51 protein-coding genes and 1 pseudogene (1 of these 52 cut by a window edge) are annotated in these 56,203 nt (G+C 72.5%); 16 read left to right on the top strand and 36 right to left on the bottom strand.

Annotated features, from left to right (window positions below):
* The 8 genes and pseudogenes from ACFWGJ_RS04245 to ACFWGJ_RS04280 form a co-directional block, all read right to left on the bottom strand.
* On the bottom strand, positions 1–1,227 hold a 1,227-nt coding region (locus ACFWGJ_RS04245; RefSeq protein ID WP_387320879.1), incomplete at its 3' end, for a hypothetical protein.
* Between the two features lie 111 nt (positions 1,228–1,338).
* Positions 1,339–2,484: a polyprenyl synthetase family protein gene (locus ACFWGJ_RS04250; protein ID WP_387320881.1), complete on the bottom strand. Its 1,146-nt coding sequence runs from the start codon at positions 2,482–2,484 to the stop codon at positions 1,339–1,341.
* Between the two features lie 263 nt (positions 2,485–2,747).
* Positions 2,748–3,779, bottom strand: a pseudogene (locus ACFWGJ_RS04255) (tetratricopeptide repeat protein); the annotation flags it as partial.
* A gap of 248 nt (positions 3,780–4,027) precedes the next feature.
* Positions 4,028–4,537: a DinB family protein gene (locus tag ACFWGJ_RS04260; protein WP_387320958.1), complete on the bottom strand. Its 510-nt coding sequence runs from the start codon at positions 4,535–4,537 to the stop codon at positions 4,028–4,030.
* 69 nt (positions 4,538–4,606) lie between these two features.
* The gene (locus tag ACFWGJ_RS04265) at positions 4,607–5,056 is read right to left on the bottom strand and encodes a Zn-ribbon domain-containing OB-fold protein (protein WP_387320883.1); all 450 of its coding nucleotides are present in this window, start codon (positions 5,054–5,056) and stop codon (positions 4,607–4,609) included.
* Positions 5,057–5,176: 120 nt separating this feature from the next.
* Positions 5,177–5,893, bottom strand: coding sequence for a TetR family transcriptional regulator (locus ACFWGJ_RS04270; protein ID WP_387320960.1), 717 nt, complete (start codon positions 5,891–5,893; stop codon positions 5,177–5,179).
* 156 nt (positions 5,894–6,049) lie between these two features.
* The gene (locus ACFWGJ_RS04275) at positions 6,050–6,433 is read right to left on the bottom strand and encodes a hypothetical protein (protein ID WP_387320885.1); all 384 of its coding nucleotides are present in this window, start codon (positions 6,431–6,433) and stop codon (positions 6,050–6,052) included.
* Between the two features lie 309 nt (positions 6,434–6,742).
* Entirely contained in the window at positions 6,743–7,666 is a 924-nt protein-coding gene (locus tag ACFWGJ_RS04280; protein ID WP_210886600.1) for a MurR/RpiR family transcriptional regulator, read from the bottom strand.
* A gap of 233 nt (positions 7,667–7,899) precedes the next feature.
* Here ACFWGJ_RS04280 and ACFWGJ_RS04285 point away from each other — a divergent pair, with 233 nt between their 5' ends.
* Both ACFWGJ_RS04285 and ACFWGJ_RS04290 read left to right on the top strand, forming a co-directional pair.
* Positions 7,900–8,610, top strand: a complete 711-nt coding sequence (locus tag ACFWGJ_RS04285; protein ID WP_387320887.1) for a ribonuclease H — start codon at positions 7,900–7,902, stop codon at positions 8,608–8,610.
* A 149-nt stretch (positions 8,611–8,759) separates the two neighbouring features.
* The gene (locus tag ACFWGJ_RS04290; protein WP_387320889.1) at positions 8,760–8,951 is read left to right on the top strand and encodes an antitoxin; all 192 of its coding nucleotides are present in this window, start codon (positions 8,760–8,762) and stop codon (positions 8,949–8,951) included.
* Positions 8,952–9,047: 96 nt separating this feature from the next.
* Here the strand turns inward: ACFWGJ_RS04290 and ACFWGJ_RS04295 are convergent, their stop codons facing one another.
* The 3 genes from ACFWGJ_RS04295 to ACFWGJ_RS04305 form a co-directional block, all read right to left on the bottom strand.
* A complete protein-coding gene (locus tag ACFWGJ_RS04295; protein WP_387320891.1) occupies positions 9,048–10,454 on the bottom strand; it encodes an alpha/beta hydrolase family protein in 1,407 nt (468 codons plus the stop codon).
* 215 nt (positions 10,455–10,669) lie between these two features.
* Positions 10,670–11,551: an alpha/beta hydrolase gene (locus tag ACFWGJ_RS04300; protein ID WP_387320893.1), complete on the bottom strand. Its 882-nt coding sequence runs from the start codon at positions 11,549–11,551 to the stop codon at positions 10,670–10,672.
* Between the two features lie 71 nt (positions 11,552–11,622).
* Positions 11,623–12,777 carry a helix-turn-helix domain-containing protein gene (locus ACFWGJ_RS04305; RefSeq protein ID WP_387320894.1) on the bottom strand — a complete coding sequence of 385 codons (1,155 nt, stop codon included), beginning with the start codon at positions 12,775–12,777 and terminating at the stop codon, positions 11,623–11,625.
* A 253-nt stretch (positions 12,778–13,030) separates the two neighbouring features.
* Here ACFWGJ_RS04305 and ACFWGJ_RS04310 point away from each other — a divergent pair, with 253 nt between their 5' ends.
* Positions 13,031–14,221: a helix-turn-helix domain-containing protein gene (locus tag ACFWGJ_RS04310; protein ID WP_387320896.1), complete on the top strand. Its 1,191-nt coding sequence runs from the start codon at positions 13,031–13,033 to the stop codon at positions 14,219–14,221.
* Between the two features lie 19 nt (positions 14,222–14,240).
* Here the strand turns inward: ACFWGJ_RS04310 and ACFWGJ_RS04315 are convergent, their stop codons facing one another.
* Together ACFWGJ_RS04315 and ACFWGJ_RS04320 are read right to left on the bottom strand one after the other, a co-directional pair.
* The gene (locus ACFWGJ_RS04315; RefSeq protein ID WP_387320897.1) at positions 14,241–14,897 is read right to left on the bottom strand and encodes a DUF3105 domain-containing protein; all 657 of its coding nucleotides are present in this window, start codon (positions 14,895–14,897) and stop codon (positions 14,241–14,243) included.
* Between the two features lie 92 nt (positions 14,898–14,989).
* Positions 14,990–15,382: a hypothetical protein gene (locus ACFWGJ_RS04320; protein ID WP_387320899.1), complete on the bottom strand. Its 393-nt coding sequence runs from the start codon at positions 15,380–15,382 to the stop codon at positions 14,990–14,992.
* A gap of 115 nt (positions 15,383–15,497) precedes the next feature.
* On the opposite strand from ACFWGJ_RS04320, the gene ACFWGJ_RS04325 reads away from it, so the two are divergent.
* Complete coding sequence (locus tag ACFWGJ_RS04325; RefSeq protein WP_387320900.1) at positions 15,498–16,100, top strand: TetR/AcrR family transcriptional regulator; 603 nt, start codon at positions 15,498–15,500, stop codon at positions 16,098–16,100.
* 56 nt (positions 16,101–16,156) lie between these two features.
* Positions 16,157–17,455 (top strand): MFS transporter, encoded by a 1,299-nt coding sequence (locus ACFWGJ_RS04330; RefSeq protein WP_387320902.1) that lies wholly within the window; start codon positions 16,157–16,159, stop codon positions 17,453–17,455.
* A 55-nt stretch (positions 17,456–17,510) separates the two neighbouring features.
* Here the strand turns inward: ACFWGJ_RS04330 and ACFWGJ_RS04335 are convergent, their stop codons facing one another.
* Together ACFWGJ_RS04335 and ACFWGJ_RS04340 are read right to left on the bottom strand one after the other, a co-directional pair.
* Positions 17,511–18,737, bottom strand: coding sequence for a damage-control phosphatase ARMT1 family protein (locus ACFWGJ_RS04335; RefSeq protein ID WP_387320903.1), 1,227 nt, complete (start codon positions 18,735–18,737; stop codon positions 17,511–17,513).
* Between the two features lie 50 nt (positions 18,738–18,787).
* Positions 18,788–20,200 (bottom strand): S1 family peptidase, encoded by a 1,413-nt coding sequence (locus ACFWGJ_RS04340; RefSeq protein WP_387320904.1) that lies wholly within the window; start codon positions 20,198–20,200, stop codon positions 18,788–18,790.
* 308 nt (positions 20,201–20,508) lie between these two features.
* Between ACFWGJ_RS04340 and ACFWGJ_RS04345 the strand changes: the two genes are divergently transcribed.
* Entirely contained in the window at positions 20,509–21,543 is a 1,035-nt protein-coding gene (locus ACFWGJ_RS04345; RefSeq protein WP_387320905.1) for an alpha/beta fold hydrolase, read from the top strand.
* On the opposite strand, the gene ACFWGJ_RS04350 is transcribed toward ACFWGJ_RS04345, so the two are convergent.
* A complete protein-coding gene (locus ACFWGJ_RS04350; protein ID WP_387320907.1) occupies positions 21,503–22,204 on the bottom strand; it encodes a response regulator in 702 nt (233 codons plus the stop codon). The genes ACFWGJ_RS04345 and ACFWGJ_RS04350 overlap by 41 nt on opposite strands.
* 179 nt (positions 22,205–22,383) lie before the next feature.
* Here ACFWGJ_RS04350 and ACFWGJ_RS04355 point away from each other — a divergent pair, with 179 nt between their 5' ends.
* On the top strand, positions 22,384–23,295 hold the full coding sequence (locus ACFWGJ_RS04355) for an ABC transporter ATP-binding protein (protein WP_387320909.1): 912 nt from the start codon (positions 22,384–22,386) through the stop codon (positions 23,293–23,295).
* The gene (locus tag ACFWGJ_RS04360) at positions 23,292–24,164 is read left to right on the top strand and encodes an ABC transporter permease (RefSeq protein ID WP_387320910.1); all 873 of its coding nucleotides are present in this window, start codon (positions 23,292–23,294) and stop codon (positions 24,162–24,164) included. The genes ACFWGJ_RS04355 and ACFWGJ_RS04360 overlap by 4 nt, the downstream gene beginning before the upstream one ends.
* Positions 24,165–24,236: 72 nt before the next feature.
* Here the strand turns inward: ACFWGJ_RS04360 and ACFWGJ_RS04365 are convergent, their stop codons facing one another.
* From ACFWGJ_RS04365 to ACFWGJ_RS04380, 4 genes are all read right to left on the bottom strand, one after another.
* Positions 24,237–25,067 (bottom strand): class F sortase, encoded by an 831-nt coding sequence (locus ACFWGJ_RS04365; protein WP_387320961.1) that lies wholly within the window; start codon positions 25,065–25,067, stop codon positions 24,237–24,239.
* Positions 25,068–25,143: 76 nt separating this feature from the next.
* Positions 25,144–25,752: a hypothetical protein gene (locus ACFWGJ_RS04370; protein ID WP_387320912.1), complete on the bottom strand. Its 609-nt coding sequence runs from the start codon at positions 25,750–25,752 to the stop codon at positions 25,144–25,146.
* 195 nt (positions 25,753–25,947) lie between these two features.
* On the bottom strand, positions 25,948–26,424 hold the full coding sequence (locus tag ACFWGJ_RS04375; RefSeq protein ID WP_381834142.1) for a GNAT family N-acetyltransferase: 477 nt from the start codon (positions 26,422–26,424) through the stop codon (positions 25,948–25,950).
* Positions 26,425–26,459: 35 nt separating this feature from the next.
* Positions 26,460–27,476, bottom strand: a complete 1,017-nt coding sequence (locus ACFWGJ_RS04380) for a zinc-binding alcohol dehydrogenase family protein (RefSeq protein WP_387320962.1) — start codon at positions 27,474–27,476, stop codon at positions 26,460–26,462.
* Between the two features lie 304 nt (positions 27,477–27,780).
* Here ACFWGJ_RS04380 and ACFWGJ_RS04385 point away from each other — a divergent pair, with 304 nt between their 5' ends.
* Positions 27,781–30,033 carry a hypothetical protein gene (locus ACFWGJ_RS04385; protein ID WP_387320914.1) on the top strand — a complete coding sequence of 751 codons (2,253 nt, stop codon included), beginning with the start codon at positions 27,781–27,783 and terminating at the stop codon, positions 30,031–30,033.
* A 151-nt stretch (positions 30,034–30,184) separates the two neighbouring features.
* Positions 30,185–30,703 (top strand): hypothetical protein, encoded by a 519-nt coding sequence (locus tag ACFWGJ_RS04390; protein WP_387320915.1) that lies wholly within the window; start codon positions 30,185–30,187, stop codon positions 30,701–30,703.
* A gap of 35 nt (positions 30,704–30,738) precedes the next feature.
* Here the strand turns inward: ACFWGJ_RS04390 and ACFWGJ_RS04395 are convergent, their stop codons facing one another.
* Genes ACFWGJ_RS04395 through ACFWGJ_RS04440 form a run of 10 tightly spaced genes read right to left on the bottom strand, consistent with a single transcriptional unit; the run spans position 30,739 to position 42,092 of the window.
* The gene (locus tag ACFWGJ_RS04395; protein ID WP_387320916.1) at positions 30,739–32,346 is read right to left on the bottom strand and encodes an ABC transporter ATP-binding protein; all 1,608 of its coding nucleotides are present in this window, start codon (positions 32,344–32,346) and stop codon (positions 30,739–30,741) included.
* On the bottom strand, positions 32,343–33,185 hold the full coding sequence (locus ACFWGJ_RS04400; RefSeq protein ID WP_387320917.1) for an ABC transporter permease: 843 nt from the start codon (positions 33,183–33,185) through the stop codon (positions 32,343–32,345). The genes ACFWGJ_RS04395 and ACFWGJ_RS04400 overlap by 4 nt, the downstream gene beginning before the upstream one ends.
* On the bottom strand, positions 33,182–34,135 hold the full coding sequence (locus tag ACFWGJ_RS04405) for an ABC transporter permease (protein WP_387320919.1): 954 nt from the start codon (positions 34,133–34,135) through the stop codon (positions 33,182–33,184). Before ACFWGJ_RS04405 ends, ACFWGJ_RS04400 begins: the two co-directional genes overlap by 4 nt.
* A complete protein-coding gene (locus ACFWGJ_RS04410) occupies positions 34,132–35,709 on the bottom strand; it encodes an ABC transporter substrate-binding protein (RefSeq protein WP_387320920.1) in 1,578 nt (525 codons plus the stop codon). The genes ACFWGJ_RS04405 and ACFWGJ_RS04410 overlap by 4 nt, the downstream gene beginning before the upstream one ends.
* 55 nt (positions 35,710–35,764) lie before the next feature.
* Positions 35,765–36,550 (bottom strand): class I SAM-dependent DNA methyltransferase, encoded by a 786-nt coding sequence (locus tag ACFWGJ_RS04415; RefSeq protein ID WP_387320922.1) that lies wholly within the window; start codon positions 36,548–36,550, stop codon positions 35,765–35,767.
* Positions 36,547–37,785: an MFS transporter gene (locus ACFWGJ_RS04420; RefSeq protein WP_387320923.1), complete on the bottom strand. Its 1,239-nt coding sequence runs from the start codon at positions 37,783–37,785 to the stop codon at positions 36,547–36,549. The genes ACFWGJ_RS04415 and ACFWGJ_RS04420 overlap by 4 nt, the downstream gene beginning before the upstream one ends.
* Positions 37,782–38,873, bottom strand: coding sequence for a dipeptide epimerase (locus tag ACFWGJ_RS04425; protein ID WP_387320925.1), 1,092 nt, complete (start codon positions 38,871–38,873; stop codon positions 37,782–37,784). Before ACFWGJ_RS04425 ends, ACFWGJ_RS04420 begins: the two co-directional genes overlap by 4 nt.
* Positions 38,870–39,955 (bottom strand): PLP-dependent cysteine synthase family protein, encoded by a 1,086-nt coding sequence (locus ACFWGJ_RS04430; protein ID WP_387320927.1) that lies wholly within the window; start codon positions 39,953–39,955, stop codon positions 38,870–38,872. Before ACFWGJ_RS04430 ends, ACFWGJ_RS04425 begins: the two co-directional genes overlap by 4 nt.
* A complete protein-coding gene (locus ACFWGJ_RS04435) occupies positions 39,952–40,839 on the bottom strand; it encodes a Rossmann-like domain-containing protein (RefSeq protein ID WP_387320929.1) in 888 nt (295 codons plus the stop codon). Before ACFWGJ_RS04435 ends, ACFWGJ_RS04430 begins: the two co-directional genes overlap by 4 nt.
* Positions 40,836–42,092, bottom strand: coding sequence for an ATP-grasp domain-containing protein (locus ACFWGJ_RS04440; protein WP_387320931.1), 1,257 nt, complete (start codon positions 42,090–42,092; stop codon positions 40,836–40,838). The genes ACFWGJ_RS04435 and ACFWGJ_RS04440 overlap by 4 nt, the downstream gene beginning before the upstream one ends.
* A 343-nt stretch (positions 42,093–42,435) precedes the next feature.
* Between ACFWGJ_RS04440 and ACFWGJ_RS04445 the strand changes: the two genes are divergently transcribed.
* Positions 42,436–43,182: an SAM-dependent methyltransferase gene (locus ACFWGJ_RS04445; RefSeq protein WP_387320932.1), complete on the top strand. Its 747-nt coding sequence runs from the start codon at positions 42,436–42,438 to the stop codon at positions 43,180–43,182.
* A gap of 187 nt (positions 43,183–43,369) precedes the next feature.
* A complete protein-coding gene (locus ACFWGJ_RS04450; RefSeq protein ID WP_387320934.1) occupies positions 43,370–44,086 on the top strand; it encodes a peptidoglycan-binding protein in 717 nt (238 codons plus the stop codon).
* A gap of 13 nt (positions 44,087–44,099) precedes the next feature.
* Here the strand turns inward: ACFWGJ_RS04450 and ACFWGJ_RS04455 are convergent, their stop codons facing one another.
* Positions 44,100–47,372, bottom strand: a complete 3,273-nt coding sequence (locus ACFWGJ_RS04455; protein WP_387320936.1) for a family 78 glycoside hydrolase catalytic domain — start codon at positions 47,370–47,372, stop codon at positions 44,100–44,102.
* A 178-nt stretch (positions 47,373–47,550) separates the two neighbouring features.
* On the opposite strand from ACFWGJ_RS04455, the gene ACFWGJ_RS04460 reads away from it, so the two are divergent.
* Together ACFWGJ_RS04460 and ACFWGJ_RS04465 are read left to right on the top strand one after the other, a co-directional pair.
* The gene (locus tag ACFWGJ_RS04460) at positions 47,551–50,151 is read left to right on the top strand and encodes an AAA family ATPase (RefSeq protein ID WP_387320938.1); all 2,601 of its coding nucleotides are present in this window, start codon (positions 47,551–47,553) and stop codon (positions 50,149–50,151) included.
* Positions 50,152–50,316: 165 nt separating this feature from the next.
* Positions 50,317–51,714, top strand: coding sequence for an FAD-binding oxidoreductase (locus tag ACFWGJ_RS04465; RefSeq protein WP_387320940.1), 1,398 nt, complete (start codon positions 50,317–50,319; stop codon positions 51,712–51,714).
* A gap of 88 nt (positions 51,715–51,802) precedes the next feature.
* Here the strand turns inward: ACFWGJ_RS04465 and ACFWGJ_RS04470 are convergent, their stop codons facing one another.
* The 3 genes from ACFWGJ_RS04470 to ACFWGJ_RS04480 form a co-directional block, all read right to left on the bottom strand.
* On the bottom strand, positions 51,803–52,612 hold the full coding sequence (locus ACFWGJ_RS04470; RefSeq protein ID WP_387320942.1) for an SAM-dependent methyltransferase: 810 nt from the start codon (positions 52,610–52,612) through the stop codon (positions 51,803–51,805).
* 92 nt (positions 52,613–52,704) lie between these two features.
* Complete coding sequence (locus ACFWGJ_RS04475; RefSeq protein ID WP_387320944.1) at positions 52,705–52,950, bottom strand: DUF397 domain-containing protein; 246 nt, start codon at positions 52,948–52,950, stop codon at positions 52,705–52,707.
* A 3-nt stretch (positions 52,951–52,953) separates the two neighbouring features.
* Complete coding sequence (locus ACFWGJ_RS04480; RefSeq protein WP_387320963.1) at positions 52,954–53,775, bottom strand: helix-turn-helix domain-containing protein; 822 nt, start codon at positions 53,773–53,775, stop codon at positions 52,954–52,956.
* Positions 53,776–54,194: 419 nt separating this feature from the next.
* On the opposite strand from ACFWGJ_RS04480, the gene ACFWGJ_RS04485 reads away from it, so the two are divergent.
* Both ACFWGJ_RS04485 and ACFWGJ_RS04490 read left to right on the top strand, forming a co-directional pair.
* Positions 54,195–54,404, top strand: coding sequence for a hypothetical protein (locus ACFWGJ_RS04485; protein WP_387320946.1), 210 nt, complete (start codon positions 54,195–54,197; stop codon positions 54,402–54,404).
* Between the two features lie 125 nt (positions 54,405–54,529).
* Positions 54,530–55,117: a DUF6624 domain-containing protein gene (locus ACFWGJ_RS04490; RefSeq protein WP_387320948.1), complete on the top strand. Its 588-nt coding sequence runs from the start codon at positions 54,530–54,532 to the stop codon at positions 55,115–55,117.
* A 77-nt stretch (positions 55,118–55,194) separates the two neighbouring features.
* Here ACFWGJ_RS04490 and ACFWGJ_RS04495 read toward each other — a convergent pair whose 3' ends face one another.
* On the bottom strand, positions 55,195–55,551 hold the full coding sequence (locus ACFWGJ_RS04495; RefSeq protein WP_387320950.1) for a hypothetical protein: 357 nt from the start codon (positions 55,549–55,551) through the stop codon (positions 55,195–55,197).
* 297 nt (positions 55,552–55,848) lie between these two features.
* Positions 55,849–56,203 carry part of the coding region annotated (locus tag ACFWGJ_RS04500; RefSeq protein WP_387320952.1) for a response regulator transcription factor on the bottom strand (this coding region is incomplete at its 5' end). The annotated region continues 489 nt past the right edge of the window, so 355 of the 844 annotated nt are shown.

Genomic DNA, 56,203 nt, shown 5'->3' on the forward strand with positions numbered 1-56,203 from the left:
GCAGATGCTCTGCGTGCTGTTGACCAGCGTGTTGTTGCGGAACGTCGTGTTGGTGCCGCACGGACTCTCCCTGATCACGGAGTTCGTCACCGTCAGATTCTGGACCGTGATGTCCGAGTTGTTGGGGAATTCCGAGCGCGCGGCCAGCCGGATCTCCCCGCCGCCCGTGACGCTGCCGCTCTGCGCGGCGAGGTTCACGTTGTAGCAGTTCTCGATCAGGATCGCGTTGTTGCCGGTGTGGGAGAGCGTGACCCGGTCGATGGTCGCGCCGCCGCTCTCCGAGACGCAGAAGACGCCCCGGCCGCCACCGCGTGCGACGACCTCGCCGACCCGCACGTTGGTCGCGTAGCTGCTGCCGATCCGGCCGTTGCGGTTGGCCATCCGGAAGGCCGCGTAGCCGGTGCCGGTGCCCGCGCCGTCCGCGTCCACCTTCGTGACGGTGGCGTTGACCGTCTGGTTCAGGAGCAGACCCGACTCACCCACGTCGCGTGCGGTGACCGTGCCGATGGTGATGCCGTCGACCCCGTACGTCTCCACGGCGTGACTGCTCGCCCCGGACACGTACACGCTGTCGATACGGACGTTGCGGGTCCACTGGCTGGTGTCGCCGCGGTTGTCGATGCGGACGCCGAGACCGGCCGACAGGCGCAGGTCGATCTGGCCGAGGACCACGTTGGTGACATTGCGCATGAAGATGCCGTAGAGCGGGGCCCCGGTGACGTTCAGGTGCTGGACCTCGATGTCCTGTACGCCGCGTGCGTAGACCGGTGCCTGGTCGCCGCTGCCCGAACCGGTGACGTTGATGGTGCCGCACACGTCGAGCACGGTGTAGCTCGGCAGGGAGACCCTGGACCCGGCGCTGATGCTGCCCGAGCCGCGGACGATGACCCGTTCCTTCGACGTGCGGCCCGCCGTGAGGCTGCTGACGGCCGCCTGCATCGCGGCCCGCATGTCGGTTCCGGTGTAGACGACGCCGGTCCCGCGCCGGGCGGTCCAGGTACTGCCGCTGAGCGTGGCCTCGGCCTGGTACGAACCCTCGCCGCACGCTGCCGCCGTCTGTCGCGGGGCCGCGCTCGCCGGGGCGGTGAGCAGGGCCGCCGCCGTGACCAGGGTCGTCGCACGGGCGGCGAGGACACCTGTGCTCCTGACGCGGGGCAGGCGGGGTGAGCCGGGCGGGCGGGGCCGTGGGGTCGAGCGAGTGAGGTGAGGTGCGGCTCTGCGTCCCATCTCGTCTTCTCCTGTGTGGGGGTGGATAGCAAGCGTTTTCTACCGTGGGGTGCGGTGAGTGTGGCAAGGGCTCTTTGGGGCGTCAAGGGGCTTGTGGGGGAGGGGAATCGGTCACATCTCGCGGCGAACGAGGAAGTCGAGCAGCGCTCGCAGGTCGTCCGTGCTGCGGGTGCCGGCGGTGCTGCGAGGGTTGTGGGCGCGAGGGGTGCTGCGGGTGGTGCAGGTGGTGCCGGTGGTCGAGGGGAGGCCGTCGAGGCAGGCGTCGACGGCGGCGATGTGCCGGCGCGCCTCCGCCGTCGCGGCCTCGCGCCCGCCGGCGTCCTCGATCAGGGCCGCCGCGCGCCGGGCGTCCGCCGCGTCGAGGGGGCCGGCGGAGTTCAGGAGACGGGCGAGCGGCCGGGCGGCCGGGGTACCGAGGGCGGCCAGCACCGGGAACGTCTTCTTGCCCCGGAGCAGGTCCGCGTGGACCGGCTTGCCCGTCACGGCGGGATCGCCCCAGACGCCCAGGAGATCGTCGACCACCTGGAAGGCGACGCCCAGATGACGGCCCGCGCGGTCGAGCGCGGCGACCGTCTCGCGGGGCGCGCCGGCGAGCACGGCGCCCAGGGCGGTCGCGCAGCCCAGCAGCGCGCCGGTCTTGTGCTCCGCCATCGCGCGGTACTCGTCCGGGCGGACCGCCTCCGGGCCCGTCCACGGGCGGCTCTCGAAGAGCAGGTCGTCCGCCTGGCCGCGTACGAGATCGTTGAGCGCGGTGGACAGATGACGTACGGCTGACGGGATGTCGGTGCCGGGGGTGGCGGCGAGGGTCTCCACGGCGAGGGCGAACAGCGCGTCGCCCGCGAGGACGGCCGGGCCTGTGCCGTACGCCTTCCAGACCGTGGGGCGTCCGCGCCGGGTCGGGTCGCCGTCCATGATGTCGTCGTGGAGCAGCGAGAAGGTGTGTACCAGTTCCACGGCGACGGCCGCGGTGACGCCCGCGCTCCGCGGGGCGCCGGCGGCCTCCGCGCCCAGTACGGCGAGGGCCTGCCGCAGCCCCTTGCCGCCCGCGGGTGCGGCCAGGGGTGCGCCGCCGGGCTCGCACCAGCCGAGGGAGTAGGCGGCAATCTCGCCCACCCAGGGATGCAGCCGCGCGATGGCTTCGGCGAGCGCGGGGCGTACGAGGGCGCGGCTGCGCTCCAGCAGGTGATGAGCGTGCTCGCCTGCGCGTGCCCCTGTGGCGGCCGGGGCGGGGGAGAGCGCGGAGGACATCGTGGTCATCGTCGGCTCCCCGCGTCGGTGCTGGGCTCGGCGCCGGGCTTTGCCTCAGCATCGGCCTCGACTGCGGCCCCAACTCCGGTCTTGGCCTCGGCTCCTTCTTCGGCCTTGGCTCCGGTTCCGGTCTTGGCCTCGGCCTCAACTCCGGCCTTGGCTTCGGCTTCGGCTACGGCCTCGGACCTGGCTCCGGCTACGGCTACGGCTACGGATCCGGCCTCGGCGCTGGCTCCTGCTTCGTCCCAGGTCTCGGCCCGGGGTCCGCCGCCCGCCCCCGGCTCGATGCCCAGTTCGGTCTGGGCCTGGGTCACCATGCGGTGGGCGTGGCGGAGGCCGATGGTGTTCAGCGTCCGGGCCAGGTCGGTCAGTTCGGCGGCCGTTTCGGTCAGGTCGCGGCCCAGGCGGGCGAGGGACTTGGCGAGGCCGAGCCGGGCGAGTGCCTCCCCGCGCGGCTCGCTCATCGCCCGGAACTCCGACAGGGCCAGTTCGTAGAGGTCCCGGGCCTGTGCGTAACGCCCGGCGCGGTACAGGACGTTGCCGCGCATCTTGTGGTTGTACGCCAGCGCACTGGACAGGTTCATCTCGCGGCACGTCACCTCGGCCTCGGTGAGCAGGCCGAGCGCGCGGTCGGCGTCCCCGTCGCGCACGGACACGATGTCGGCGAGACCGCGCAGCGCCCACGCGTGACCGCGCCGGTCGTCCGCCCGCCCGGCGATCTCCGCGGCCTCCTCGAACATCGCGTACGCCGTGTCGTACGAACCGGTGTTGCGGTGCATCTGCGCGATGCCTTCGAGCGCCCACACCGTGTGCCGCGCCTCGCCGCGCTTGCGCGCCTCCGCCAGCAGCTGCTCGTGCAGCGCGCCGACCGCCGCGTAGTCGCCCTGGATACGGCCGGTCTCCGCCATCCCGGCCAGCGAGTAGCCGCGTACGACGATGTCGCCGCCGCGTTCGCCGAGTTCGGCGGCGAGTCCCAGCAGACGCCAGGCCAGCGGGAACGCGCCGCGCTGGCGGGCCAGCGTGCCGCCGCTCCACAGGGCCCACGCCATCGCGGCCGTGTCCTTCGCCGCGCGGGCCGCGCGGTAACTCGCCTTCCACGCCCGGTCGGCCTCGCCCACCTGCCCGAGCCGCCGGTGCGCCTCCGCGACCGCGAGGCCCGAGCGGGCCGCCTCTCCCCGCGCCCCGGCACGCTCGGCCGCCCGCAACTGCTCGGTGCCCGCGGCCAGTACGTCGACCAGTGAGGAGTTCACGGACAGGGTGGTGAGCGCGCCTTGGTACTCGGGCGCGAATGCCTTGCCGTACATGGGTGCCTTTCGGTCCGCCGGATGCGGTGGATGCGGCAGACCTGTCTATACACAGTATGTATACATGCTGTGTATAGTGCCCCGGTTCTCCGCCTCGGATCACTGTCCACGGGTTCACGGGTCACCGGCGCCGCCGCGCCACCTCGTTGTGGATCAGGACGAGGATCGCGGCGGCGGGGTTGCCTCTGAGGCGCACATCACAGCGGCGTCATCACGGCGCCGGCGCCGGCTGCTCGGGCGGGCGGCGCTCAGTCGGCCGCCGACAGCCCGCGCGCGTAGGCGGCCTGGCCCACATGCTGCAGGTCGTCGGAGAGCACGCTGACCAGGCGGGCGCCCAGGGTGACGGCCGGGGTCCAGTTCTCGTCGACGATGCGGTCCAGGTCCTGTGCGCGCAGCCCGCTCAGTGCCCGCAGGGTCTGCTCATGCACGGCGTCGTAGTAGCCCGTCAGGAGGTCGCCCGAGTCCACCCGGACCGCGGCGACCTGCCGCGCGTCATGGCCGTACCCCGTGTCGTCCTCGGAGAGGGGCAGCGCGAAGCGGTCCGCCCAACCGCCCGACAGCCAGACCTGCTTGAGGCCGAAGGCGTCGGCGACGTGGTCGTCCTGGACACGGGTGAGATGCCAGATCAGCCAGGAGATCGAGTTGGCCGTGCCGCCGGGCCGGGCGTTGAGCTCGTCGGGGGAGAGGCCGACCACCGCGGCGTGCACCTCGTCCTTGATGCGTCCGTAGGCCTCGACCAGAACGTCCTGGGCGTGCATAAGTTCCTCCGGGCTCTCTTCCGTGGACATGCGTCCCGCCCAGTGTCCCCCGTGGCGCCGCGGAGTGCCTCAGTGCCAGCCGGAGTAGGACCCGGCGTACGGCCCGGAGAAAGGCTCCTCGCAGAGCTTGAACACCGGCTCGCGGCGCACCGGATCCGCCGACGTGGTGAGCTGGACCCGGTCGCCGGTGCGGATCGCGACGAGCGGCCCCGAGACCCGGCCCCTGACCGTGAAGCCCTCCGCCATCTCCACGAGCGACACGTTGCGCGCACCCGGCGTGTTGCGCTGCACCACGGTCGCGTGGCGGATGACGCCGAGGCCCGCGCTGCGCTCCGTGCGCAGATCGCTGCCCGCGCAGACCGGACAGAGCAGCCGGTGGAACGTACTGGTCCCGCACCAGCGGCAGCGCTGGTACAGCAGCCCCTCCTCGGCGGGTCCCGCGGCCGTCGCCGCACCTGTCCCCGCGGCCGTCTCCTGGTCGAGTAGGCCCGTCGTGGTCCCGCTTCCTCGGTGGAACACGATGTCATCTCCCTGCGCCTGGCCGGAATCTGAAGATGCGCGCAGTGCCGCGCACGACCTCAGAATATGGCACGCAGTGCCACAGGTAAAGGCACTCAGTACCCTCAATTGGTGAGGAAATCAGGCGGGATCGGTGCCGAGCGTGGTCTCTATCTCCTGGACGACCCGCCACAGCGGGGCGCCGCGCCGGGACACGACGACGACCACGTCGTCGTCCTTGCCGCCGCCCCAGGACCCGTTCCCGTCCGTGCCGGGTCCCCGCTGCGGGCCGCCCGTCGCCCGCTCCGGCCCGAACACCCCCTGGACGTGGGCGAGGGCGTGGTCCACCTCCGCGCTCGCGTCGCCGCGGCCGTCCGAACGCAGCCAGGACCGCAGGCCGTTGTTGTGCGCGGCGACCACGGCCGCGGCGATGACGTCGGCGCGCAGCGTCCCGTCCGGCTGGCCGGCGAACCGTCCGCGCAGATACTCGGCCAGCGCCCGCTCGTAGCGCCAGACCACCGACAGTTCGTACGTCCGCAGCCCGGGGACCTTTCTGGTGAGGCGGTAGCGCTGGACGGAGAACGCCGGGTTCTCGGCGTACATGCGCAGCACCAGACGGGCGGCGTCGCAGACGCGTTCCACGGGTTCGTGCGCGGGTCCGCTCTCGCCGAGGAAGGCGGTCATCCGGGCCAGGCAGCCCTCGTGGTCGGGGAAGACCACGTCCTCCTTGGACGGGAAGTACCGGAAGAAGGACCGGCGTCCGACACCCGCGAGCGCCACGATGTCGTCGACGGTGGTCTGCTCGTACCCGCGCTCCACGAACAGCTGGAACGCCGCCGCCACGAGGGACTCCCGCATCGGCGGCTTCGGGCTGCTCACGTCGGCCGCCTGGTCGGGACGGGGTGCCTCGCTCATGGTGGGGAACCTAGCATCGCGGGAGAGGCCGATGGCACTCAGTGTGCTCCGAGCGGGGAACTGAGTGCCATGCTGCCCCGGGGTTCGCCGGTGACCGGTTCAGTGGCCCTGGCGTGCGCCGTGGCTCTCCACCAGTGCCTGGGTGATCACGCGGACGCCCCGGGCGATGTGGTTCAACTGCGTCAGCTCGGCCGCGTACAGCTTGATCGTGTGCTCGATCACGGACTCCGGCATCCCCATGGCGGGCAGCTCGGCCCGTGCGCTGTGCAGCGCGGTGCGCACGACCCGGATCTCCTGCTGGAGCTGGATCTGCGCGTGCCGGGCGAGCAGGACGGGCTGACGGATCAGCAGCGGGTAGCTCGCGTAGCGGGTCGGTACCAGCTCGCGCAGCCACTTGGCCGCCGATCTTTCCCAGTCACGGTTGCCGGGCGTCTTGACCTGACAGGGCCAGTCCGTGCTGATGGGTGAGTACGTCAGGGACATGGGGATCGCTTCCGAGGTGGCCGGCGGGCGGTTCTGGTCGTTCTTGGCGGCCCCGGCCCAGGGGATTGACCGGGGCCGCCACGGGCGTGCGTGAGCGGTGCCCGTTCCTGCGCCCGGGGGCGGCGCGAGGCGGGTGCGCCGCATTCCCGGGCGACCAGGACCCCACCGGATCCCGATCAGCGAGAAGTATTCATATATACCGTCTGGTAAGCAAGGGTATGTAAAAATTCATGTGCCGGTACGGCTGAATTTCGCCTTGCGAGATGCTGTCGTCATATGCCGGTGCGGGGCCCGGGAGGGCCGCGGGGATCAGTCCTTGAGGAAGAAGACGTGCTCGTCCGCGACCTGCTCGTAGTCCTCAAGGCGGGCCTGCGTCCGCTCGGGATCGGCGTCGGTCATGGCCTGGAGCAGAGCCGCCGACAGCACGACGGGCGCGGCGTACGAGTCGAAGACGAGCCGTGCGCCGGTACCGGTCGCGAAGACGACGTCGGCCTCGTCGGCCAGCGGTCCGAGCCCCAGATCGGTGACCAGGGCGACGCGCAGACCGGCCCGCCGGGCGACCCGCATGGCCGTCAGCGTCTCGTGCGCGTGCCGCGGCATCGTGAAGGCCAGCACCCAGGTGCCGCCCGCCTCGCGCGACTGCAGCAGGGCGTCGTAGGCGACACTGCCGCCCCGGGTCACCAGCCGGACATCGGGGTGGATGCGCCGGGCGGCGTACGCGAAGTATTCGGCCAGCGAGCCGGAGATCCGCAGTCCGAGGACGGTGAGCGGAGTGGATTGCGACAGTGCGCGGCCGGTCTCGATGACCTGCTCCGGATCGGCGAAGTCGCGGCGCAGGTTCTCCAGGTTGTCGATCTCCGCGTCGACGGCGGCCTGCAGCTCGTTGGGCCGGGCCTCCTCGGCGGCGTCGGGCGAGCCGGCGAGCTTGCTGAGCGCGATGGACTGGAGGCGTTCCCGCAGGGCGGGGTAGCCGCTGAAGCCCACCGCCGTCGCGAAACGGGTCACCGAGGGCTGGCTCACGCCGACGCGCTCCGCGAGATCCGTGATCGACAGGAAGGCGGCCTCGGTGATGTGCTCGATCAGGTACTGGGCGATGCGCCGCTGTCCGGGGGAGAGCCGTGGGCCGTCGAAGAGGGCCCGCAGCCGGGTCGTGGGAGCGGCTTCCGCCTCCGTGACCGGCTTCCCCGAACTGATCGCGGACGCCTGCGCGCGGGCCTGCTGCGGCGATGGCACCGGTGCGCCTCCTTCGTGTCCCACTGAGGTTCAACATAGCCCACAGCCTGCGACGGACAACCTGCCCTTTCGAGGGGCGCGGGGAACGCCGCGGTCTTCTGTCTTCGAGGGGCGCGGGAACTGCGCAGTCTTGTCGCTCTTAAGGGGCGCGGGGAACGGCGCGACAAGCCACGACGCACCCGCACATACGCACACACCTCACCCACTGCCCAACCCCACCACGCACCCCTGGCATGATCGTGCCCATGGCTGAACGCGTGATCGCCGCATGTGACGGGGCGTCGAAAGGAAATCCGGGCCCCGCAGGCTGGGCCTGGGTCGTAGGGGACGGCACGGGAACCCCCACCGAATGGGAGGCGGGCCCGCTCGGCACCGCGACCAACAACGTCGCCGAACTGACCGCCCTGGAACGGCTGTTGACGGCCGTGGACCCGGGCGTGCCGCTGGAGATCCGGATGGACTCCCAGTACGCGATGAAGGCGGTCACCACCTGGCTCCCGGGCTGGAAGCGCAAGGGCTGGAAGACCGCCGCGGGCAAGCCCGTCGCCAACCAGGAACTCGTCGTACGGATCGACGAGTTGCTCGACGGCCGCTCGGTGGAGTTCCGGTACGTGCCCGCGCACCAGGTCGACGGCGACCCCCTCAACGACTTCGCGGACCGCGCGGCGAGCCAGGCCGCCTTCGTCCAGAAGCCCGCGGGCAGCGAGCAGGGCTCCCCGGAGCCGCCGAAGTCCCCGGCGGCCAAGAAGGCGGCACCGAAGACTGCCTCCTCCGCGAAGAAGCGGACCTCGGCCGCGTCCTCCTCGGGAGCGTCCTCCTCGCGCACGCTCAAGGCCAAGTTCCCCGGCCGCTGTCGCTGCGGCCGCTCGTACGCGGCGGGCGAGACCATCGCGAAGAACCCCGACGGCTGGGGCCACCCGGAGTGCCGTACAGAGGCCCAGTAGCGTCCCCGGAACCCGCTCCGAGCCGGCTTGGTCCGCCATGACCTGCCCCCGGACCTGCCCCCGACCTGCCCGTTTCCGCCCCGGATGCGAAACCGGGCACCTGCGGTGACCCTTGATACGTAGGGGTGAACCGATCAGGAGGATGACTCATGTCCGTTATGGACAAGATCAAGGGCATGCTTAAGGGCCACCCGGAGCAGACGAGCAAGGGTGTCGACAAGGCCGGCGACTTCGTCGACGGCAAGACCGGGGGCAAGTACAGCGGTCAGGTCGACACCGCCCAGGACAGGCTGAAGGACCAGTTCGGGTCGGGCCGGGACGAGAATCCGCCGCGGTCCTGACACCGCGGCAGAGCGCAGGACGGGCCGGTCCCCTCAGGGGGCCGGCCCGCTGCTGTCCGCGGTCCTGCGAGGTCGGCGCCCCCGGTGCGGGGCGGGTCAGGGCCGGTACGCGTCGTCCGGATGGGCCAGGTCGTACGGGCGCGGGTACGCGGTGGGCCGGTAGGCGGTGTAGCGGGCCGGGGTGGTCGGATCGGCCTGCGCAGCACGCGAGTTGAGGGCCGCCGCCTGAGTGTCGCCCCACCGGCCCGTGTCGACCCGGTGTTCCAGCGTGTCCAGCGCGGCGAGCTGTTCGGCGGGGCTGAAGGTGCAGTGGCCCGCGTTGTCGACGTACGCCTGGCGGAGCAGGTGCCGGGAGCCGCCCGCGGTGGCGGCCCGCAGATAGGCGCTCTCCGTCTGTACGGGGACGAGGGCGTCGCCAGTGGTGTGGAGGGTGAGCTGCGGCTTCGTCAGCCTGCCGGTGAAGGCGCTGGTCCGGCTCATCCAGTCGACCGCGGCCTCGTCGGCCGCGATGCGCGGCGTCCTGTTCAGTGTCCTGAGGTCGTCCGTGAGGGAGCGCCCCGCGGCCTTGTACAGCCCCTTGACCTCCTCGTACGCCGAAGACGCGCGCAGCATTCTCGTGTAGTCGACGCCGGTGTTCCAGGACGAGTTGCCGCCCGCCAGTGTCTCCGTGTCCTGCCGCCAGCCGAAAGCCGCCGTCGCGAGGAGTCCCCGGACGGCGGTGTACTGGTTGGCCTGCTGGGCGGTCCAGTCGGTGGGCGCCGGGCGGGTCTGGGAGGGGTCGTTCCAGCCGGGGATGTTGTGCAGGGCCGCCGCGAGGGCGATACGGGCACGGCCGGCCGCGGAGTTCTGCGCCTCGGTGACGACCCCGCTCAGCGCGCCGGCGGCGGCCGTGGCGGTCGCCTGGTCCGGGAAGCCGGCCAGCGGAATGGCGGCGTCGGGAGCGAGGAGGGCCTTGAGGGCGAAGACCGGGTCGAGGGTGTTGTTCCAGTTGGCGACCCCGCCGTGGACGAGCCCGCAGACGGAGAGGGTGCCGTCGACGCGGTCCGCGTGGTGCTCGGCGATCCGCGTGGTGACGAGCCCGCCGTAGGACTGGCCCCAGGCGAGGGTCCGCCGGGCCGCCCCGAACCGTTCGGTGAAGGCGTCGAGCGTCGCCAGCTGATCCGGCACCGCGTGCTCCACCGCCCAGCCCGTGGTGGCGTACGACGAGCCGACGAGCGCGTACCCGTCCTTGAGGAGAAGGCCGCGGGTGGCGGCGTCGGTGACGTTCTGGGCCGGGTTGGGCGCGCCCCTGGGCCGGAAGCCGTGACTGAAGAGGAGGACCGTGCCGTTCCAGCCGGCGGGGACGTCCATGACGTACGTCGCGCCGGACGCCAGGGTGCCCTCCACGTGCACGTCCTCCGCGCGCACGCCCTGTGCGCCCAGGTCCTGCGCGGTGACGGAGCCGGCCGGGATCGCGGTCGCCAGCAGCAGGGCGGCGACCGGGAGGAGGAGACGGCGTTTCATGAAGGGATCCCTTCCGGGGCGGGAGAGGGGGCAGGGGCTGGATGGTCCCAGTGAAGTTAGGCAAGCTCTCTTCGGCCGTCAATAATCTGCGCAACATCAATGTGTGCCGGGTATGACGCGGCGCCCACCCTCTGTGATGGGCGGGCGCCTGACGGGCGTGCTCGGGGAAGTGATCAGGAACCGGCGACCAAGGACCGGCGACCAATGACCGGCGATCAGGAACCGGTGGGACAGGTGCTGCGGTACTCGCTGATCCGGGTGCTCGTCGCGGGCGCCGGGCACAGGAACTTGTCGTAGCGCACGTCCTCGTCGACGAAGCGCTTCAGCCAGGCGATGCTGTACTTCGCGATGGTCACGTCGGAGCCGAGCGCCACGTTGTGGTCGGCGTCCCGCAGTTCCAGATAGGCCTTCTCCGGTGCGGCGGTGAGGCTGTCGTAGAACACCTCGGCGTGCGAGCCGGGCGAGGCGATGACGTCGTTCTCGGCACCGATGATCATCGTGGGCACCCGGTCGGTCTGCCAGGTCTTGTCGTTGCTCCAGGGCATCAGCGGCACGGCCGCCTTCAGCGAGGGCCGCGACTCGGACGCCTTGAGCGAGCCCCCGCCGCCCATCGAATGCCCCATCACCGCAAGGCGGCCGGGGTCGATACGCGTCCGTACGGAACTGGACTGCACGAGGTAGTCGAGTGCGTTGAGCATCTGGGTGGCGCGGTCGTCGGGCTGGTCGAAACCGGAGTTGGTCTCCAGCGTCAGGACGACGAAGCCCTGGGACGCGAGGCGCGGGCCGTACCAGCTGATCAGCGCCTCCGGCGTCACGAAACCGGGGCTGACGACGACCGCTCCGAACGTGCCCTGGCTCGTGTCGGTGGGGTAGTAGGCGGTGCCCTGCTTGAAGGTCGGGCCGTCCACCGTGGTCTGCGCGGTGGCGAAGGGCCCGCGCTCCGCGGTGATGGACTGTTCGGTGGGGTCGGGGCCCCGTTGGTAGTCCCCGGGTCCGGCCTGCGCCTCCTGGGGGAGGACGCTCACACTCACCGCCAAGGCGGCGGCGCCGGACAGGAGGCCGAAGCGTTTCGCGGTGCGGGTGCTCACATGTCTCATGCGGCCAGAGCATGCTGACGACGGGTCAGTATCGCTCCTGGTTCAACTGCTGAATTCCGTAAGGAAGTTTGTCAGGGCAGCACGGAACGGCGTACGGACCTGGTGCGCAGCGCGAGCTGGGCGTCGAAACGGAACGCCGGGTCGGCAAGCTTCTCGCCGTACAGGGCCGCGAGTTGGCGCAACCGGTTGCGGGCCGTCTGTGGATGGATGCCCAGCGCGGCGGCCACCTCCGGGGCCGTGCGCCCGCCGGAGTCGAGCAGCGCTTCGAGCGTGTCCGTGAGCCGCTCCGCCTTGCCCGGTGGCAGGGCGCGCAGGGGATCGAGCACCTGGTCGCCGAGCAGGGTTCCGATCGGCGCACCGTGCAGAAGGTGCAGCTCCGCGAGATGCTCCTCGGTCCTGAGCCGCCCCAGGCGCCGGGCAAGGCGGGCGCAGTGCAGCGACACCCAGGCCTCGGCTGGCGCGACACTCGGACCCACCGCCGCGTGCGCCCCCTCAAGCGCGCCCAGCAGACGGTCGTCCGGCACCACGAGGCGCAGTTCACCGCCCCGGCTCACCCGCAGCACCTCCTCGTCGAGCGCGCCCAGGTCGGCGGAGGCGGGCAGGACCGCGCACCGGACCCGTTCCGGCAGGGGCCAGGCGGCGCGGCGGGCGAGGTCGGGCAGGGGTTCCGCGAGCGGATCGCGCCGGCGTTCCATCAGCCGTGCCGCCAGCAGCCTGCGGGCCCGCAGCACCTCGTCGGCCGCGCCGGCCCGTGCCTCCTCGAAGCCCGTCACCGACTCCTCGGCCAGCGCGTGGATGTGCGTGAGGACGGCCTCGCTCAGGGGGACGGCTATCTCGCCGGAGAAGGCGGCCTGCCGTGCCACGTCCACATAGCGGCGGCATGCGACCCGGGCGCCGATGCGGTAGGCGGCCTGCAGTCCTTCCGTGCCCCGCCCGTTCAGATACTCCAGCCTGCCCAGCCGCCTGAACCGCGGCACATAGTGCTGCTGCGGCCCGTCGGGCTCCTCGACCAGTTCGGTGAACTGGGTGGCGGCCAGCTGTACGGCCTCGGCGAGGTCCTGCGCGACGGCGGAGCCGATGGGCTGCCGGTAGCCGCGTACCTCTCTGCGGATGGCCTGGACCATCTCCGTGGTCAGCTCCGGAAGCCGGGCCCTCAGCAGCGGGGCGAGCCCCGGAGGCAGCTCGCGCCAAGGACGCCTGGGTAACGGCGAACCAACACCTGCCACGTCCAACTCCCTTGACGGCATACGTCCATGGGCGCCCCCGAAGGGGCGCGGGGAACTGCGCGCCCAGCCCCCACCGACCCGCAGATTCCCCACACGCGCAAACAGCGGAGCGCCTAGCACCGAACGGTGGGTCGCCGTGGTCCGGAGTGTAAGGCGCATGACACTTTCGCGACCGGTTCCCGCACGGAATCTGGCGTACCTCACACCGGCACCGCAGTCTTGCCCAGCCCCACGGGAACCCACGGGAGGTGCCATGACCCCCACGCACGCACGTGCCATGGGCCCGCAGGACACCGCACCGCTTCCGCGCGAGACACGCCGGATGCTGCTGCGGCACATTCCTGCCGCGATCGACGAGATGGAGGAGGCGGTACGCACCGGCCTGCCGCACTACACGCACGCCGTCGAGGGCACCCACGGCTACTCGGTGCGCCACATCATCGACCGCACGGTCAGCTGCTTCGTCTCGATCCACGACGCCACCCGCACGGGGCAGGCCGCCACCGCCGAGGTCATCGCCCTGTACGAACGCATCGGCGCCCGGCACGGCCTCCTCGGCTGCCCGCTCGACGTGCTGCGCGACGCCCTGGACCTGGCGGGGCGGGTGGCGTGCCGCCGGCTCATCGAGGACGCGTACCGGCTGCACTGGCCGGCGCCCCTGCTCGCCACCCTCACCGAGGACACCCTCACCCTGATCGGCACGGCCATCGCCGCCGCCTCGCGCGGATACGCCGAGGAGTGCCACCGCGCCCCGCTCGACGTGCAGCGCGACCGGCTGCGGGACGCGCTGGTCGCCGACCCCGACGACCGGACCCGGCCGCTCGCCGAACTGGCCGCCGCGGCCGACTGGCGGCTGCCCGGCACGCTCGCCGTCCTCGCCCTGCCGCCGGGCGACCATCCGCAGACCCGGGTGCTGCCGCCCGAGGTGCTCGCCGACCGCAGCCCCGCCGCGCCCTATCTCGTCCTGCCCGACCCCCGTACGCCCGGGCCGCGCTGGCTGCCGAGGACCATCGGGGCCGTGCTCGGGCCCGCCGTACCGCCCGGCCGGGGCGCGGTGTCGCTGCGCTGGGCGCGGCGCGGTCTCGAACTGATCGAGCGGGGCCTGCTGCCCGCCGCCGCCCCGCTGCGCTGCGTCGACCACCTGGCCGCTCTGACGGCGTTCCGGTCGGGCGACCTCCTGGAGGCCGCCGCGGCGGAACTCCTCGGGCCGCTCCTCGAACTGGCGCCCAGGCGCCGGGAACCGCTCCTGGAGACCCTGCTGGTGTACCTGCGCTGCGGTGACAACGCCGTACTCACCGCGGACCGTCTGCACGTGCACGAACAGACGGTCCGCTACCGCCTCCGCCAGATCACCCAGCTCACCGACGGCACCTGCCCGGACCCCGGACGCCACCTGGAGACCATGCTCGTCCTGACCTGGCTGCTGTCGCCGGCGGCAGCCTAGACGCCCCGGGCGGTGTCCGTCAGGCCGCGTCGACGCCGTTCGTGCAGGCGGCTCCCGGCTCGGGGGTCTGCGGGCCCTGCACATACTTCGTGAGGAACTGCTGGACCCGCGGGTCGGACGCCTTCTCGACGGTCAGCTGCTTGCCCCACGCCGACAGCATGAGAGCCCCGGCCTGGTCCTCCACCGGACTCATCAGCGTGTAGGGCGTCTTGGCGACCTTGTCGGCGAGCGTCTTCACATCCGCGTCCGCCGCCTTGTCGTTGTACGTGATCCAGACCGCGCCGTGCTCCAGCGAGTGCACCGCGTTCTCGTTCGGTATCGCCTTCGTGTAGACCGAGCCGTCACACGTCATCCACGCCTGGTTGTGGTCGCCGCCCACCGGCGGATTCATCGGGTACGACACGGGCTTCGAGACGTGGTTCTGGGTCAGCTTCTTCGCGTTCCAGGACTTCTCGCCCTTGACCGGCTTCTTCGCCGCCGCCTGCTGCTGTTCGTCCTTGTCGTTCGCGCGGTCGACGTAGTACGCGCCGAATCCGACGAGCCCGACGACGATGGCCGTGCAGACCGAGACGGTCAGGATGCGGTTCCGGCGCTCACGGGCCTTCTCGATGCGGCGCATCTCCTCGATACGCGCCTTGCGGGCCGTGGCGGCCGACTTCTTGCTGGTTCTGCTCATGGGAATGCGTTCCTTGTCCCCGCCGCGCCGGATCGTCCGGGCGGGCGGCGGTGGGTGAGGGGTCGGACGGACGTCGTGACACGGACGCCGGTCTAGATCCGCTGCACCTGGAGGACATGGAGGTCGGGGGCCCCGCGGACGGGCGGCGTCGCGGGCACGCGCGCCGTCGTGGCCGCGGGCGCCACGACGGGCATCCGCGGTGCCACCGCGGGCAGGGGGTGGGCGCCCACCGGCAGTACGGCCCGCGCCTCGTGCGTGGGCAGACCGCAGCACTGGTCGTGCTCGGCGGGGGAGGCCAGCCGTTCGTGCGGGACGGAGACGGTGACCACGGGCGCAGCGGCCGGAGCGGTCCGCCCGTGCGCCGGCACGTAACCGAGACAGGCCACCAGCACCGCGAGCAGTACGCCGAGCAGCACGGCCGGGGCAGGACACAGTGCCGCGTCGCGGGTGACGCGGCACGCTCGCTGTGGCGTCCGGCTGCTCATCCCCGTGATGGTATGCGCTGCCTGTGACAGCGCTCCCGGTACCCCGCACAAAGACGAACCGTCGTCCCCCACCCGAGAGTAGACACTGTCTACGTGAGACTGGTAGACAGTGTCTATGAGTGAACCGGAAGCGACAGCAGGACCGGGCCGGGGAGAAGCGGGGCTGCGGGCCCGACTCGTGGCCGTCGGCGTGGAACTGGTGACCCAGGAGGGCGTACAGGCCCTGTCCCTGCGGGAGATCGCCCGCAGGGCCGGTGTCTCGCACGGCGCGCCCCGCCGCTACTTCCCCACGCACCTGGAGCTGCTGTCGGCGATCGCGCGGGAGGGCTTCGCCGAGCTGGGGGCCGAGGCCGCCGCGGAACTGCGCGGCGATCGGAGGGGCCCGAGGGCCCAGCTCGCCGCACTGGCCCGGATCTACGTCGGCTACGCACTGTCCCACCGAGGCATGTACGAGCTGATGTTCCGCCACGACCTGCTGGAGAGCGACCGGCTGGGCCTGCGCGAGACCAGCCTGCCGCTCTTCGAGGCCATGGTGGACCTGGTGGGCCGGGCCCGCCCCGACGTGCGGGCCCGGGAGGTCGCGGGCGCGCTCTGGGCCAACCTGCACGGCGTCGCGCAGCTGTGGAGCTGGGGCAGTCTCCGCCTCGCGACGGGAGCGGACGGCGTCGAGCCCTTCGTACGGGCCGCTCTGGACGCGCACCTCGGGCCGGAGCGGTGAACGCGGCGCTCAGGCAACGCCTCACACTTGTCGCCGGGGTCACGGGAGCCGCGGTCGTGGCCCTCGACGGCACCGTGACCACCGTCGCGCAGCCCACCCTGCGCCGCGACCTCGACGCCTCCTTCGTACAGGTCCAGTGGATCAGCACCGGCTATCTCATCGCGGTCGCCTGTCTGCTGGTCTTCGCCGGCCGGCTCGGCGACCGCCACGGGCACCGGCGGGTCTTCGCCCTCGGTGTGTTCGGCTTCGCCCTGGCCTCGGCGGCCATCGGCCTGGCGCCCGGGGTCGGCTGGGTCATCGCCCTGCGTGTCGTCCAGGGGATCTTCGGGGCGCTGCTGCAGCCGGCCACCCTGGGTATGCTCCGTGCCGCGTATCCGCCCGACCGGCTCGGCATGCCGGTCGCCCTGCGCACCAGCGCGATCGGCGCCGCCGCCGCGCTGGGCCCGCTGGCGGGCGGCGCGCTGATCTCCCACTTCGGCTGGCGGTGGGTCTTCTTCCTGAGCGTGATACCCGCGGTGGCGGCGGGTGTTCTCGCCCTCGCCGTGCGCCTTCCGGCGCCCACCTCGGACGTACGCCTGGACCTGCCCGGCGCGGGCCTGCTGGCGCTGACGCTGATCTGCCTGGTCCACACCCTGGTCGCTCTGCCGGACTCCGGCGCGACCGCCGCCACCGGTCTCGGCCTCCTCTGCACGACGGTCGTCTGTGCCGCCTTCGTCCGCCATGAACGCCGTACGGCCGAGCCGCTGATCCCGCCCGGCGTGTTCCGCTCGACGACGGTCACCTCGGCGCTCGGTGCGCTGGTGGCGGTGTCGGCGGCGATGTTCGGCACGCTGTTCCTCGGCACGTACTACCTCCAGGACGTGCGCGGCCTGGACCCTTGGGAGAGCAGTCTGCACGCGCTGCCGCTCGCCCTCATGACGGTCGCCGGCGCACCCCTGTCCACGGTCCTGTTCCGCCGCTTCGGTCCGCGCCGGACCGCCGTGACGGGCGCGGCACTCGTCGCCGTTGCCACCCTGCTGATGTCCCGCCTCGACGGGACGTCGGGCTCCCTGGCGATCGGCTGCTGCTTCCTGCTCCTCGGGGCCGGTTTCGTGTCCGTGATGGTCACCGCCACCGCGGTCCTCGTACGCGCGGCGTCCGTGGAGGCCGCGGGGGTGTCGGGCGGGCTCCAGCAGACCGCGATGAACCTCGGGCCGATGCTGGGAGTGGCCCTGGCCACGGTGTTCAGACCGGCCGACGTCTCGACGACCGGCGTCGCGCTCCTCGTCCTCGCCGCCGTCGCGGCCCTCGGCGCGCTGCCGGCCGCCGGGCTGCCCGCCACATCGGACGACGGAAGGGCGACGGTCAAGGTCTGACCTGGCTCAGGTCCGGCCCGGATCGAGGCCCCACCGGACCGGGGTCCGGCCCGGATCAGCGCCTGACCTGGATGAGGGCATGCGTCCCGCTCGTACGCCAGGACTCCGCGCCCGCGTCCAGTTCCGCCAGGGTGCCGGGGGTCAGCCCGGTCACGACGTCGCACTTGAGCGTCCGCAGGGCGGCCACCGGGCCCGGGAAGTACGCGGTGGCCTCGGCGAACGGCGTGGTGGCCGGCCAGTGCCGGTCGCCCACCAGACGGCGGTAGTTGAGGTCGCCCTTCATGACGGTGAGCGTGGCGGACGCGAAGTCCTCCCGGAGGTCGGCGGGCATCCGGTCGTAGGCGTGCGGCGCGCAGGAGAACGGGTGGCTGCGCAGGACCAGCCGCCCGTCGCCGACGGCGTCCCGCAGCCGTGCGCCGATCTCAGCCGCTCGGCCGGACGCCCCGGTCAGCCGGTCCAGACAGGCGAGGGTGTCGGTGGTGGTGGCGTCGGAGACGTAGTACGGGTACGGCTTGAGGTGCAGGACGACGGAGGCGGCCCGGCCGGTGGCCAGCAGGTGGTCGGCGAGGACGAGGTCGGGGAGCAGTTCGGGGCCGGCGTTGTCCGCGACGAGACAGACCTTGCCGGGCCTGCCGGACCCGCCTGGTCGTTCCCCGGCCGCGAGGACGTCCCACAGCGCGTCCGAGTCGTCGACGACGAGCCCCTGCACCCGGTCGCCCAACCCGGCCTCTCCCGCGGACAGTTGGAAGCCGAGGTCGGCCCGGTTGCCCCAGAGGGAGGAGAGCAGGAGCGTACTGTCCTGCTCGTCCGGCGCGAGATCGGGGAGGCGGTCGAGCGCGGACAGCTCGTCGTCGACCTCGGAGCCCGCGAGTTCGGCGTTCTTGAAGGGCGCGAAGGGGTCGATGCCCAGCCAGGGACCCGGGGTGAAGTGCTGCAGCGCGGCCAGGAGTTTGCGGTAGAAGAAGCTCTCCGCCCAGAGGAACGGCACGTCCGCCCAGCGCTGCCCGTAGTACGGCTCGTCCCGCCAGGAGCCGGCGCCCGGCTCGGCGTCGTCCAGCCGCTCGACGGACCCCTTGGTGATCTCGTCGAGGAGGGCGTCCAGTGCCCGCTGGTGCTCGGGCGGGTACGGGGTGGCCCGCCGGACGCGCTCGATGAGGGCCGGGTGCCGCTCGTCCAGCACGCTGCGGGCGAAGGAGCCCGGGGTGCCGGTGACCACGGGAGCAGGGGCGGAGGGGACGGCGTCGGTGAGGGCTCGGCCGGTGTCCTGACTGGGGCGCGTCATGGTCCCAGTAAACCGTCCGTGCCCGTCGACCGCGGTCCGCGGGGCGGGTGTCAGCCCCAGCTCTGCGCGTACTGGTTGCGGTAGCGCTTACGGCCGCGTTCCGAACGGATCCGGATGGCCACCAGCGCGAGCAGACTCCCCGCGATGACGAACAGCCCGGGGCCGAGGCTGCGGTACTCCCCGAGCCGGTCCAGTGCCGAGGTGGCACTGTCGGTCTGCCCCTGGGGGCCCGTGCCCGCGGGTCCCATGGCCCCTGGCAGGGCCGCGCCGGGAGCGGTCGAGGACGTGGCGGGCGGTACCGCCGCGGCAGCGTCGTTGCCCGTGCCGCCGTCGGCGCCGGACGAGGGTGTGCCCTGGCCGGCTGCCGCGGGGTCGATCGTCAGCTTCACCCCGAGCGAGTCCAGCGCCTTGGTCACCGGCTGGAAGAACGTCGTACCGCCCGACCGGCAGTCCCCGCTGCCGCCCGAGGTGACGCCCATCGCCAGCCCGTCGGCGAACATCGGGCCGCCGCTGTCGCCCGGTTCCGCGCACACCGTGGTCTCGATGAGCCCGGTGACCGTGCCCTGCGGGTAGTTCACCGTCGCGTTGAGACCGGTCACCTGGCCGGACTGGAGGCCGGTCGTGCTGCCGCTGCGGAAGACCTTCTGGCCGACGGCCGGATCGGCCGCCCCGATGATCCGTACTCCCTGGCCGTTGCCGACGGTCACGATGTCGGCGCCGCTGAGGGCGGTGCCGGCGTTGTACTGCACGAGCGAGAAGTCGCCGCCGGGGAACGAGCCGGAGACGGTGGAGCCGACCGACTCGGCTCCCTGCTGGTCGGAGAACCACGAGGTGCCCACGGGCCCGCAGTGACCGGCCGTGAGGATGAAGTTCTTCTGGCCGTCGGTCACGTTGAAGCCCGCCGAACAGCGTCCCGAGCCCGCGAAGAGCGCGTCGGCACCGTTCAGCCGCGGGGTGAACGTGCCCTCGGTCCGCTCCATGCGCACGGAGGCGCCGATGCCCTCGGCGACCGCGGTCAGCCGGCCCCACTCGGCCTTGGAGACGGTGGTGTCGGCGCGGACCACCACCTGGTTGGCCGCGTAGTCCATCGCCCAGGAGGTCCCGGCCACCTTGGGCGCGGCCTTCAGCGCCTCGGTGGCGGACTTCAGGTCCTTCATGGTGTAGCGGACGACCTTGGCCACGGCGCCGCCCTCGCGTACGTCGGCCGCGGCCTTGTCGTCGGTCACCGCGACGACCGGGCGCCCCTTGGCGTCGATCCAGCTGCCCGCCGTACGCGAGGTGCCCAGTTCGGAGACCAGTTCCTGTCCCGTGCGGGCTGCCCGGGTCTCCGCGTTGGGAGCCTGCGCGCCGTCCGAGGAGGTCTCGCTCGCCATGGCCTGCGTGACCATCAGCCCTCCGCAGGCCAGCCCGCCGATGGCGGCGAACCGTGCGATTCGCTGAACATTCCGTCGTGCATGCCTCATCCACGGCTCCCGTGCGACTGTCCTGACACAGCGTCACTTCTGTTGCGGGCGTGCCCGCGAGTGTCGAGGGCGTACCCGCGAGGTGAACGCCCTCCTTGAGTACGTGCCGTCGCGCGGTCCGGTTCACCGAGCCGCCCGGCCGTTCGGAGTCGGCGTGAACCCGCCGGTCGTCCGGACCGCGCCGCGCGACACGTTTTGCCGAAACGGCAAGGTCTCTCGCCGCTCGGCGGGAGCCCCCGCATGATCGGCGGCAGAGCGCTGGGCGGTTCGGCAGCCCGGCGGTCGCAGAGCCGGCGCAAGGAGGACGTATGTCGCAGGAAGCCAGCCCGTTCACCCCGGCGGGCGCCACGCATCGGACGGTGGACGTGCCCGGTGGCCGGATCCACCTGGTCGAACAGGGCACCGGCCCGCTGGTCCTGCTGATCCACGGCTTTCCCGAGCTGTGGCACTCGTGGCGCCACCAGCTCCCCGCGCTCGCCGCGGCGGGCTACCGGGCGGTCGCCGTCGACGTCCGCGGATACGGGCGCTCCTCGGTGCCCGATGCCGTGGAGGCGTACCGGATCGGGGCCCATGTCGAGGACAACGTGGCGGTCGTCCACGCGCTCGGCGAGGAGACCGCGGTGATCGTCGGCCATGACTGGGGCTCGACCATCGCCGCCGACTCCGCGCTGCTCAGGCCGGACGTGTTCACCGCCGTCGGCCTGCTCGGGGTGCCCTACGCGCCCCGGGGCGGTATGAAGCCGACCGACGCCTTCGCCATGATCGGCGGAGAGGAGGAGTTCTACGTCAGCCACTTCCAGGAGCCGGGCCGCGCGGAGGCGGAGATCGAGCCGGACGTACGGGGATGGCTCGCCGGCTTCTACGCGACGCTGGCCGGCGACACGATGCCGGCGGCGGGGGAGGGCGCGGGACCGGGCGGGGTGTTCTTCGTCCCGAAGGGCGGCAGGCTCTCGGACCGGTTCGTGAAGGACCGCCCGTCCTGGCTCACGGAGGACGAACTCGACTTCTGCGCGGCCGAGTTCGAGCGGACCGGCCTCACGGGAGCGCTGAACCGCTACCGCAGCATGGACCGGGACTGGGAGGATCTCGCCGGCTTCGACGGCGCTCCCCTCACCCAGCCGTCGCTCTTCGTCGCGGGTGAACTCGACGCGTCCATCGCCTGGTTGGCCGACGCGATCGAGGCGTTCCCCAGCACGCTCCCCGGACTGGTCTCCTCCCACCTCGTCGCGGGATCCGGCCACTGGGTCCAGCAGGAGCGCCCCGAGGAGGTCAACCGGCTCCTGACCGACTGGCTCGGATCCCTCAGCGGCCCGACGCCACCAGGCCCGACTCGTACGCGATGATCACGAGCCGCACCCGGTCCCGGGCGTCCAGCTTGGTCAGGAGCCGCGACACATACGTCTTGGCGGTGGCGACGCTGATGGAGAGCCGCTCGGCGATCTCGGTGTTCGACAGCCCGCCGCCGACGAGCGCCAGCACCTCGCGCTCCCGGCCGGTGATGCCGCCGACCGTGCGCGCGGAGCGGGCCGCGTCCGGCGTCGCGTCCGGGGCCGCGGACACCGGGCGGTCGGCGAAGTCCCTGATGAGGCGGCGGGTGACGCTCGGCGCGAGCAGGCCGTCCCCGGTGGCGACGACCCGGATCGCGTCGAGGATGTCCTCCAGCGCCATGTCCTTGACGAGGAAACCGGCCGCGCCCGCCCTGAGCGCCCCGTAGAGGCAGTCGTCGTCATCGAAGGTGGTGAGGACGATGACATGGGTGGCATGGGCTGCTCGGGCGCCGCCGGAGCCGCGCGTGATCAGCCGGGTGGCCTCTATGCCGTCCATGCCGGGCATCCTGATGTCCATCACCACGACGTCCGGGCACTCCCGCTCGGCGAGCGCCACCGCCTCGGCGCCGGTTCCGGCCTCACCCACGACCTCCAGACCGGCCTCGTCGGCGATCACCATGCGCAGTGCGGTACGGACGAGGGGCTGGTCGTCGGCGAGTACGACGCGGACGGTCACCGCACACCTGCCGGTACGGGCAGCGGAGGGCGAGGGGTGGCGGGCATGCGCCGATCGTAACCACCGGGTCCCGGCGGGACATCCGACCGTGGGTGTACATCCCCGGCCGACACCGGCCCGCCCGATTGTCGGCGCCGGCCGGATGCCCAACCCCTGCGGATCAGGCCACCGTTGAGCACATGATCGAAGTGGATGAACTGACGAAGCGATACGGCGACACCACCGCCGTCGACGGTCTGAGCTTCACCGTGCGGCCCGGACACGTCACCGGGTTCCTCGGCCCGAACGGCGCGGGCAAGAGCACCACGCTGCGGATCGTCCTCGGCCTGAACGACCCCACCGGCGGCTCCGTCACCGTCGACGGCCGCCGCTTCCGGGACCGGCCGCGCGGACTGCGGCACGTCGGCGCGCTGCTGGACGCCCACGACGTGCACGGGGGCCGTACCGCGCGGACGCATCTGTACGTACTGGCCCGGTCCAACCGCATCCCGCGCCGCAGGGCGGACGAGGTGCTGGAGGAGGTCGGTCTCGCGGGCGCGTCCCGGCGCCGGATCAGCGGCTTCTCCCTCGGGATGAAACAGCGGCTCGGCATCGCGGCGGCACTGCTCGGCGACCCGCCGGTGCTGCTCTTCGACGAACCCCTCAACGGGCTCGACCCGGAGGGCGTGAAGTGGCTGCGGGGACTGCTGCGCCGGCTGGCCGGCGAGGGCCGCACCGTGCTGGTCTCCAGTCATCTGATGGCGGAGATGGAGAACACCGCGGACCACCTCGTCGTCATCGGCCGCGGCTCGCTGATCGCCGCCGAGAGTCTGGCCGGATTCGCGGCCCGCGGCACCCGCCCGAGCGTGACGGTACGGACCCCCGACGTCACGGCACTCGCCGGACTGCTGACGGGGGAGGGGGCGCAGGTGCTTCGGCAGGAGGCGGACGCGCTGACGGTGACCGGCCTGAGCGCCGAACGCATCGGTGAACTCGCACTGCAACGCCGGGTGTTGCTGCATGAACTGTCCACCCGGTCCGCATCCCTGGAGGAGGCGTTCATGGAACTCACCGCGGACAGCGTCGACCATGTCGCGGGAGCGGGCCGATGACCGACACGGCCGCCGCTCACACCGCCGCCACTGCCACTGCCACGGCCGCAGGCGGTCAAGTCGCCGAGCCCCGGGCCAGGTTCCGCGACCTCCTGGCCGCCGAGTGGACCAAGTGGTGGTCGCTGCGCTCCAGCGGCTGGGCGCTGGTCGCCACCGCGCTGGCCGTCGTCGGCTTCAACACGGGTATGGCCTATGACACCTACCGCTACTGGTCGGAGCGGGACACGGCGTCACGGGCCGACTTCGTCCGGGACGGTATCCCCCTGTCGATCGCGTTCTCCACGGACGCCGCCATGCTGCTCATGCTGGCTGTCAGCAGCATCGGCGCGACGGTGATCGTCGGTGAGTACCGGACCGGGCTGATCCGCACGACGTTCGCCGCCGTACCGGCCCGGCGTTCGGTGCTGGCGGCGAAGGTGTGCGTGGTCACGGCCGTCACGACGGTGTTGGGGGCGGTGGTCTCCGCGGCTTCGTTCGGCCTGACCCAGGCCGTCCTGTCCGGCCGGGACGCCGGTGTGCCGATCGATCACCCCGGTGCCCTGCGCCTCGTCGTGGCGTCCGCGCTCCTCGCGCCGGTCTCCGCGCTCGTGGGCCTCGCACTCGGCGCTGTCCTGCGGCACAGCGCGGCCACCATGACGGCGAACGTGGTGGTCCTCCTGCTGCTGCCCCTGGTCTTCGGCGCCGACCGCCACTGGGCGGCCGTCGTCGGCCACGCTCTGCCGGCGGGCGCGTGGAACCGGCTGACGGCCGTGGGCCATCAGCCGGTCGCCCACCCCTGGACGGCGGGCGGGGCATGGACCGTCTACGCGGTGTGGTCCGTGGCCGCGGCGGTCGTCGCGGTGGCGTCCGTACAGCGCCGCGACCAGTGAACGGGGCTGGACGACCCGCCGCAGATGTGCGTGCCACACCCCGCGTCTTCGCCGTGATCGACCGGACAGGTCCTAGGTGTGACGGGCAGGTTCCAGGGTTTTCGTCAGATGAGCGAAGACGACGACATTGCTCTTGTAGCCGGACCGCCGGTCGTACACGCCTCCGCAGGTGATCAGCCGCAGCTCCGGACGCTGTCGCGCGGCGTACACCTCCCGACTGGGGAAGCGCGCCTTCTCGTACACGCGGACCGCGTCCACCGTGTAGACGGCGGTACGTCCGTCGGCGCGCAGGGCCTCGACGAGCAGACCCGGTTTGAGCGTGCTCAGTCCGGCGAAGACGGCTGGCCCGGTACGGGTGTCCAGATGGCCGACCACCACGGCGGTGCCCTTCTCCCCCGGTGACGGGCCGCCCTCGTACCAGCCGGCCAGTCTGGGCTTGTCGACCGGCGGGGTGGTGAGCTGCTGACGTCGGTCCAGGCCCAGCCCGATGACCGGGGCCCGCAGGCGGAGATACGGGATGTTCAGGCTGGTGGGCTTGGAACGGGCGAGGGTGTGCGGCTGCTGCGGTTGCCGTGGTTTTCGCGGCTGCGGAGGCTGCTGCGGCTGCCTGGGGGGTTGGGGCGGCGGGGACGTCTGAGCCGGTTGCGCCGGTTGCGACGGTCGAGGTGACTGAGGCGGCTGGGCCGAGCGGGGCGGCGCGGACGACGGAGGCCGCGGGGGAGGAGGGGGTGGTTGGCGGGGACGGTCGACGGGGGGTTGTGCGGGTGCGGGGGTGCGCCGGGGCTCCGGTGCCGCGGCGGCGGGCGGACCCGGGGACGCCTTCGCGTCCCCGAGTTCCGCCGCCGGGGCGGCGACCGGCCCAGCGGGTCGGCCGTCGTCCTCGGACCACCAGATGCCGCCCATCACCAGCGAGAACAACAGGACCGCGGTTCTCGTCAGGCGGTAGGCACGCGTGCGGTACCAGGGCCTGGGCGCGCGCCTACGCGGCACCGTCGGACCGGCGACGCAGCTGCCGGAAGTAGACGAAGCCGGACACGCCGACCAGGCCCACCGCTCCGGCGGCGGCGACCGTCGACACGGTCGGCGTCTCGGCGAGACCGCCGCCGCCCGCGGGCACGGGGCCCTTGGGGGTCTGCGGCTTGGCGTCCGGCTTCGCCGCCGGCTTGCAGTCGACCTTGAACTGCTTCTCCTTGCCCGCGCCCGCTCCGCCCACGGGCTTCCAGGTGAGCTTGTAGTTGCCGTCGGGCAGCGCCAGCGTGTCCGTGTAGCCGGTGCCGATGGGCAGGTTGAGGGTGCCGTTGAGGGTGGCGGCGGCCGAGGCCGCCGGCTGCGGCTCGATGATGTAGGTGATCCCCGTGACACCGACACCCTCGAAGTTGAAGGCGGCCAGGTAGAACTTGCAGACCTTCGTCTCGTCGCGCTGGTCGGTGGGGGACGTCGTCTCCGAGTGGATCTTGACGTCTCCGCTGTCGGGCGCGGCGTGGGCGGCCGGTGCCCCGAGGAGGGCGGCGCCGGCGAGGGCGACCGTGGTGAGGGCTGCGGCGCTGGTGCGGACGCCGGTGGAGCGGGTGAGCGGTGAGGCGGGCATTCGAAGTCCTCCGAGCGGAATGATTGTCGTACAAATCGGTTGTGCATCCGACTCCCTTTCACATCCGGAACCGGGAAACGCACCGCACCGCTGATACGACGTCAGAAATCCCCCGTCCGGCGCAACATTTCGGCGCTGGTCACCACCTCGAACGGCCCCGCGGTCCCGGGTGCCGGGCCCGCCCGCGCCCGCCGGTCAGACGTGCCCGTGCCGCAGCCAGGCGTACTCGACCGGCTGGCCCGTGTTCCAGCACGCGGCCGACTGCGCGTCGACCGGTTCGAAGCCCGCTCCGCGGTAGCAGCGCAGGGCCGCGGTGTTTTGCGGGTGGACCCGCATGCAGACCTCGGGGAGCCCGGTCAGTCGCGCCTGTGCCAGCAGGTGCCGGACCAGCCGACGGCCCAGACCGCGTCCACGAACCCCGGGTGCCACGATGATCCGCGCGAGTTCGACCTCGTCCTCCTCGGCGTCGAGCCACAACTCCCCGTACGCGAGCGGAGGTTCAGTCTCCATGAGGACGTACGCCGTCACGTCCGGATCCCGCTGCCAGGCCATGACCGTCCCCTCCGGCACCGGGAACTCCCGCAGTCCGCACCACATCAGCGCCTCCGCCGGCGTGGTCGCCCAACCGGCCACCGTCGAAGCGTGGTTGTCGTCGAAGGGGTGCAAGCGCATCGGGTGACTCCGTTCTCGTGAGGAGTGGGCCCAGGTCAGCGCCAGGGCCCGCCGTCGTCGACCAGTACGGCTGCCCCGTCGAAGCGGCCCGCCTTGAGGTCCTTGAGCGCTTCCGGGGCCTGCGACATCGGGTAGGGGTGCACCGTGGCACGTACCCCGTGGCGCTCCGCCAGGGCCAGGAAGTCCCGCGCGTCCGCACGGGTGTTGGACGTGACGCTGCGGATCTCTTTCTCGTAGAACAGCTCACGTTCGTAGTCGAGCGACGGCACGTCACTGAGGTGGATACCCGCGATCGAGAGGACGCCGCCCCGGTCGAGGGCGCGTAGCGCCACGGGCACCAGATCGCCGACCGGAGCGAAGAGGATCGCGCTGTCCAGCGGTTCCGGAGGCGCGTCGTACGCCCCCGCCGCCGACGCGGCGCCCAGGTCGAGGGCCAGCCGCCGGGCGGCCGGATCCCGGGTCAGCACATGCACGGTCGCACCCTGCGCGAGCGCCACCTGCGCGCAGAGATGGGCGCTGCCCCCGAACCCGTACAGGCCGAGACGCCCGCCGGGCGGCAGGGCGGCACGCAGCAGCGCGCGGTGTCCGATGATGCCCGCGCACAGCAGGGGCGCCGTCGCGATGTCGTCGAGGCCGCCGGGCAGCGGGTGGGCGAAGGCGGCCGGCACGGTCGTGTACTGGGCGTAGCCGCCGTCGGTGTCCCAGCCGGTGTAGCGGGAGGCGGGACAGAGGTTCTCCGCCCCGCGCAGACAGTACGCGCAGGTGCCGTCGGTGCGGCGCAGCCAGGCCACCCCGACCCGGTCGCCGACGCTGTGTCCGGTGACCTCCGCCCCCATCCCCGCCACCCGCCCGACGACTTCATGACCCGGCGTCACCCGCGCCCGGCGCACCGGCAGATCACCCTCGCTGACGTGCAGATCCGTGCGGCACACCCCGCAGGCGCTCACCCGCACGAGGAGTTCGTCGGGCCCCGGCACGGGGACCGGTTTCTCGACGAGCCGCAGCGGTCCGCTCTCGGCCGGGCCGGGCTCGGTCACCTCCCAGGCGTACATCGTCGCCCTGTCCGCGGTCGCGTCCCCAGTCATGTCCCCATTGTGCGAGGCGAGTGTGCGAGACGCCCCGGGCGTGAGGTGAGCGGGGGCGCAGACACCTCCTGGCGAACCGCTTTCACCTGCAGAACCAGCTGTCGGACGACCACGTCGTATTTCTGCGGGACAACGGAAAGGATCGTTGACGCGACGGGAGCGCGGTGCCAACGTGCTCGCACCAGTCCTTCCGGCCGGTCGGGACCAGGGGTGGCGTCGCGGGGACGCCACCCGTCGCACGGCGCGTCGAGCGAACGGAGGGCTTGTCGCCATGTCAACAGCCAGTGGAGACCCGACAACGGGGACGGCCGACTTCTCGGCGACGCCCCTGGCCGACACCTCCTTCCCCGAGGAGTGGGAGAGCGGTCAGGAGAGCGCCCGGGACGAGTACGCCACCGAGGAGAGCGCGACGGAACGCGCCACGGGAGAAGCAGCACCACGCGGAGCGGAGCAGCGCCGGCCCGCCGGCGGACCGGCCGCGAACGCCGAGTCGGGCGCGGCACTTCCCGCCCACCGCCCCGTCCGCGGTCGCTACCGCGGCAACAGCGGCGGCTACGAACTGATCCTGCGCGTGGACGTCGACAGCGTCCCCGGCGGCCCGAAGGTCCTGCGGAAGGTCAGCGGCGACTTCTTCAGCACGGGCGGCGGTACGCAGGCGTACTTCGGTTCGTTCCTCGTGGACGCGCCCACCGTCTCCTGGACCGGCACCCAGGTCGTCATCAGGGGCATCGCCTCCTACACCTGGCAGACCGCGTACACGCTCGTGCGGGTCACCGTCCCACGCAGCAGGACCAACCAGCGGCCGGGCGCCGCGACCGTCGAATTCCTGCGCCCGCCGAACCAGTTGGGCGCCACCTACGTCTGCCCGTACATCTCGCCGTACTTCCGTACCGTCGAGTGGGAGCAGGACTCCGTCACCGGGGCCGTGCCCTTCCTCTCGTACGACACCGGATCGCTGCCGCAGCCCGCCAACAGCCCCGCCCGCATTCTCACCGTGCCGCGGGCCTACGCCGAGGCCGGGATCGAACTGCTGGTCTCCGGCACCGCGAACGTCATCGCGAACAGCCAAAACGGCTGGACCAACACCGAACTCCACGCCGCCATGGAGACCAACTTCAGTCTCTGGCGCAACGCCCCGCAATGGAAACTGTGGCTGCTGGTAGCCAGCAGCTATGAAGGCATGGCAGGCGTGCGCGGCATCATGTTCGACGCCGCCGACTCCTTCCAGCGGCAGGGCTGCGCGGTCTTCTACGACCTCATCCAGGGCGCGGGACCCGAAGAGCAGCGCGCCATGCTCCGCACGTACGTCCACGAGATCGGCCACGCCTTCAACCTGCTGCACTCCTGGCAGAAGAACCTGGCCACACCACCGGCCCCGCTCGGCGGCAACAACGGCTTCGCGGACCTGTCGTGGATGAACTACCCGCAGAACTACAAGCCGTTGAACGGCAACGGCGGAGCGGCGGCCTACTGGGGTGCCTTCCCCTTCCAGTTCACCGACAACGAGCAGATGCATCTGCGCCACGGCTTCTACCGGAACGTCGTCATGGGCGCCAACGCGTTCGGCACCGGCGCCGCCGACATCGAACCGGCCCTCTTCGACGAGCCCCTCACCGACGAGTCCGGCCTGCGCCTCGGCCTGCGCGCCGACAAGAGCGGCCTGGCGTTCGGCGAACCGGTCGTCGTGGAGCTGAAGTTGGAGACGACCGACCTGCGCGGCCGTGCCACGCACCATCACCTCCACCCCGACGACGAACTCGTCAGCATCGCCATCCGGCAGCCCTCCGGACGTACCGTGCTCTACCGGCCGCTGCTGCGCCGCTGCGTCGACCAGGACCAGACCGTCCGCCTGGACGCCGGCCGTCCCGCGATCTACAGCAGCGCCTACATCGGCTACGGCCGCGACGGGCACTACTTCCAGCAGCCGGGCACCTACCAGCTGCGGGCCGCCTACCTGGCCTCCGACGGGTCCCGGATCGTCTCGCCGGTGCTGCGGCTCGACGTACGGCATCCGGTCAGCCAGGCCGACCTCCGCCTCGCCGAGCTGATGATGGGCGAGGAGCAGGGCAAGATCCTCGCCCTGCGCGGCTCCGACTCGCCGTCGCTGCAGTCCGGCAACGACGCGCTCCAGGAGGTCATCGAGCGGCACGGCACCCATCCCTTCGCCGTGTACGCGCGCCTCGCCAAGGGCCTGAACTTCGAGCACGAGTTCAAGAGCCTGAGCCCGGACAAGACCGAGCTGACCGTACGGCCCCCGGATCCCAAGTCCGGGATCGAACAGCTCGCCCAGGTCGTGAAGGTCTCCCAGCAGGGCAAGGGCGTCGACAACCTGACGCTCAACCTGGCCTCACGGCGTCTCGCCCGCGCCTACGCCCGCCAGGGCGACCTCGAAGAGGCCAACTCCACGCTCGACCGGCTGGTCCGGCACTTCGACACACCCGCGTTCAAGCCGTTCGTCAAGGACGCCGTACGCGACCAGGTCGACTCCACGAAGGCGCGGCTCACCGAGGAGTTCGGCGGCTGACCCCGGCCGCCCCGCGCCCGGAAGGGCGCTCACGGGACACCCCTCTGCCCGTGAGCGCCCTTTCCGGTCGCCACGCCTGTGGCAGCATCGGGCCCACCGGCCCCGGAACGCGGGGGCCGGGCCATGACAGGCACGGGAGGGGAGCAGCCGAGTGATCGACCTCGTCCTGTACGGGCCGAGCGGCCCCCAGCCCCTCGGCCGCCCGGCCACCGTGCGGGTGGAGCTCCGCAACACCGGCGACCACGACCTGTGGATCGCGGGCGTGCTCGACGGCTCCGAGAACGGACTGCGCTTCCCGCACTACCGGCCGACCGTCACGCGATCCGACTCCGACGGTGGCACCGTCGTGGCGTCCCCCGCACCGGCCGAGGACCCCCTCGTCAGCCCATTGCGCCCGGCTGACCTGCGCAAACTGTCGCCGGGCGAGTCGTGGGACCCGGCCTCGGGCCCCGGCTGCCTGCCCCTCATGACCTTCGCCCACTTCGCCCCCCGACGGCCCGGCCGCTACCGCTACACCCTCACGCTCGACACCGACGCCGCCGGGCCCGAGGACTGGCTGGGCGGCTTCGGCGTGCCCACCGGCACCGCGCGGGAGGACCTTCTGGCCCTCGTCGCGCTGGTGCCTCGTACGAGGGTGGTGGCGGACCCGGTGGAGGTGGACTTCCGCTGAGCGGCGGCCCGTTGCACCTGCCGTGCCCGAGGGGATCAGATCTGCCCCGCCGGCCGTACCGACCACGACTTCGCCGCCGGCTCCGCCGACGACTCGACCAACGACACGGTGAACGGATGCGCGGGCGCGCTGAGGACGTCCCGCGCCGGTCCCTGCTCGACCACCTCTCCGCCGTCCAGCACCGCGATCCGCGTGGCGAGCCGGGCCGTGTCGAGGTCGTGGGTGATGAGGACGAGGGAGAGGTCGTCGCGGTCGCGGAGCAGTCCGGCGAGCAGGTCGAGGAGGTCCCGGCGGGTGACCGTGTCCAGCCCGGAGGTGATCTCGTCGCACACCAGGACCCGCGGCCGGGCCAGCAGCGCCCTGGCGAGCGCGGCCCGCTGAAGCTCGCCGCCGGAGAGCCGGGCGGGGAGACGTGCCGTCAACGTGTCGCCCAGGCCCAGGCCGGCGAGGGTCGCCGACGCCTCGGTCCGCGCCTGGGAGGCAGCCACTCCCCGTAGCCGCACCGCCGTTCGCGCCACCTGGTCCAGGACCGGCCGGTGCTCGTCGAAGGAGGCGCGCGCGTCCTGGAAGACGTACTGCACGGCCGCCAGCCGCTCCCGCCCCCGGTCCCGCAGACTGCGCGGGAGCGCGACACCGTCGAGCAGCACCTCTCCCTCGTAGGTGCGATGGAGTCCGGCGAGGCAGCGGGCGAGGGTCGTCTTGCCGCTGCCCGAACGGCCGAGCACGGCGAGGCATTCTCCGGAGTGCACGGCGAGTTCCGGGACGCGCAGCACCTCTGTGCCGGGCCGGTGGCGGGCCCGGAGCCCCTGGACGCGCAGGACGGCCTCCGGGCGGGGGCCGAGCGGAGCGGACTCCGCCAACGGCGCTGGCGCAGACAGGAGTTGACGCGTCCAGGGATGGACGGGAGCCAGCCACACCCGCTCCGTCGGGCCCGACTCCACGACCCTGCCGTCCCGCATGACCAGCACCTCGTCGGCGAGCGCGCGTACCGTCTCCAGGTCGTGGCTGAGCAGGACCACCCCGATGCCCCGCGCCGCGACCGCCGCCAGCTCGTCCACGACCCGGCGTCTGGTGAGCGCGTCCTGACCCGTGGTGGGCTCGTCCGCCACGACGACCCGGGCGCCGAGCAGCAACGCCTGGGCGAGTACGAGCCGCTGCTGCTGCCCACCCGACAGCTGATGGGGGAAGCGCCGCAACAACCCATGTCCGCCCTCCAGTTGGGCCGCTTGCAGGGCGCTGAGGACTCGCTCACCGGCCGCCGGGCCTCGCTCACGGCGAGGCATCCCCCGCACCTGGGCCCGCGCGATGTCGTGCAGCAGCGCCCCCACCCGCCGCGCGGGATTGAGCACGGTCGACGGATGCTGCGGGACGTAACCGACCAACGCCTCCGCCACCCGTACGGAACCCTCGACGTGTGCTCCTTGCGGGAACTCGCCCAGCAGCGCACGCCCCGTGGTCGTCTTCCCGCTGCCGGAGGCCCCGACCAGCGCGGTCACCTTCCCGGGCAGGACCCGCAGGCTCACCCCGTCGACGATGCGTCTGCCGCCCACCTCCACGGTCAGCCCTTCGATCTCCGCCACAGCCAAGGTCTCGCCCGTCTCGCCCGTCTCGCCGGTTCCGCCCGACCGGCCCGACCCGTTCATGAACGCGGCCCCTTCCTGAGTGCCGGGCCCCTGAGTGCCGCGTCGCAGAGCAGATTGGTGCCCATGGTCAGGGCCACGATCAGCAGCGCCGGGACGACCACGGCCCAGGGCTGCACGAACAGCCCCGTCCGGTTGCGGTCCACCATCACCGCCCAGTCGGCCGCGTCCGGCGCCACCCCGATGCCCAGGAACGCGGCCGTCGCCACCAGATACAGGACACCCGTCAGCCGCACCCCCGCGTCGGCGGCGAGCGGGCGCAGGATCGACCGGCCGACATGGCCCACGGCGATACGCCACCACGACTCGCCCTGCATGCGCAGCGCCTCCACCGCCGGCCGGGAGGCCACGTCGGCCGCGGCGGCCCGGACGATCCGCGCGGCGTCCGGGATGTTCACGAGCGCCACCAGCAGCGCGAGCCCGGTGGCGCCGGGCGCGAACACGGAGGCCACCAGCAGGATCATCAGCAGGGACGGTACGGCGAGCAGCACGTCCAACGGCCGCATCAGTGTCTCCTCCAGCCAGGTTCTGTGCGTCAGCGCACTGATCAGCCCGAGCGGCAGCGCCACCAGATACGCCAGCGCCGTCGCCGCGAGCGCGACGACCACCACGGGCCGGCCGCCGAGCAGCACCTGCCGCCACACGTCACGCCCCACGAAGTCCGTGCCCAGCCAGTGGCCGTCGCCGAGCGTGAACGAGGCGGCGCGCGGCCCGGGCCCGCCCACCACCATGGGTCCGCACAGGGCGAGCACGAGCGGCACACCCACCAGGACGGCCCCGAGCGCGAAACGCCCGAACGGCAGCTCTCTCCCGCGTGCCCTCACGCGACCGGGCGTTCTCACGCGGCCACCTCCGCCCGCGGCGCGAACCGGTGGGCGACCAGATCGGCCCCCAGGTTCAGCACCACCGTGATCACCCCGAAGACCACCGCGAGGCCCTGCACCACGGGCACGTCGCGTTCGGACACGGCGTTCATCAGCACGGTTCCCAGGCCGGGGATCACGAACAGGGCCTCCACGACGATCACCCCGCACAGCAACCAGTCGACGGTACGGGCGAGTTGCTGGGCGGCCGGGGCCACCGCGTTCGGCAGGGCGTGCGCGTACCGGACCCGGGCTCCCGCGATCCCGTACCGCCGGGCATGGGCGACGTACGGCGAGGCGAGCGCGTCGATCATGCCCGCGCGTACCAGCCGGGACAGCGAGCACACCGGGCGGGAGAGGAGGACGAGCACCGGCAGAACCAGGGCGGCCGGATGCGCGAGCAGATCCGTGCCGTAGCCGACCGCCGTCGGCGGCAGCCAGTCGAGCCGCAGCGCGAACACCGTCACGAGCAGCACGCCGAACGCGAACTCCGGTACCGCGTACACCCCGAGGGTCACCGCACTGACCAGCCGGTCCACGAACCGCCCCTCGAACCGCGCGGCCAGCACCCCGAGCCCCACCCCGACCGGCACCAGCAGCACCACGGTGAGCCCGGCGAGCAGCAGCGTCGGCCCGAAGGCACCGGAGAGGTACGCGGTGACGGGCCGCCCGGAGGCCAGGGAGGTGCCGAAGTCGGCGTGCAGGAGCCCGGCCGCCCAGTCGGCGAGCCGTTCGTACGCAGGACGGTCCAGGTCCATCGCCTCGCGGATGGCGGCGATCCGCGCGGGGTCGGGCTGGTCCCCGGCGAGGGCCACCGCCGCGTCGCCCGGCAGCGCCTCGGTGAGCGCGAAGACCAGCAGCACCACGGCCACGGTCTGCACCCCGCCGAGCAGCAGCCGCCGGGCGGTCCAGGAACCGAGTCCGCTCACGCCAGCCAGACCTTGTCGAACCGGGCCCAGTCGAGTGTGTTGGCGGGTGCCTTGCGGTCAACACCCTTGACCTTGTTGGCGGTTCCGATGATCCAGTCGGCGAACCCCCACACCAGGAAGCCACCCTCGGCGTACAGCCTGCGCTGCATCCGGCCGAACACGGCGGCGCGCTCCTCGGCGTCCTTCGTGGCCTGCGCCTGCTGGTAGAGCGCGTCGAAGTCCTTGTGGTGCCACCTGGTGGCGTTGGTGGTGGAGTCGGTGAGCAGGCGCTGCGAGATGTGCGCCTCGATGGGCATGGCCCCCGAGCGGTAGCAGCACAGGGTCCCGGAGCCGAGGATGTCGGCCCAGTACGAGTCCTTGCTGCCCATCCTGACCTCGACGGTGACGCCGGCCTGCGCCGCCTGGTCCCGGAAGATGCCGGCCGCCTCGGTGAACCCGGCCGCGACCGCCGAGGTGTCCAGGGTGACCTTCAGCTTCTCGGCGCCCGCCTTCCTCAGGAGGGAGCGCGCCCGGTCGAGGTCCTGCTCGCGCTGCGGCAGCCCGTCGGCGTAGTACTCGTACCCCTTCCCGAAGAGGTCGTTGCCGACGACGCCCGCCCCGGACAGTGCCCCGTCGATGAGTTCCTGGCGGTCGGCGATGAGGAAGAACGCCTCCCGGACCCGCTTGTCGTCGAAGGGTGCCCGGTCGGTCTTCATGGCGAAGGCCTGCATGGCGCTGTTCCGCAGCCGGACGATCTCGATCCGGCCCTTGCCCTCGTGGGCGCGGGCGGTCGTCGGGTTCAGCTCATGGGCGTACTCGACCTGCCCGCCGAGCAGGGCGTTCACCCGCGCGGACTCCTCGTTGGCGACGACGAACTCCACCTCGTCGAGGTACGGGGCGCCGTCCCAGTGGTCGTCGTTGCGCCGGAAGAGAGCCGAACGGCCCGGTGCGAACGACACGAAACGGAACGGTCCCGAGCCGACCGGCTTCTTGTCGAAGTCGGCTGCCGAGGACCCGTCGGGAACGATGTACGCGCCGAACGCGGCCAGCACATTGGGGAATTCGGCGGTCGGCCGCTTGAGAACGAACTCCACGGTCCGCTCGTCCACGGCCCGGCTCGCCTTGAGGTCGATGGGTTCGAGAGAGGCCTTGGCCCGGAACGTCTTGTCGGGATCGGCGATCCGGCGGTAGCTGAACAGGACGTCCTCGGCGGTGACGGGCTTCCCGTCGTGGAAGTCCGCCTTGCGCAGGGTGACCTTCCAGCGGTCGAGCCCCGCGTTCGGCTCCCAGCCGGACGCCAGGCGGGGCTGGGCGGAGAGGTCGTCCCCGTAGTCGGCCAGCTTGTCGAAGAGCGCCTTCGCGCGGGCCACGTCGGCGAACAGGTTGGCCAGATGCGGATCGAGCGTCTCGCTCGCACCGCCGCCCGCGAAGGCGGCCCGCAGCCGCCCGCCGCGCCGGGGCTTCCCGTCGCCCCCCTTGCCGGAATCGCCGTTGCCGGAGTCGTCGGAGCTGCCGCAGCCGACGAGAGCCAGGGCGCCGATACCGGAGGCCGCCGTGAGAAGGCCTCTGCGACGGAGGCCGGGGTGATCCTGCATGAGCATGTCCTTGCTGTGTGAGGTGCGTGCGGTACGTGAGGTGTGTGCGGCGCGGTCAGCCGGCCAGGCGTGCCACCACGTGCAGCCGGTCGGCGTCGGCCGCCGTGCCGGGCAGGTCGCCTTCGTGCCAGGGCGGTTCGGTACGTGGCCCGGGACCGTCGTGCAGTTCCAGCACGGTGAAGCCGTGCGCGGTCAGGAAGTGGCGCAGTTCCTGCGGGAGGAGCAGCCGCCAGGCCGAGCGCTGTGCGACGGGAGCCGAGCCGTCGTCGGTGCTCCAGACGCGGTGACGGCACAGGAGTTGCGCGGTCCGGTCGATGTGCAGGGTGGTCGTCGAGCGGTAGGAAACGCCCTGCCAGGTCAGGGAGTTGACCCGGGGGGTGTCCAGCAGGTCGTTCCGGCCGAGGAAGTAGGCGCCGTTGCGCATCTCCGCGATCAGGAGCCCGCCGGGAGCCAGGGTCCGGCGGCAGGAGGCGAGGAAGCCGTCCAGTTCGTCGTTGGTGTGGCAGTACAGCAGCGCACTGTCCAGGCACACCATCGCGTCGAAGACAGCGGGTCCGAGGGAGAAGTCCCGCAGATCCGCGCGTACGTACCGCGGGCCCGGGTGCCTCTCGCGGGCGTACGCCAGCATCGCCTCGGAGAGGTCGGCGCCGACGACCGACCGTCCCGCGCTGTGCAGATGGGCCGCGTCCCGGCCGGTGCCGCAGCCCAGGTCGAGGACGTGCGGCCCGGCCTCGTAGCGGCTCAGACAGTCCTGTGCCCATCGCCCGGCGAGCCGTTCGGCATCGGGGAACCTGGCCTCGTACAGCTCCGGGTTGTCGGTCAGCAGGTTGCCGCTCGTCATACCGTCGCCTCCACGGCAGGGGCGGGACGCAGGGGCAGGGCGCCGAGGCGGCGCAGCCAGGTGAATCCGGCCGCCGACGCCAGCCCGAACACCAGACAGCAGGCCCAGGGCAGCCAGGCCGCGTCCTGCCGGTCCCCGGCGTCCATGGCCCAGCCCACGGCCGTGTTGCCGACGGCCGCGGCGATCCCCGACACCATGTAGAAGATGCCGAAGTACGTGCCGGTCAGCTCCGGCCGCCCGAAACCGGGGATCAGCTCCATCACGAAGGGCTGCGCGACCATGACACCCACAGCGAGGAGCAGCACGCCCAGGAGGACGGGGACGGCGTGCCACAGCTCGGGGGAACCGGCCCCCGACACCAGCATCGGCGGCAGGAAGGCGAGCCCCATCAGGGCGAGTCCGGCGCCGATCGCCCGTCTGCCGTACGGCTTCAGCGCGCGGGTGAGCCGCAGCTGGAGCGCGAGGTTGGCGAGCGTGCCCACGAGGAAGACCAGACCGGCCGCGCCGTCCCAGCCCGTGGCCCGGCGGGCCCCGTCGGGCAGCAGCAGATACAGCTGGTTCTCCAGGGTGAACATGCCGACCATGGCCAGTGAGAAGGCGAGGAAGGCGCGGTTGCCGACCACCTCGCGCCAGTCCGCGAGCACACCGCCCGCACTCGGCGGCACCGCCCGCGCGGGCAGCACCAGCGCCTGCGCCACGGTGAGCACCGCGAAGATCCCGGCGGCGGTGAGCGCGGAGGCACGGAAGTCGACCAGCAGCAGCACACTGCCGAGCAGCGGTCCGACCAGCGCCCCGGCGGTCGCGAACACGTTGAACAGCGCGAACGCCTCGGCCTTGCGCTCGCCCGCCTCCTGCGCGAGATAGGTCCGCACGGCCGGGTTGAACAGCGCCCCGGCGAGCCCGCTCAGCACGGACGCGGCGAGCAGCACCGCGAGCCCGTCGCCGAGCGCGAACAACGCGAAGCCCGCGGTACGCACCCCGCAGCCGGCGATGATCACCCCGCGCGCCCCGAGCCGGTCCGCCGCCGAACCGCCGATGAGGAACAGCCCCTGCTGGCTGAGGTTGCGCACCCCGAGGACGATCCCGACGACGGCCGCCGACATGCCCAGGTCCTCGCCCAGATGCGTGGCCAGATAGGGGATGAGCAGGTAGAAGCCGGTGTTGACACCGAACTGGTTGACGAGGAGGAGCCGGATCGCGGGCGAGAAGCCGCGTATCTCGTGGAGCGTCTTCACGGACCGACCACCTCTCCGGTACGCCGCCTCTGCCCATCCTTCTCGTGCCCGTCCTTCTCGCGTACGCCGAGCCCGGGCAGCTCACTCGCCCGTACGACGCCGTCGGCGCCGCCGATCCCGGTCCACGGGTCGTGGGCGAGCAGCAGATGCCCGTCGAGGTCGGCCCAGCGGGCACGGTCGGCGAGATGCACGGCGGGCGCCAGGCCGAGCGTGCTGGCGGTGAGGCAGCCGAGCATCAGCTCGGTACCGCTTCCGGCGATCACCTCGGCCATGCGCAGTGCCGCGCGGGGACCGCCGCACTTGGCGAGCTTGACGTTCACCCCGTGCACCCGGCCCGCGAGACGGCGTACGTCTTCGAGTCCGACGGCGTCCTCGTCGGCGATCAGGGGCAGGGGTGAACGCTCGGCGAGCCGTGCGAGGGCTTCCGGGTCGCCGGGGGCGATGGGCTGCTCGACGGCCTCGACGCCCAACTCCGCGTACCGGGGCAGGAGATGGCGGGCCTGGTCGGCGGTCCAGGCGCCGTTGGGGTCGAGCAGGAGCCGGGCGTCAGGTGCGGCGGACCGGACGGCACGTACGCGGCCGAGGTCGTCCTCGGGGTCCGGGGCGCCCGCCTTCACCTTGATGAGGGCGAACCCGGCGGTCACGAGTGCGCGCGCCTGCGCGGCGGCGTGCGGCGCCGGGACGATGCCGATGGTGCGGGCGGTGAGGGCACTCGGAGCGCCCTCCGCTCCGAGCAGGCGGTGGACGGGGCTGCCGGACCGTTTGCCGCACAGGTCGAGCAGCGCGGCCTCCACGGCGGCGGTGACAGCGGGCGCCTGGTCGTCCGGCTGTCCGTCCTGCGCCGGCCACTCGCGCAGCGCGCTCTCGGGGTCGGGGAAGCGGCCCAGGTCACGGCCGGACGCGTACAACCGCTGTCGCAGGGTGTCGGTGTCGAGGCCGTAGTAGACGCTGGTGACGGCCTCGCCTTGGCCGCGCAGGCCGTCGTGCTCGATCGTCAGCCAGACGGCGTCGCGGGCGGCCGTCACGGAACGGGATATGCGCAGCGGCTCGGCGAGCGTGAGCCGTACGGTGCGCAGGGTGGCCTTCACGGGCTCCCTTCCAGGGTGGTGAGCAGGGGGTCGGTCACCGTGGTGCAGCGGACCCAGCCGGCGGCCTCGACGGCGCGCGCGTGCGGGATCTCGACGGGGCGGGTGGCGGCGGTGGCCGGGTCGAGATCGTGGGCCGCCGCGAAGTCGTCGTCGTAGACCGAGCCGAGGTAGCGGTGGGGGCCGTCGGGGAAGACGGTGGCGACCACGGCGCCGGGATGCACCCGGGCCGCCCACGCGGAGACCAGCGCGACCGCGCCCGTGCTCCAGCCGCCGCTGACGAAACTGCCGCGGGCGAGCCGCCGGCAGGCGTCCGCGGCCTCGGCCGGGCCCACCCAGTGCACCTCGTCGAAGGCCTCGTAGGCCACGTTGCGCGGATGGATGCTGCTGCCCAGGCCGCGCATCAGCCGGGGTCTGGCGGGCTGGCCGAAGATGGTGGAGCCGGTGGCGTCCACCCCGATCAGCCGCAGTCCCGGCCAGTGCCTGCGCAGCGGCCCCGCGATGCCGGCACTGTGACCGCCCGTGCCGACGCTGCACACGAGGACGTCCAAGTGATCGAGCTGGGCGGCGAGTTCGGCGGCGAGCGAGGCGTAACCGGCGATGTTGTCGGGGTTGTTGTACTGATCGGGCCAGTACGCGTCCGGCAGCGCCCCGAGCAGCTCGCGCAGCCTGGCCAGCCGGGCCGCCTGCCAGCCGCCCACACCGGCGGGGCGGTCGACGAGTTCGAGACGGGCCCCGTAGGCGCGCAGCAACTGCCGCATGGACGGTTCGAGTTCGGTGTCGCCGACGAGCACGATGGGGTGCCCCAATGCCTGCCCGGCGAAGGCGAGTCCGATACCGAGCGTCCCCGAGGTGGACTCCACCACCGGTGCGCCGGGGCGCAGTTCACCCCGCTCACGTGCGCCGAGCAGCATGGACACCGCCGCGCGGGCCTTCATGCCCCCGGCGGCGAGACCTTCCAGCTTGGCCCAGAAACCCGGCTGCGGGCAGGGCAGGTCGGTGGTCACCCTGGCCAGCGGTGTGCGGCCGAGCAGGGCGAGCAGATCGGGGTTGGCGGCGAGGGGGCGCAGCGCGGCCGTGGTCACAGCGCGGCCTCCGCACTGCGGTAGCGGTGGATGACACCGGGACCGCCGTCCAGCCAGAAGAAGGGGTACGGCTCCGCGCACACCGCGCTCACCCCGGCGCCGAGGAACCAGGGCAGGACGGCACTGCCGGTCTGCGCGAACATCACCAATCGCTGTCCGCTGCCCAGGACATGTGTCCGCAGTGGCTCGAAGGACCCGTTGCCGAGGGTCATGCCGGAGGCCAGCACTGCGTCACAGCGCCCGAGTTCGGCGTGCAGGTCGGTCGCGACCGGCTCGCCCCACTCCGTCGTACCGCCCTTGAGATCGCACGGTATGTACGAGACAGCACGGGCACGCAGCGCCTCCAGGAGGGAGTTGACGACACCGACGACGAGCACGGTCTGCCCCGGCCGGACGTCCAGGAGCTCGACGACGGCCCGCGCCCGTGCCCGGGACTTCTCCAGGGAACTCCCGGCGGGCAGGGGACAGGGGAGTGCCCCGTGCTCAGGCGTGTGCGGACGGACATGCATGAGGTAGGCGTCCAGCGCGGCCACGCGGACCGCCGGCAGCGGATGCTCCAGCAGCCGTGCGATGTCGGCTCCGGCGCAGTCCTCCACCGCGCCGTCCGGCAGTGCTCCGGGTTCGACCGCGCAGGAGCCGACCGCCCGGCCCAGGCGCAGACTGAGCACCTCGTTGCGGTAGCCGCCGCGGCGCCCGTCGTGCCGTACGGCCTGAGTCGTCGTGAAGGCCACGGCGACGCGCAGCCCTTGCGGGCCCGGACCCAGCTCACCGGCGAGAACCCGCCGCACGAGATCGTCGTACGAGAGCGGTACGTGTACGGGTGCCTGTGCCTGTGCCTGTGCCTGGCCTTGTGCCGGCGCCGTCGTCGATGCCGGCGCCCTCATCGGGTGGTCACCCGCGGTCGCAGTGCGGACAGCAGCGACGCGACCCGGGCCCGCGCTCCGAGCCCTTCGGCGTCGCCCGCCATCACATGGCCGAGATATTCGTTGTTGCTGCCCGCGGCCTTCACGGCCCGGCCCGGCTCGGCGAGCTGCACCTCCAGCACGCCCTGCGCGGAACGCACTTGCTCGGAGCCCTCGATCGACTCCAGCACCCCCTCGGTGTCCGGCACGAGGAAACCCACGGCCGCACTGCGCAGCCCGGTGGCACGGGGCCGCAGGTCAGGGGTGCGGTCGAGTGCCACGTCGACGCAGGCGGCGGCCAGGTCGAGGCCGGTGACGTGACGGATCAGCTCGGTGATGCGGTTTCCGGCCGGGCGCGGATTGACCTCGACGACACGGGGTCCGGCGGCGGTCAGCCTGATCTCGGTGTGAGCCACGACGGAGTCCAGCCCGAGCGCCTTGATCGCCTGGACGGCGGTGTCCTGCGCGGCCTCGGCGTCGGCCGGGGCGAGATCGGCGGGGAACATGTGGCCGGTCTCGATGAAGGCCGGCGCCCCGCCGAGGCTCTTGTCGGTCACGCCCACCACATGGGTCGTACCGGCGAACGACACGGTCTCCACGCTGACCTCGGGCCCGTCGAGGAGTTCTTCGAGGAGGAGTACGGGTGCGCGCAGCTGACCGCGGGCGTTCAGCGGGAAGTCCGCGATGGCGCGGCAGGCCTCGGTCAGTTCGCGTTCGTCGTCCACGCGCCGTACGAACATGCCCGCGCAGAGGTCGACGGGCTTGATCACCAGCGGGAAGCCCAGCTCCCGGGCGGCCCCCTCGGCCGCGGCCCGGTCCGCGCAGACGGCGAACCGGGGGCCGGGGACGCCGGCCTCGCCGAGGACACGGCGGGTGGTGTCCTTGCGGCACGCGTTCTCCACGGCCTCGGGCGTCGGCCCCGGAAGCCCCAGCCGTGCGGCGATCCGTGCCACGGTGGGCAGGTAGTAGTCGCAGGACGTGACCACTCCGTCGAAGCCGAGCGCCTCGTGCAGCCGCTCCACGTGCGGGAGCAGGGTGTCGATGTCGTTCGTCTCGGCGGTCGTGACGGTGCGGGCCGCGAGCAGGGGATGGGCCGTGCCCTCCGGTGCGGAGCGCAGATAGTGGTGCAGGTCCCGGGTGAGGAAGGTGAACTCGTGCCCGCCCTCCCGGATCGCCCGTGGCAGGAGTCTGCTCATCGACCCGACCCAGCTTTCGACCACCAACAGATGAGCCACAACTCCCCTTTCGTGCATGCCGGTTGTGCTTCAGGGCACGCCGAGGGAGCCCCATGACGGGGTGCGGACGACGTGACCGACGCACACGCTATCGACAATCATTTTCATTGTCATCCGATGGGCCGGACTTTGTTGCCACGTCGGCAAAAGCAGTGGGACCCGGTGAAAACCGTTGGACACGTGAGGTCCGCCGATCTAGCCTCAGCCGGTCCGAGCGAGTGACGGTCCCTGTCGAGTGAGGTGCGGAAGATGACGGTCCAGACGAGCGCGGCCGCGTACGACGGCCTGCGCATTCCGGCCTCCGTGACCTTCTCGATCTCCTCGGACCGAAGGAATCCCAGAAGTGGATCTCCCACGTAGCTTCACCGTTCGCGAGAGCGGACACCGCATCCACAACCCGTTCACCGGCGAGAAGCTGGCCGCCCTGGGCCGGGCCCTCGGCCCCGCGCCGGGCACCGCCGTGCTCGACCTCGCCTGCGGCAGCGGCGAGATGCTGTGCACCTGGGCGCGCGACCACCGCGTGACCGGCACCGGAGTGGACATCAGCACCGTGTTCCTGGCGAACGCGCGCGCCCGCGCCGGGGAACTGGGCGTCGCCGACCGCGTCGACTTCCTGCACGGGGACGCGGCGGGCCATGTCGCCGACGAACCCGTCGGCATCGCCGCGTGCGTCGGTGCCACCTGGATCGGCGGCGGGGTGGCGGGCACCGTCGACCTCCTGCGCAGGAGCCTCGCCCCCGGCGGGATCATGCTCATCGGCGAGCCGTACTGGCGTCAGGAACCCCCGGACCGGGCGACCGTCGAGGGCTGCCACGCCGGCAGCAGGGACGACCACCGCTCGCTCCCGGAACTGGTCGAGCAGTTCGGCGGCCTCGGCTGCGACCTCGTCGAGATGGTCCTCGCCGACCAGGACAGCTGGGACCGGTACGTGGCCGCGCAGTGGCTCAGCACCCGCCGCTGGCTGGACGCCAACCCGGACGACGAACTCGCCGACGAGCTCCGCGAGGACCTGGCGACCGGGCCCCTGCGCCACGTCCGCTACCAGCGCGAGTATCTGGGCTGGGGCGTGTTCGCGCTGATGGACCGCTGACGCCTGCCGGGTGCTGACCGGACGGGGCGCACCCGCGCACCGACGGTCCCACCCGGCACGGCCCGGTGCGCCGGTGTACCGGGGCGCGCGCCGCTTCGGCGGCGCGCTCCGGCCCGGTGTCCCGTCGTTGAACCGCCGGGCGGAGCGACCCGTATCCCTTCTCAGTAACGCCCGGAGGGAGAGCAGGTTGTCGACACCGTTCGACCCCGAAGAGCCGCCGCGTCGTTCGGCGCTGGAACCGACCAGTGTGCTGCGCCGCCGGCAGCCAGGGTCCTTGGCGGATCTGCTGAGGCAGGTCCAGGAGAGGGAACGAGAACCGGACGACGGCTACGAGGTCGTCGCCGTCGCCGCACCGGCGGCGGAGGGCGTCGCCGAGCCCTGGACCACGGAGGACGACACGCAGGAACTGCCGCCCGTGGTCGAGGGCGACAGCAAGCCGGCGCCGCGCGGGCGTCAGGCCGGAAAGGGGCCGGCCCACGGCCGCAGCACCTTCGTCCGCAGTACGGTGCTCGGTGTCGCCGCGACGGTCGCCGCGCTGGGCGGGTTCAGCGCCGCCCTGCTGCTCACCTGGGACAAGGACGACGACCCCGCCCAGGCGCGGCCCCCCGCCGCGTCGTCCGCGCCGCCCGCTGCGGCGCCCGCGCCTCCGGCGCCGGGGGGCGCCGACCCGGACGGCCCCGGCACCCTGCGCGAGGGCGACAGCGGCCCTGCGGTCAGCGACCTGCAGCAACGGCTGCTGCGCATCCCCGACGTGTACAAGGAGGGCACGCCCAGCGGCGTCTACGACGCCACGCTGACAGCGGCGGTGGCCCGCTTCCAGCTCTGGTACGGCATCCGGGGGGACGAGACGGGGGTGTACGGCAACGACACCCGCTCGGACCTGGAGGCCCGGACCGCCTCCTGAGCCGCCGCGCCGCTCAGCCGGCGGCCCGCCCCACGAACTCCCAGTCCCCGTGCGCCACTTCATGGACGACGAAGCCGGGCTCCACCCGCGCGTACTTCGCCCCGCGCGGAGCGCGCACCGCCGAGCGCGTCGCCGCCGGTACGTGCACCTCGGCCGTGGACCCCACCGGGACGCGCACCGACAGGCGCAGCGAGCCGTCCACGACCGACCAGGCGGCCGAGGCCTCGCCGCGGACGGTGCGTATCGAGGTGCGGGCCCAGTCCACTCCCGTACGGCCGTCGGGGCGCACGGTGAAGGTGCGGTACCCGGCGTCACCGGGGCGCAGGCCCGCCACGTTCTCGTACAGCCACTGCACGACCGTGCCCTGGAAATAGTGGTCGCGGGAGCGTGAGTCGACCGGCCACATCTCCCACATGGTGTCGGCGCCGTTCTCGAACCAGTACCCCCAGCTCGGATAGGTGCGCTGGGTGGCGATCGCGTGGGCCACCTCGGGATGTCCCTGCGCGGACAGCTGCCGCAGCAGGACGCTGGTGCCGAGCGCGCCGGTGTTGAGGTGGTTGCCGCGCTCCTCGATGTCGGCGAGGAGCGAGTCGACGACGGAGGCCCGCGCGCCGGGCGGGACCAGCCTGAAGGCGAGCGGTATGCAGTTGTTCGTCTGCCGGTATCCGGGATCCTTCGCTGTGCGGTAGTGACCGTCGGGGCCCAGGAAGGCCGCGTTGAAAGCCTCCTTGAGCCCGGCCGCTGCCCCGCGATAGCGGGTGGCGACCGCCGGGTCGTGCAGCAGGTCGGCGAGTTCGGCGGTGTCGGTGAGCGCCCGGTGCAGATACGCCGTCGCGGTGAGCCGGGTGTCCTCGGGCGGGTTGCCGCCGTATCCCGGGGGCAGGTAGTCGCCGAGCGCGGTCACCGCCAGGCCGTCCCTCAGCCGCGATATCTCCCAGTCCAGATAGCGGGTGAGCGGCGTCCAGTGGTCGCGGGCCAGCCGCTCGTCCCCGTACACGCGGTACATCTCCCGCAGCAGGAACGGGTACACGGTCGTCCACTCGGGGGACGGACCGAGGTCGCCGTAGCCCCAGCCGCCGCTCGGTACGATCACCGGCAGCTGCCCGTCCGCGTTCTGACTGTCCTTCAGGTCGCCGAGCCACTTGGACAGGAAGCGGTGCACGCCGAGCGCGTACGCCATGACGGGCGCGCCCAGCTGCGCGTCACCGGTCCAGCCGTTCTTCTCGTACATCGGGGTGTCCGTCGGGATGCCGTGCAGGTTGTTGAGGAGCGTGCGCCGCATCGCGCGCTCCAGCTGCTGGTAGAACGGCACGGAACAGGCGAAGGACCCCGTCGCCTCCACCGGCGTGTGCACCACACGCCCCAGCACCTGCGACGGCTCGGGCTTCGCGGGCAACCCGCTGACCTGCACGTATCGAAATCCCTTGTACGAGAATTTCGGCTCCCACACCTCGTCGGCGCCGCCGCCCGCGCAGACGTATTCGTCGGTCTGGAACCGGCCCGGGACGTGCCCGGTCTCCGCGTGCACGCTTCCGTCGGACTTCAGCTTCTCGCCGTGGACCAGGCGCACGGTCGTCCCGGCCGGGGCGCGCACGGTCAGCCGCGTCCAGCCGGCCATGGTCCGGCCCATGTCGACCACGTACACGCCCTCGCTCAACTCCTCGACGGCGACCGGGCGTACGGTCTCGATGACCCGGATCGGGTCGTGGGGCTGTGCGCGCAGCGTGCCCTTGGGGGCGTCCCTGCGTTCCGTCCGCTGCCAGCCACTGTCGTCGAAGCCCGGGCGGGTCCAGGCCCCGTGCGCCTTGCGGGCGTCGTAACTCTCGCCCGCGTACAGCGAGTTGGAGCGGGTCGGGCCCTCGGTGATGCGCCAGCCGCCGTCCGTGGCGACCGTGGTGCGTGAACCGTCGGGGTGGTCGATCTCCAACTGCCCCAGCAGGCGCGGCTCGTCGTGCCACGGCGGGCGGTGCCAGTTCCAGACGTTCGGTGTCGTCATGCCGAAGAAGCCGCGGCCGAGGGTCACCCCGATCGCGTTGGCGCCCCGGCGCAGGTGGCCGGTCACGTCGTGGACGGCGTACAGGACGGTCTCGTCGTAGTCGGTGAAGCCCGGGTCGAGGACCTGGCGGCCGACGCGTTCGCCGTTGATCTCGGCGTCGTAGTAGGCGAGTCCGCTGATGTAGAGGCGGGCGCGGGAGACGGGCTTGGTGACGGTGAACTCGCGGCGCAGCAGCGGCGCGGGCTGCTCGGGCGCCGCGATCGACACACCGGAGCCCCAGGGGCCCTGCCCGTACGGGGCGAGCACGGCCGCCGCGGCCCACCCGGAGTCGTCGAACTCCTCCTGCTGCCAGCCCTCTTGCTCGGTGTCGGCGGTGCGCCAGCCCTCGCCCGTGACCAGCTCCGCGGTGCCCGTGCCGAGTTCCACGAGGAGCCGTACGAGCAGACCGCCGGGGTTGACCGACGCGTTGCCGCGGTTCGTCGCGAGGGCGGCGACCACCAGGCGTCCGGAGCCCGCCGCCTTCACCTCCTCGGTCACGTCGAGGAGATGGCCCTGCCGCCACGCGTCGGTCTGCTCGGCCTGGTGCATGACCTGGACGCCGCCGAGACAGAGGGTGAAGTCGTCGTCGGCTGTCGCCAGCAGTGTGGCTCTTCGGATGTCGGAGCCCGCGGGCGCGGTGAACGTCCCACGGAACCAACGCGGCCCGTTCGGGGCGTCGTTGGAGGTCGCGCCCGGCGACCAGATCCAGGACGCCCCGTCGAACGTCGGCGGCTCGGGCGCGCCGGCCGCACCGATCCAGAACCCCTGCCAGGAGTCCTTGGACAACGTTGTCTCCCACCAGCGCGGCGCGCTCCACGCCGACGGCCGGCCCTCGCCGTCCCAGACCCTGACCTGCCAGTGGTAACGGGTGCGCGGCCGCAGAGCGGGGCCGGCGTAGACGATCCCGACACTGCGGTCCGACGCGACCCGGCCGGAGTCCCAGAGCGCGCGCTGTCCCTCGCGCAGGCCCTTCTCGCTCAGCGCGACCCTCACGTGGTACGCGCTCTGCCGGGCGCCGTGTCCGTCGGCCGTCAACTCCCAGGTGAGCCGCGGCTGTTCCACCTCCGTGCCGAGCAGCGTCTCGGCGTACTCGACGGTCGTGCGCTCGATGCGCAGCCTGCCCGGCCGGGCGGCGCCGGCGTCGGGGGCCGAGGCGGCGGCTGCGGTGGTGCCGGAGGCGAGGGCGGCGGAGGCACTGGCTCCGGCCACCGAGGTCCGGAGGAAGGCGCGGCGGTTCCAACCCTTGGTCATGTGGTGTCCCTTGGTTGCGTACGTGCGCGGGTGCGGGGGCGGGGGTGACGGAGTGAGGGATGAGGGAGCGTCGGGTGGGAGACGTGTGAATCTGTTTGAAACGTTTCAAAGATTCTTGAACGATCCTAGGGGCGCCGCTGTGGGGCTTCAAGAGGTGTGCATGTGCCAGCATGGCGCCGTGGACGGGGGGATCCTCGAACGCGAGCACGAGCTGGACCGGCTGGCCTCGGCCGCCAGGGAGGCGGCCGACGGAGCCGGCTGCGTGGTGCTCGTCCACGGCGAGGCGGGCATCGGCAAGTCCAGCCTGGTGAAGGCCATGCCGGGAGTGCTGCCCGCGGCGTCGCGCGTCCTGGTGGGGGAGTGCGACGACCTCGCCACGCGCCGCCCGCTCGGCCCCTTCCGCGATCTCGTCGGTGGCGTCGGCGCGGAACTGGCGCGGGCTCTCACCGCGGGCGGCGACCGGCCCCGGGTCTACGACGCGCTGCGGGCCGAACTCACCGCGGCCCCGCACCCGGCCGTCCTCGTCGTCGAGGACGTGCACTGGGCCGACGAGGCCTCCCTCGACGCGCTGCGGTTCCTGGTGCACCGGGTGGAACGCCTCCCGGCCGTACTGGTCCTGACCTACCGCGACGACGAACTGGACCGCCGCCACCCCCTGCACCACCTCCTCGGCCAGGTGTCCCGGGCCGAACGCGTGCACCGCCTGCCGCTGTCCCGGCTCTCCCCGGGCGCCGTGCACCGGCTCAGCGCGGTGAGCGGCCTGGACCCGGCGGAGGTGTACGAGGTCACCTCCGGCAACCCGTTCTTCGTCGCCGAGGTCGTGGCGGCCGGCGGCACCGGCGCCGTCCCCCCGACAGTGGTCGACGCGGTCCTGGCCCGGCTGCGCGACCTCGACGACCGCACCCGCGACGCCCTGGAACAGCTCGCCGTCGTACCCTCCGCGGTCGAACGGCCGCTCGTCGATGCGCTGCTGCCGGACGGCGTCGCCGAGCTGGCCGTCGCCGAACAGCGCGGACTGCTGACCGTGACCCCCGAACGAGCCGGTTTCCGCCACGAGTTGATCCGCCGGGCCGTCGCCGACTCGCTGCCCGCCGCACGGCGCATCGAACTCAACCGCCACGTCCTGGCCGCACTCGTCGCCGAGCCGGGCTCCGACCCCGCCCGTGTCGTCCACCACGCGGCCCAGGCGGGAGACCAGGAGGCGATCGCACGGTACGGGCCCGATGCCGCCCGGGACGCGTCCGGCGCCGGCGCCCACCGGGAGGCCGCGGCCCATCTGCGGCTGGTCCTGCGACAGCGCGACCGCTTCGACGCGGCCGAACTCGCCGACCTGCTGGAGCGGTTCGCCATCGAGAGCTACACCATCGCCGACTCCGCGGCGGCCGTGGACGCCGAACGCGACGCGGTCGCCCTGCGCCGGTTCCTCGGCGACACCCGCGCGCTCGGCGCCGACCTGCGCTGGCTCTCCCGCATCCACTGGTGGGCGGGGAACGCCGACGAGGCACAGCGCGCCGCCCGGGAAGCCATCGCCGTCCTGGAGGAGGCGGGCGACGAACGGCTGCTCGCCCTCGCGCTCAGCAACACCTCCCAGCTCCACATGCTGTCCGAACGCACCGCACAGGCCGTCGACTTCGGCGAGCGCGCGATCCTCCTGGCCCGCCGCACGGGCGACGACGCGATCCTCGCGCACGCCCTGAACAACGTCGGCACCGCCCGCTGGCGCGCCGGAGACCCGCTGGGCCGCGCCCAGCTGGAGGAGAGCCTGCGGGTCGCGCTGGCCGCGGGCGAGGTCGAGCACGCCTGCCGCTCGTACGCCAACCTCATCTGGGCACTGCTGGACCGCCTCGAACACACCGAGGCCGACCGCTACCTCGGCCCGGGGATGGAGCTGGCCGACCGGGCCGAGCATGTCGGCTTCCTCAGCTATCTCCATGTCGCCATGGCTCTGCGGAAGTTCGCCGCGGGTGCCTGGGACGAGGCCGAGCGGCACGCCGAGATCGGCGCCCACGACTTCGTCCCCGCCCGCTGCCCCGCGCTGACCGTCCTCGCCCGGGTCCGCGTCCGGCGGGGCCGCGAAGGCGGCGACGAACTACTCGACGAGGCCTGGCAGATCGCCGTACGCACCCGTGAGCTGCAGCGCACCGGACCGGTCGCCGCCACCCGGGCCGAGGCCGCCTGGCTCCGCGGCGATCACGCGGCGGTGGCCGAACTGGCCGGCGCGGCCTTCGAGCAGGCACGCCGGCTGAACGTCGTCCCGCACCGCGCCGAACTCGGCCACTGGCTCACCAGGGCCGGACACCCCGTACCGGCTGACGGCTCGGACCACCCGTACGCCCTCCAGACCGCCGGCCGCTGGCGGGAGGCGGCCCGGGCGTGGCAAGCGGCCGGATGCCCGTACGAGCATGCAGCCGCCCTCGCCGAGAGCCCGGACCCGGACGACAAGCTCACCGCCCTCGCGGCCCTGGACGCGCTCGGCGCCGAACCCCTGGCCCGGCTGGTCCGCTCCGAGCTGCGGCACCTCGGCGTCCGCCACATCCCGCGCGGGCCGCTCGCCGCCACCCGGGAGAACCCCGCAGGCCTCACCGAGCGCCAACTGCAGGTCGTGCGGCTGCTGGCCCAGGGGCTGACCAACCCGGAGATGGCCGAACGGCTCGTCGTGTCGGTCCGTACCGTCGACAACCACGTCGCCGCCGTCCTCGACAAGCTCGGTGCCCGCTCGCGGCGCGAGGCCGCCGCCCGTGCCACGGAGCTCGGGATCCTGCCGCGCCGTGAGCCGTAGCCGGGGGTACGCCGGACGCAGGCCGACCTGACCAGGCGCAGGCAGACCTAGGTAGGCGAGGACGCCGAGCTGAGTGGTGGGGACGGATGTCCGCGCCAGGACCGCCGGACTAGAACAGGCCCATCGGAGGGGCCCGGACCACGGGGCCCCGGATCGGGGGATGTCATGTCCGTCACGCCCGCGCAGGCGGCCCGCCAGGAACTCACCGCGTTCGAGGGCCGGTTGACCGGTCCGGACGACTCCGGTTACCAGGAGGCACGCGCCGTCTACAACGCGATGATCGACCGGCGGCCCGCCCTGGTGGCACGCTGCGCCGGCGCCGAGGACGTGGCCCGTGCCATCGGCTTCGCCCGCGACCACGGGCTGCCGCTCGCGGTCCGCGGCGGCGGGCACCACGGAGCGGGCCTCGGAACCTGCGACGACGGCGTGGTCGTCGACCTGTCGGCGCTCAAGGACATCGAGGTCGACCCCGGCGCCAGGACCGCACGTGTCGGCGCCGGCTGCGTCTGGGGCGAGGTCGACCGGGCCACGAACGCCCACGGGCTGGCCACACCGAGCGGCATCATCTCCACGACCGGTGTCGGCGGCCTCACCCTGGGCGGCGGCCTCGGACACCTCAGCCGCACGTACGGGCTGACCATCGACAACCTCCTGGAGGCCGACCTCGTACTGGCCGACGGCACACAGGTGCGCGCGAACGCCGACGACAACGCCGACCTGTTCTGGGCGATCCGCGGCGGAGGAGGCAACTTCGGGGTCGTCACCTCGTTCCGGTTCCGGCTGCACGAGCTGAGCACGGTCGTCGCCGGACCCACCTTCTGGCCCGTCGAATCGGCCACCGAAGTCCTCACCGCCTACCGGGACTTCATCCCCCACGCACCCCGTGAGCTGGGCGGCTTCTTCCTGTTCGGCGCCGTCCCGCCGGCCCCGCCGTTCCCCGAGGAGATCCAGGGACGCAAGGCCTGCGGCGTGGTGTGGTGCTACGCGGGGGACGACGCGGACACGGCGGCCCGGCTGATGGCGCCCCTGCTCGACGCGCTGCCCGAACCGATGCTGCACGGGCCCGCGCCGATGCCGCACCCCGCGATCCAGTCGGCCTTCGACGGGCTCTACCCGCCCGGCGACCAGTGGTACTGGCGCGCCGACTTCGTCAACGAGATCCCGGGTGACGCCATCGACCAGCACGCCAAGTTCGGGGCCGGACTGCCCACGCTCAAATCGACGTTCCATCTGTACCCGATCGACGGCGCCGTCCACGACCACGCCCCGACGGACACCGCCTGGAGCTACCGGGACGCTCGCTGGGCCTCGGTGTACGCGGGGGTGGACCCCGACCCGGCGAACGCCGACCTCATCAGGCGGTGGACCGTCGACTACTTCGAGGCCCTGCACCCGTACTCGGCGGGCGGCGCCTACGTGAACATGATGATGGACGAGGGGCAGGAGCGGGTGCGCGCCAGCTACCGCGACAACTACGCGCGGCTGGCCCGGATCAAGGCGGACCACGACCCGGGCAATCTGTTCCGGCTGAACCAGAACATCCAGCCGGCCGCACGGTCCTGACCGGCCCACCGACCGCCCGCGGAAGGGCCCTGGCGCCGACGGGGGGCGCCAGGGCCCGTGCGGCACGGCCGTATGCCAGGGGCGGGCGTCAAGGCTTGCGGGCGACGCCTCCGTACACGTCCGTCGGCTGCGGATCGGTGCCGGGCTCGGGCCGCCACAGCGGGCAGGAGACGATGCCGGGCTCCAGCAGTTCGAGACCCTCGTAGTACGCGGCGACCTGCCGGGGACTGCGCAGCACGTACGGGATGGCGCCGGTGTCGTCGTAGCCCTCCTGGGCCCGCTTCAGCTCGGCGTCGGTGTCGGTGCTGTCGTAGTGCACGAAATAGCTGCCCGACGGCAGGGCGGCCTGGAGGCGGCGCACGATCGACCTGGCCTCCTCGTAGTCCTGGATGTGGCCCAGGATGCCCATCAGCATCAGCGCGACCGGCTGCGTGAAGTCGAGGATCCTGCCCGCCGCCTCGATGATCTTCTCGGGCTCGTGCAGATCCGAGTCGATGTAGTCGGTGACACCCTCGGGCGTGCTGGTGAGCAGCGCCTGGGCGTGCCGCAGCACCAGCGGATCGTTGTCCACGTAGACGATCCGCGACCTGGGCGCCACGCGCTGGGCGACCTGGTGGGTGTTGTCGTACGTGGGAAGGCCGGTGCCGATGTCCAGAAACTGGCGGATGCCCAGTTCACCGGCGACGAACGTCACGGTCCGGATCAGATAACCGCGGGAGGCGCGGGCCATCGTCTCGATGTTCGGCGCGATCCGGCGATAGGCGTCTCCCGCAGCCCGGTCGACCTCGTAGTTGTCCTTCCCGCCCATCCAGTAATTCCAGATGCGGGCGGAGTGCGGCACCGAGGTGTCGATCTTCGACAGGGCGTCCTGGTCGGGGATGTGCTGGCCGTCTGCCATGGGGATCTCCTGCCGTACGTCGCCGGTCGTCCCAACGTAGCGTCAACTCAGGCTTCGGAGAGCCCTGTTGACGGGCACGGCGTGAGCCCGGTTCAGTCGACGAGGAAGTCGGCCCGGCCGGACTTCGCGCCCTCCAGGAACGAGATCATCTCGTCCCGGGTGTAGACCAGCGCGGGCCCCTCCGGATCCCTGGACTGGCGGAGGGCGACGCTCCCGTCGGGAAGGCGCTTGGCCTCCACGCAACTGCCGCCGTTGGTGCCGCTCCAGGGCTTCTCCCAGCCCTCGGTGCCCAGTTCGACGGCGGACACACGGCTGGGGGCGGGGTCCATGGACGTCATGGCTCACAACTCCTCACGCAGTTCACCCAGGATGCTCCTGGTCCGGGAGACCGGCTCCGCCTGCACGGACATCCGGTCCAGCACTTCGAGGTACGTCACGACGTCGGCGGGCTGGTCCACGTAGACCGAACCGACGAGGCTCTCCGTGTAGACGACGTCGGGAAGTTCGGAGAAACCGAAGCGGAAGTAGTGGAAGGGGCCGAACGCGCCGGGGTGCGCGCCCACCGAGAAGCGCAGTATCTGGATCCGGACCTTCGGCATGTCCAGGGCCTCGCTCAGCCGGTCGATCTGGGCCCGCATCACCTCGGCCCCGCCCACCGGCCGGCGCAGCACGGTTTCGTCCAGGACGGCCCAGACCGCCGGGGCGTCTGGCTTGGCGAGCAGGTCCTGGCGCCGCAGCCGCAGGTCGACGCGGCGGGCGACGTCGTCCCCGGTCGCGTTCGGAAAGCCGACGTGCATCAGCGCGGCCGCGTAGTCGTACGTCTGCAACAGGCCCGGGACGTAGTGGGGTTCGTAGAGACGGATGACGCTGGCTTCGCTCTCCAGGCTCACGTACGCGCTGAACCAGTCGGGCAGCACGTCACGGTAGGAGTACCACCAACCGGGCCGGTTGGCCTCCCGGGCCATCGTGAGGAAGTCGTCCACCTCCGAGGCGGGGACGCCGTAGGTGCGCAGCAGTTCCCTGACGTAGGGGATACGCAGGCCGACCTCGGCCTTCTCCATCCGACGGACCGTCAAAGGGGTGACCTCGATGGCCCGGGCGGCCTCCTCGAAGGAGATCCCCGCCTGTTCCCGCAGGTGCCGGAGCCGCTTCCCGAGGACCATCCGCAGGACGGTCGGCGCGCTGCCGCCGGAGCGGTTGTCGCTCACGTCCTACCTCCCGGTACGGCCGTCACAGCCAGCAGTGTGCCACGCGGTGACTGACACAGACAGAGCCGTGCGGATCGTTCTGAAATTATCAGAACGCTTGTTACGGGTTGAGTGTGTACGCAATCATAGGGACCGAGTGATGTGCCGCACAGTCCGGCGGCCACGGCGCACAACGGCGCGGGCGCGCAGCGCACTTGGCGCCCCGGTGGGCCGGGCGAGCCCGCGGCAGCATGACGCGAGACCTGGATGGCCACCGTGAGTGACGGACAACCGAGGAACCCGGGCAGAGTTGCCGCCGCGGCCGACAAGGCGCTGGACGCCCGCCGGGCAGGGGAGTTCGGGTCCTGGCCCCGCTCGGTTGCGGGGGCGGCGGCATGACGCCCGGCGCGGGCGTGTCCGGCTTAACCACGACCGGCTCCGGCACGGTCGGCCTCGGCATGTCCCGTTCCGCCACGGCCGACGTCGACATGTCCCGCTGCGGCACGGTCGGCCTCGGCATGCCCGGCGCCTGCCCGGCCCGTGCGTGCGTCGGCGGCACGGCAAAGCGGGTGCGGTTCTCCTCGTACACCCGACGGTCGCCATGACCGCTTCGGGCACCGGCGGACAAGGACGGACCGCGGCCACGGCCCCCGCGGGCCACCCGCCGCGCGGCGAACGGGCGGACCGCGTGCCCCACGGGACGGGAGAGACCCACGACGGGGTGGGGAAGATGCACACGGGATACGCGTCCGGAACGACCGACGAGCACCGCGCGGGGCTCGCCCACGACGAGGTACGGGAGGGCCACCCGGCCGTACTCCCCGGGCTCGCCGCCGCCCTCGCCCGCGAACTGGTCCGCCGGGTGGACGAGGACCACCGGGCGACAGGGGAAGCGCACCGCAGTCCCACACCGGCGGCGCGGCAGGACCTCGCGACATGCCGCAAGGACAACGCCGAGGCGCTCAGGACGATCGTCCGGCGCCATGCCTGGCCGACCGCGGCCCTGGTCGGCGCGCCCGCCTCGACCGCGGCCCTGATGATCCTGCTGCACGCCCCGGATCTGGCCTTCCAGGTCGTGTGCCGCGACCTGATCGCCCAAGCCGTGGCGGACGGACGCTGCCCGGCGCCCCATCACGCGTACATCGCCGACCACTGCGCCGTGGAACTGGGCCAGCCGCAGTTCTACGGCACCCGTGTCGACCCCGTGACCTGCCGGCCCTATCCGGTCCGCCGGCCCGAGACGCTCGACGAGCGGCGCCGCGACGTCGGTCTCGCTCCCCTCGACGAACAGATGCGGACCCTGCGGCTCAGCGGGTGAGGCCGTTGGGCCCGACGGGTGAGCCGACGCCGACAGCGGCCGGCAGGCGCGTACCCCGGCGACCCCGTCTCGTTCGCCTACGGTTCGAGCCGCAGCTCCCGCTCCTGCTCCTGGTCGCCGGAGGCCGCGCCCTCCTCGTGGACGGTGAAGGCCGCCGAGAGCGTCTCGTCGGCCTGTCGCACCGCCTCCGGGCTGCCCTGCACGGTGACCGTGACGGGGGTGGAGAGCTTGTCCGCGGCTGACGACTTCCCGCCCTCGCCGGCCGGCGCGTCGCCGCCGCCGAAGGTGGCCGTGTAGACCGTGGCGCCGTCGTCGCCGGGCAGGGTGTCCGGTGATCCGAAGACGGGTTCGAGCGTGTGGACGACGGCCCGCGCGTCGGCGGCCGAACCGCCGGTGAGAGTGAGCGTCAGAGCCAGATGCGTGCCGGACGTCATGAACAGCCACCTTTGCTTGTACGTGGACGAATGCGGGCCATCCGCTCGTGTAACCGGTTGCCCCGGACACAAACGGCGGCTCGACCTCGCGTGAGCCTGTCTCCATGACACAGGCATCCGCCGGACCCCGCAGCCGCTACGAGGTCCGGCGGACGGCTGCCCCCACAGCCGTCGCGGCCCACCCGGGCGGCACAGCGCCGCGCTGATCCGCCCGCCACCGGCCGGTCGGACCCGCCTGCCGATCCGCCGGCGATGCGTTCGCAGGTCCACGTGGGGTCGGGCCGGTCAGGCCGTCGGTCAGGCCGAGGCGGTCGGTTCCGCCTGGACCAGGCCCTCGCGGTACGCGATCGCCACCGCCTCCGTACGGCTCGCGGCGCCCAGCTTCGCGAGGATGTTGGAGACGTGCACGCTCGCCGTCTTGCCGCTGATGAACAACTCCTCGCCTATCTGCCGGTTGGTGCGCCCACGCGCGAGGAGCAGCAGGACGTCGTTCTCCCGTGACGTCAGCGCGGGGACGCCCGCCACCGGGGACGTCTCCGCGAGGCGGGCCCGCCGGATCAGCCGCTCCACGTCCTCACGCAACGGCACGGCACCCAGCCGGACGGCCGTGTCCCGGGCCGCCCGCGCCTGCCCGGCGGCCTCCTCCCGCCGC

Origin of the sequence: Streptomyces sp. NPDC060205 (assembly GCF_042728395.1) — a bacterium.
GTDB lineage: Bacteria > Actinomycetota > Actinomycetes > Streptomycetales > Streptomycetaceae > Streptomyces.

Bases quoted from the DNA above. Each gene is read 5' to 3' on its own strand.
- ACFWGJ_RS04250 (WP_387320881.1), bottom strand. From the start codon at position 2,484: ATGACCACGATGTCCTCCGCGCTCTCCCCCGCCCCGGCCGCCACAGGG.
- ACFWGJ_RS04260 (WP_387320958.1), bottom strand. From the start codon at position 4,537: ATGCACGCCCAGGACGTTCTGGTCGAGGCCTACGGACGCATCAAGGAC.
- ACFWGJ_RS04270 (WP_387320960.1), bottom strand. From the start codon at position 5,893: ATGCGGGAGTCCCTCGTGGCGGCGGCGTTCCAGCTGTTCGTGGAGCGC.
- ACFWGJ_RS04275 (WP_387320885.1), bottom strand. From the start codon at position 6,433: ATGTCCCTGACGTACTCACCCATCAGCACGGACTGGCCCTGTCAGGTC.
- ACFWGJ_RS04285 (WP_387320887.1), top strand. From the start codon at position 7,900: ATGATCGTGCCCATGGCTGAACGCGTGATCGCCGCATGTGACGGGGCG.
- ACFWGJ_RS04290 (WP_387320889.1), top strand. From the start codon at position 8,760: ATGTCCGTTATGGACAAGATCAAGGGCATGCTTAAGGGCCACCCGGAG.
- ACFWGJ_RS04295 (WP_387320891.1), bottom strand. From the start codon at position 10,454: ATGAAACGCCGTCTCCTCCTCCCGGTCGCCGCCCTGCTGCTGGCGACC.
- ACFWGJ_RS04300 (WP_387320893.1), bottom strand. From the start codon at position 11,551: ATGAGACATGTGAGCACCCGCACCGCGAAACGCTTCGGCCTCCTGTCC.
- ACFWGJ_RS04310 (WP_387320896.1), top strand. From the start codon at position 13,031: ATGACCCCCACGCACGCACGTGCCATGGGCCCGCAGGACACCGCACCG.
- ACFWGJ_RS04315 (WP_387320897.1), bottom strand. From the start codon at position 14,897: ATGAGCAGAACCAGCAAGAAGTCGGCCGCCACGGCCCGCAAGGCGCGT.
- ACFWGJ_RS04320 (WP_387320899.1), bottom strand. From the start codon at position 15,382: ATGAGCAGCCGGACGCCACAGCGAGCGTGCCGCGTCACCCGCGACGCG.
- ACFWGJ_RS04325 (WP_387320900.1), top strand. From the start codon at position 15,498: ATGAGTGAACCGGAAGCGACAGCAGGACCGGGCCGGGGAGAAGCGGGG.
- ACFWGJ_RS04335 (WP_387320903.1), bottom strand. From the start codon at position 18,737: ATGACGCGCCCCAGTCAGGACACCGGCCGAGCCCTCACCGACGCCGTC.
- ACFWGJ_RS04340 (WP_387320904.1), bottom strand. From the start codon at position 20,200: ATGAGGCATGCACGACGGAATGTTCAGCGAATCGCACGGTTCGCCGCC.
- ACFWGJ_RS04345 (WP_387320905.1), top strand. From the start codon at position 20,509: ATGTCGCAGGAAGCCAGCCCGTTCACCCCGGCGGGCGCCACGCATCGG.
- ACFWGJ_RS04355 (WP_387320909.1), top strand. From the start codon at position 22,384: ATGATCGAAGTGGATGAACTGACGAAGCGATACGGCGACACCACCGCC.
- ACFWGJ_RS04360 (WP_387320910.1), top strand. From the start codon at position 23,292: ATGACCGACACGGCCGCCGCTCACACCGCCGCCACTGCCACTGCCACG.
- ACFWGJ_RS04365 (WP_387320961.1), bottom strand. From the start codon at position 25,067: ATGGGCGGCATCTGGTGGTCCGAGGACGACGGCCGACCCGCTGGGCCG.
- ACFWGJ_RS04370 (WP_387320912.1), bottom strand. From the start codon at position 25,752: ATGCCCGCCTCACCGCTCACCCGCTCCACCGGCGTCCGCACCAGCGCC.
- ACFWGJ_RS04375 (WP_381834142.1), bottom strand. From the start codon at position 26,424: ATGCGCTTGCACCCCTTCGACGACAACCACGCTTCGACGGTGGCCGGT.
- ACFWGJ_RS04380 (WP_387320962.1), bottom strand. From the start codon at position 27,476: ATGTACGCCTGGGAGGTGACCGAGCCCGGCCCGGCCGAGAGCGGACCG.
- ACFWGJ_RS04385 (WP_387320914.1), top strand. From the start codon at position 27,781: ATGTCAACAGCCAGTGGAGACCCGACAACGGGGACGGCCGACTTCTCG.
- ACFWGJ_RS04395 (WP_387320916.1), bottom strand. From the start codon at position 32,346: ATGAACGGGTCGGGCCGGTCGGGCGGAACCGGCGAGACGGGCGAGACG.
- ACFWGJ_RS04410 (WP_387320920.1), bottom strand. From the start codon at position 35,709: ATGCAGGATCACCCCGGCCTCCGTCGCAGAGGCCTTCTCACGGCGGCC.
- ACFWGJ_RS04415 (WP_387320922.1), bottom strand. From the start codon at position 36,550: ATGACGAGCGGCAACCTGCTGACCGACAACCCGGAGCTGTACGAGGCC.
- ACFWGJ_RS04435 (WP_387320929.1), bottom strand. From the start codon at position 40,839: ATGAGGGCGCCGGCATCGACGACGGCGCCGGCACAAGGCCAGGCACAG.
- ACFWGJ_RS04455 (WP_387320936.1), bottom strand. From the start codon at position 47,372: ATGACCAAGGGTTGGAACCGCCGCGCCTTCCTCCGGACCTCGGTGGCC.
- ACFWGJ_RS04465 (WP_387320940.1), top strand. From the start codon at position 50,317: ATGTCCGTCACGCCCGCGCAGGCGGCCCGCCAGGAACTCACCGCGTTC.
- ACFWGJ_RS04470 (WP_387320942.1), bottom strand. From the start codon at position 52,612: ATGGCAGACGGCCAGCACATCCCCGACCAGGACGCCCTGTCGAAGATC.
- ACFWGJ_RS04475 (WP_387320944.1), bottom strand. From the start codon at position 52,950: ATGACGTCCATGGACCCCGCCCCCAGCCGTGTGTCCGCCGTCGAACTG.
- ACFWGJ_RS04480 (WP_387320963.1), bottom strand. From the start codon at position 53,775: ATGGTCCTCGGGAAGCGGCTCCGGCACCTGCGGGAACAGGCGGGGATC.
- ACFWGJ_RS04485 (WP_387320946.1), top strand. From the start codon at position 54,195: ATGACGCCCGGCGCGGGCGTGTCCGGCTTAACCACGACCGGCTCCGGC.
- ACFWGJ_RS04490 (WP_387320948.1), top strand. From the start codon at position 54,530: ATGCACACGGGATACGCGTCCGGAACGACCGACGAGCACCGCGCGGGG.
- ACFWGJ_RS04495 (WP_387320950.1), bottom strand. From the start codon at position 55,551: ATGACGTCCGGCACGCATCTGGCTCTGACGCTCACTCTCACCGGCGGT.